Consider the following 57,671-nt stretch of genomic DNA (forward strand, 5'->3'; position numbering starts at 1 on the left):
ATCTCGTCATCCTGCTCACCACCTTCGGCATCTTCCCGCTGCTCGGCATGGGTCTCGGCTTCATCCCTGAAACGATCCTGCCGCATTCGCTCTATCTCGGCATTCTCTTCCTCTGCGTGCTGCCGTCGACGGTGCAGTCGTCGATCGCCTTCACCTCGATGGCCGGCGGCAACGTGCCGGCCGCGATCTGCTCGGCCTCGGCATCGAACATCTTCGGCATGTTCCTGACCCCGCTCCTCGTCGGCCTGCTCTTCTCGGTCGGCGGCCATGGCGGCTTCTCCTGGGATGCGTTGCTGCAGATCTTCACCCAGCTGCTGCTGCCCTTCATCGTCGGCCAAGTGCTGCAGCCCTGGATCGGCGACTGGATCCGCGCCAAGAAGAAGATCCTGATGCCTGTTGATCGCGGCTCGATCCTGATGGTCGTCTACCTCGCCTTCTCGACCGCCGTCGTCGAGGGTCTGTGGCACACCTTCTCGCTATCAGACATCGCCGTCGTCATCGTCGCCGACATGGTTCTTCTGGCGCTGGTCCTCTGCGCCACCACCTTCGGCAGCCGCCTGATGGGCTTCAACGAAGCCGACCAGATCACCATCACCTTCTGCGGCTCGAAGAAGAGCCTGGCGAGCGGTGTTCCCATGGCCAACGTCATCTTCGCCGGCCAGGCCATCGGCGCCATCGTCCTGCCGCTGATGCTCTTCCACCAGATCCAGCTGATGGTCTGCGCCGTCATCGCCCAAAAATACGCCGCCGCCCACCACCGCCGCGCCACCGCCGCCGAAGTGGAACAGGCCGCCAACCCGGCGTGACCAGTCGCGCCGCCGATGCGGCGTGACCCGACGCGCCGCCAACCCGGCGTGTCGAACAACAAAAAAAGCGGCGCCCCGTGGGGACGCCGCTTCGTTGCCATATCCTGGGAGGGATTGGTTCGTTGGTGACTTAGTTGGTAACCTGGGCCTCGATGGCCTTCGGCGCGCTCACCGGCTCGGCGGCGATCGCGATCTTGCGGGGCTTCATGGCCTCGGGAATGCTGCGAAGAAGGTCGATGTGAAGCAGACCGTTCTTCAGCGAAGCAGCCGTCACCTCGACATGGTCGGCAAGCTGGAAGCGACGCTCGAAGGTGCGCTTGGCGATGCCGCGATAGAGGAATTCGGAGCCTTCCGCATTGTCTTCATTCTTCTCGCCCTTGACGGTGAGAGCATGGGCCTGCGCTTCGATCGAGATTTCGGTTTCGTCGAAACCGGCGACGGCCATGGTGATGCGGTAGGTGTTTTCACCGGTGCGCTCGATATTGTAGGGCGGGTAGGTCTGGCCCTGGTCGGGCTGGCCCAGGCTGTCGAGCATGGTGAAGAGACGGTCGAAACCGACCGTGGAACGATAGAGGGGAGAGAAGTCTACGTGACGCATGATGTCCTCCTGAGGAAGCGACTGATTGCGATAAATTGCCCCAAAAACCCCTTGATCGGCAGCTTCGGGACGGTCCCGCGGACCCGTTCTGGCGTCCGCTACCATGAGATGGGTATGGCTTTTTCGGACTTCAAGACCCTTTCTGAGAGCCGCCCACAACCACCGAAAATCCGCGGCCAGCCACCGTGAACCGCGCATGAACACCCGGTTCGGCATCCGTTCAGACGCGCGGGCCTAAAGATTGCGCCATCGGGTTACACTGGCTCGATGGCTGGAGTGTATCGTCCCTTCGTCTTCAGCCCGATCTCCGGCCGGCACTGCGCTCCCCTCAGGTCCCGCATGCCGGCCACTTTTTTTGCGGGCGCGGACGACGCGCATCTCGGGAACGCTTTTTTCTTTGATTTGACAGGCCGATCGCCTATCCGCTTTACTTCTATCCCGAATCCTTTCGAAGGGCGCGCGCTGACGGCTATGGAACAGGTTCTGTTTTCGACACCCGGCAATCCGGTTCCGGAAAATCGCACGGAAGGCTACTTCGAGACGCATGACGGCCTGAAGCTGCGCTACGCTGTCTTCCGCTCCCAGGCATCCGTCGCCAAGGGCACCGTGGTGCTGCTGCACGGGCGCAACGAATTCATCGAGAAATATTACGAGACGATCCGCGACCTGACCGACAAGGGCCTCTGGGTCGCCACCTTCGATCTGCGCGGCCAGGGCAATTCCGACCGCATGCTGAAGAAGCGTCATTACGGCCATGTCCGCCGCTTCATCGATTACGAGCACGACCTGGATACCTTCCTCGAGAAAGTCGTGCTGCCCGATACCCGCCTGCCCTTCTATCTATTGGCGCATTCGACCGGCGCGCTGATCGCGCTGTCGGCCGCTCCTTATCTGACGACGCGCATCGAGCGCATGGTGCTGACGGCGCCCTTCATCGGCCTCTCGGGCCAGGCCGCTTCGGCGGGCACCATCCGCTGGCTCGCGTCCGCGGCCTGCGCGCTCGGCCTCGGCTCGCACCCGCTGTCGCGCAAGCTCAGGGAAAAACCCTTCCGCGACAATCCGCTGACATCGGACGAGGTCCGCTTCGAACGCAACGTCGCGATCGCGCAGGCAAATCCCGATCTGACGCTCGGTCCGCCCACCGCGCGCTGGCTGGTCGAATCCTTCAAGACAATCGAGCGCGTGACCGCGCCGAACCACCTCTTTTCAATCACCATCCCGACCGTCGTCATCGCGCCGACGCGCGATACGATCGTGCCTTACATCGCCCAGGAGCGTCTCTCGCGCTATTTCCGCGCCGGCCAACTGGTGCCGATCAACGGCGCCCGTCACGAAGTATTACAGGAACGTGACGTCTACCGGCAGGCAGCACTTGCAGCCTTCCACGCCTTCATTCCGGGCGCGGATGCCGAGGTTTCCGAGGAATTCGAAGGCTTCGGCACCTGAGCCGAAGCGCCTTAGGCGGGGTCCCCCTCCCCTCTCCACCTGTCCGGCATCGCGAAGTTCCGACCGGAGCGATCACATTTTGAGACAAAAATGTAACGCGGTGTTTGAATTTTTACGATTGTAAGATATTAGTTACCCACTTTTTCGATAAGGGCTGAACTAATCACATAGGGGGCACCTGGCGTTGAGGGCGCATTACGTATTGGGACGATCTCTCTTCGGGATCATGATTGTGGGCTTAGCTGCCACGGGCTGCACCAGCACGCCAAAGACGACAGGCAGCATTCAGACGACCAAGCGTCTGCATACCGGCACGCCCGGTAAGGTCACCTACAATTACACGACGGAAGACCGCACCTGCCTCAAGCGGGCGATGTATTTCGAATCGCTGCATTCCGACCACGACGGCTATATGGCTGTCGGCAGCGTCGTGATGAACCGCCTGACATCCCCTGCTTATCCCAAGTCCATTTGCGGCGTCGTTTCGCAGGCCAAGCAGTTCGCCCCCGGCGTCATGACCCGTGAGGTCAAGGCACAGGCGGAGCCCGATCTCAACGCTGCCGCCGACGCACTCCTGAAGGGTGAGCGCAATCCCGCCGTCAAGGAAGCCATGTTCTTCCATACCGACGGTATGAAGTTCCCCTACGACAACATGCACTACGTGACGGTTGCCGGCGGCAATGCCTTCTACGAGAAGCGCGGCGCCGATGGCGAGCTGCAGACCCCTTCGCCGCTCCCCGCCTACGAAGTCGCGATGAATTTCGTGCCCGCTCACAGCCAGATGGCGGCACAGTTCGAATTGCTGACGCCAGCCTCTGCGCCGGCCCGCGAGCCGATCCCGATGGCCGAAGGCGTTGTCGAAACCGCCTACGAAGCACCGGAAAGCGTGCCCGTCCCGCAGGCCGCCCCCATGCAGACGACCGCCGAAGCGGTCCGCATGGAAGAGCCGCAGGTTCAGCAGGCACAGGTGCAGCAGGGCCAGATACAGCAGGGACAGGTCCAGACCGCCCAGCTTCAACCGGCCCAGGTTCAGCAGCAGTTCCAGCAGGCTCGTTTCCAGCAGGTTCAGCCGCAGCAGGTCCAGACCAAGCAGCAGCACGTACTGCAGGTTCCGGTCCAGCAGGCCTATGTCCCGTCCGAGCCGGCGCCTGCCGCCTTCGAGGCCGTTGCCTACACCGTCCCGACGGCCGTGGCCGTGCCAACGCCGCGCCCGACGGCCTTCGACACGGCCCGCATGCGCGGCGGCATCGGCGGCTGATCTCAGGCCTCCCGAGACGATCGAACAGAAAAGGGTTCCAGCCTGCCGGCGGAACCCTTTTTCTTTGCTTGTCTGTCTGGACTGTCAGGCCGTCGGCCACGCGTCCCAAACCAATAGCGCGTCATCGCTGACGCGCCGGATCGCGATCGTCAGGCCACTCTCGCCAGAGGCGCCATGCCCCGCGCGCTTCGCTCGTCGCCGACCTTGAACTGTCCGATCAGCTCGAACAATGCGCTCGCCTCCGCCGCCAGTTTGCGGCTGGCAGACGCGGTCTGCTCGACCATCGCCGCATTGCGCTGCGTGTCCTGATCCATCGACATCACGGCCTCGTTGATCTGGCCCAGCGCCTGCGATTGCTCGCGCGCCGCCACAACGATGCCCGAGACGTTGTCGTGCACCTGCAGCACCCGCGTCGCGATCGCCTCCAGTGCCGCACCGGTCTTATCAACAAGCGCCACCCCGTCACGAACCGACGCCTCGCTATCATGGATCAGCGCCTTGATCTCCTTGGCCGCATCGGCCGAACGCTGCGCAAGCTGCCGAACCTCTTGTGCCACGACCGCGAACCCCTTGCCGGCTTCCCCGGCACGCGCCGCCTCGACGCCAGCGTTCAGCGCCAGGAGATTGGTCTGGAAGGCGATATCGTCGATGACGCTGACGATGCCGGCGATCTGGGTCGAGGAACGCTCGATCCGCGCCATCGCGTCCACCGTCTGCTTGACGACATCGGCGGAATCCTGCGCGCTCTTCGTCGTATCGTCGACCAATCGACCGGCATCCGCCGCACGGCGCGCAGAATCCGATACGGTGGTGGAAATCTCGGTCACCGCCGCTGCGGTTTCTTCCACGGACGAAGCCTGCGATTCCGAACGGCGGGCGAGATCGTCGGACGCCGCACTGATCTCGCGCGTTCCCGATGCGATCTGCGTCGCGTTCCTGGCGATCGCCTGCATAGCCGACCGCAACCGGCCAATCGAAGAGTTGTAATCGGTGCGCAGCGTCTCCAGCGAGGCGATGAAGGGCTTTTCGATCGTCTGGTCCAGATCGCCATCTGCCATCGCCTGCAGGCCAACGGCGAGCTCCTTGACGGCCCGCACCCGCTCGCTGACATCGGTCGCGAACTTCACGACCTTGAACACCTTGCCGCTCATGTCGAAGATCGGGTTGTAGGAGGCCTGGATGAACACCTTGCGGCCGCCCTTGCCGATACGCGCGAACTCGTCGGCGGCGAATTGCCCGGCCGCCAGGCTGCGCCAGAATTCCTTATACTCGGCGCTCTCGGCATAGGCCGGATCGCAGAACATCGAATGATGCCGCCCCCGGATTTCCTCCAGCGTATAGCCGAGCGTCTTCAGGAAGTTCTCGTTGGCCGTCAGGATATGGCCGTCGGGCGTGAACTCGATCGTTGCCTGCGCGCGCGAGAGCGCATCGAGCTTGCCGGCATCTTCCGCGCTCTTCAGCTTCGTATCGGTAATGACGGTGGCGAACTTCACGACCTTGTAGGGCGTGCTGCCCTTGAAGACCGGATTGTAGGAGGCTTCGATCCACACTTCACGCCCGCCCTTGCCGATGCGCTTGTACTGCCGGCGATCGAATTCGCCCTTGTTTAATTGCTTCCAGAACGCGGCATAATCCGCGCTCTTCGCCTCTTCCGGCTCTACAAAGATGCTGTGATGCCGCCCGACGATCTCGTCGGCGCGGTATCCCATCGCCTGACAGAAGTTCTCGTTGGCGAAGAGGATGTTGCCTGCCATGTCGAATTCGATCACGGCCTGGGAACGGCTGACGGCATCAAGAACGGCCTTGGCGCCGGTCGCGGATCCGAAAGAAAAAAGCTGCATTATAATTTGCCTCAAAACCGAAATGCGGACCGCCGGAAAGGCAAAGATCCAGAATAGTCATTTCAGCGGCAAGATTTGCAGCGAATTCTTTCCGTTCGATTAATGTTCATCCCATGCGGGCATCTTGTGAGACAAGTAACCGCATGATCCAGCAGAAGAAACAACCATCGCGACGCAGAGCTGCCGCACAACAACCACTGCTGTCAAACATCGCCTATGGCCAACAAAACCAGCCCTGATCCCGTTCGGTTTTGCGCAACCCTCAGTTTAGCGCCGCAGGATCGCCACCGCCGCGTCATAGACCGCCTGGCTGCCGGCGGCGATGATCGAGCCGCCATTCTCCGGCCGCCCGCCATCCCAGGTGGTGATGATCCCGCCCGCCTTCTCGATGACCGGAATGATCCCGCCGACATCGTAGGGCTTCAGGCCGTTTTCGACCACGAGATCGATATGCCCGGCCGCCAGAAGCGCATAGGCGTAGCAATCGGTGCCATAGCGGAAGAGCCGCACCTGGCTCTCGATCTCGCGATACCGATCCATCTCGGTGCCCGTAAACAGATGCGGCGAGGTGGTGAACAGGATCGCATCGGAAAGCCCGGCGCAATCGCGCACCTGAAGCTTCCGCTCGCCCTCGGGACCGGTGTAGTAGGAGCCGCTCTCATCGGCGAAATAGCGCTCGCCGGTAAACGGCTGCTCGATCATTCCCATGATCGCCCGGCCGTTCCTGTAAAGGCCGATCAGCGTGCCCCAGACGGGAACGCCCGAGATGAACGCCCGCGTGCCGTCGATCGGATCGATCACCCATACATGCTCGCGGTCGAGCCCGACATTGCCGAACTCCTCGCCGAGAATGCCGTGCTCGGGAAAATTCTGTTCGATCAGCGCCCGGATCGCCACTTCCGCTGCCCGGTCGCCCTCGGTGACGGGGTCGAAGCCCGACGCCAGCTTGTTTGTCACGCCGGTCCCGGAGCGAAACCGCGGCAGCGTCTCGGCTTTGGCGGCTTCCGCGAGGCGATTGAAGAAGGTGCGATCAGGAAACATGAGGGACATCCGTGTGAGACCGTCGATGCTGCTTTCCATAGCCGAAAAGGCTCATTTTGCAAACGCAAGCAGCAATTTTTAGCCGGCTGCACATATTTTGCGCACCGCAATAAAATGATTGACAATTGTGCACTGCAATAGTAGCGTCTCCTCACAGTCTTCTGACTGTAAATACCCTCCTTGGGTGTTTCCTCCCTAGACTTGGACCGCCGCAAGGCGGTCTTTTTTTGTCGGGTTGGAAGCAGGCCGGAACCATCGCAGGCGCGGAGACACGAAAAACCCGCCGCCGCGACAGGCAACCTACCGCAACTTCACGACAGCAATACTGCGTTGGAATACCACGCGATCAGACGCGCGCGAAAAAACCGCCTACTCCGCGGCCAGCGCCGTATCGCCGGCGAACTTGGCGACGTAGTCGGCCATCTGGCGCATGAAGGACGTGATCGCGGCGGCCACGAGCGGGAAATCGGCGCGCCGCTCGAGCGTCACCTCGTCGACATAGATCGAGCGGTTGACCTCGATCTGCAGCGCGTGCAGGCCGCGCGAGGGGCGGCCGTAGTGCTCGGTGATGAAGCCGCCGGCATAGGGTTTGTTGCGGATCGCGGCAAAACCCATCTCCTCGAAGATGCTGACGGCCATGCGCGACAACTCAGCAGAAGCACTCGTGCCGTAGCGATCGCCGATGATGAAATCCGGCCGCGAGGTGGCGCCCGCGACGCGGATATTGCCCGGCATCGAGTGGCAGTCGATCAACACGCCGAAGCCGAACTGCACATGCGTGCGTGCGATCAGCCGGCGCAGAGCGGCGTGATAGGGCTTGTAGACCGCCTCGATGCGATCGAGCGCTTCCTGCACCGGCAGGCGACGCGCGTAGATCTCCATGTTCTCGGCGACGATCCTGGGGATCGTCCCGAGACCGCCGGCCACGCGCAGCGAGTTGATATTGGCGTAGGCAGGCAGGAGCCCGTCGAACATGCGGGGATCGAGCTCGTAGGGCTCGCGGTTGACGTCGAGATAGGCGCGCGGAAAATTGGCGAGAAGCAGCGGCGCGCCGAGCGCGCCGGCCGCCGAAAACAGCTCGTCGACATAATGGTCTTCCGAGCGGCGGATCGAAATCCCCTGCAATCTGGACTGCGCGATGAATTCGGGCGGATAGATGCGGCCGCTATGGGGGGAATTGTAGACGAATGGAATGGTATGCGACGCGGGTTCCCGTATCTCAAAAAGCTCGTACGCGGGAATCTCGTCCACCTGTTTCCCTCTTAACCATGCTGGCAGGCAGCTATCTTGCCCATGTTGCCAGTTGAAGGCCGCCAAGTCCATACTATCTCATGGGGATGACGCTTTGCACAGGCGCTTCACCGGTTGTTTACCGGCCGAAATCTAGTGTAAATGACCAATACTCACGCATAAATTCCACTGATCAGCGGTCTGGATAATGACTCAGAAGATACTTCTTGCAGAAGACGACAACGACATGCGCCGCTTCCTTGTGAAGGCGCTCGAAAAGGCAGGCTACAAGGTCCTGTCCTACGACAACGGCGCCAGCGCATACGACCGCCTTCGCGAAGAACCCTTTTCCCTTCTTCTCACCGATATCGTCATGCCCGAAATGGACGGCATCGAGTTGGCGCGCCGCGCCACCGAGCTCGATCCCGACCTCAAGGTGATGTTCATCACCGGTTTTGCGGCCGTCGCGCTCAACCCTGATTCGAAGGCACCGAAGGACGCGAAGGTCCTTTCCAAGCCTTTCCACCTCCGCGACCTCGTTGACGAAGTCAATAAAATGCTTGCGGCCTAAGGGTTCTGTGGGCGCATGTCACAAATCTGAAAAAGGCCTATTGACGGCCAAATAGGTTTGTGGTCTATGCGCCGACATCGGATGGGCGTGTAGCTCAGCGGGAGAGCACTACGTTGACATCGTAGGGGTCACAGGTTCAATCCCTGTCACGCCCACCATCCAGATTAGACTGAATAGTCAAGGGCTTAGCGAGAAATCGCTGAGCCCTTCTTCGTTTCGCCAACCGGCGATCCAAAGCGCGCAACCGACGCTCCGTCGGCGGATCATACTTCACCCGGCGACGCGGCCCGCGCCGATCCGCCAGCTGCGACCCGGCACCGACCCACCCGCTTCAAACCCTGTCCACACCCCAACCTCGTTCAGAATCCATTAAGCCAACCAATGCCATCTTCTGGGCATGTTGAGTGGCTATCGAGCCTCTCGATCTTAACGGAGACGCATGCGAATGAAGAAGATGGCTCTGTACGCCGTGGTTGCCGCAACCACGTTCAGCAGCGTCCTGGCGACCACCGCGCCGGCAATGGCGCAGTATTACGACCGTCGCCCGCCGGGCTATGGTTACCGCGACCAGCCGCCACCCCCGCCCCCGCGCCGCCACCATCACAACAATGATGGCGCCGTCATCGCCGGTGGTCTTGCGGCTGGCGTGATCGGCGGCCTGATCGGCGGCGCGATTGCCAACGGCAATTCCGGCCCGCGCTACATTGATCCGCCACCGCCGCCCCCGCCACGCTGCTGGTTCGAGGATCGCCAGGTGCAGAACGCCTATGACGGCGGCTACCACATGGAAAGCATCCGCGTCTGCCGTTAACGATGTCGGGCATTGTGCCCGGCACCAAAGCAGCAACCACCGCCCCGGTCTCCGGGGCGTTTTGCTGTCAGGTCTGGCGCAACACAGGCGCTGAAACGAAAAGAGGCCCGGCGTTTCGGCCGGACCTCCTCATGTCGTGCGAACCGCGCAAGCGCTTATTCGTGGATCGTATAGGAGCCCATTTCGCAGAGGTTCTGCGTGTCGGTGGTCGTGTCGAGGTTGGAGCCTTCCTCGAACTCGAACTTCATGTCGTATTTGCAGACGTCGCGACCGTCGCCGATGGTGATGTCCATGCTCTCGCCCGGGTTCAGCACCTGCTTGCCGAAGACGTCGTCTTCCCACTCGTTGACGCCAACGGGCGAGGTATAGAAATTGGTAAGCACCGAGTTGGTGCCGTTCTTCAGCGTGAAGACCAGGTCTTCCGCGTGCGAGACGCCTGCAAATGCCAGAAATGCGATGGCGGAGACCGCCGACAGCGTGATGTTTCTCATGTTTCCCCTCAAAACGCCCCACACGGGGCGCGACGGTCTTATTATCGGATGAGCATATGTAAAAGTGGTTTCGGCAGCCATTTCTGGTGGCTTTTCTTGGGCTGCGAAGTTGTGTGCCATGACATTGAAAGTCTAGCGTGCTGACCAATTTCGAACACAGTAGAATGTCATGGCCTCGGTGCTGTGGCGACAAGCTTTAGGCATGACGAGGTATTGAAATGAAACTGGTAATCCTGACCGCCGGCGCACTTCTGTCGGCATCGATCGCGCAGGCAGCGGGCACGGCACAGCAGAACTTTCCAGGCGCCCCCGGCGCGCTGACGCTGGCCGGCCGATGCAGCAAGCTTGTCGTCGGCAAGGTCGACGTGTCCAAGCCCTGCCAGAACGAAATCGCCAGCGTCACGCTGGTCAACGGTCAGGTCACCTTCATCTTTTCCGCCGAAGGCAAGATGCTCGGCTTTCAGGGCGACGGCACCAAGATCAAGCCGGCATCAGCAGGCAATGTCACGCTGCCGCTCGATATGGTGGTGACGGGCGCCGGCCAGAAGATGACCGGCCAGGTCAAGGTCTCGGGAAGCTGCACGCTCGGCAACCCCTATGACGGCAAGCCGGTCGCGATCGAGTGCAGCGCCAAGAGCACCGACACGGCCTTCTCCGCCGTCTTCAAGACCAACGGCAAGGCGCCGAAGCAGAAGTAAGCCTAGACGATCTTCAGGCGCACCAGGCGCCCTTGCCCGGCTTGCGTGCCAAGCCTTCATCCACCAGCTGCGCGCCGATCGAGCGGCCGTCGCGCGAGATGACGCGGGGTGCTGCCCCCTTGTCGGGCTGGCCGGCGGCGTTCATCGAGAACGATCCGGCATTCAGAAGATTGAGCAGCCGGAGCTTGGCTGCGAAGCCGGCCTTGCGCTCGCCGTCGCAGCGCGCATTGTCGATGCCGGGGCTGACGATATCGGCGATCACGATCTTCTCGCCCTTGTACCAGAAGGTGCTGCCGTCGGCGACGCAGTTGATATGCTCGCCCTGCCCGCAATAGCCGAAGGCAGCCTTGGCGGATTGCGTCTGCGCCGGTGAAATGGACGCTGGCGAGATGGAAACGGGCTCCGCCCTCTCGGAAGCGGACCCCTTGGACGATGGGATCGGCACGGCCGCCGGCGGGATGATCTTGGAGACCGGCGCGATCGATGCCGTCTGCCTCGGTCCCGTGTCACGGCTCGTATCCTTGATGGCCTCACGCACCGCATCGCGCTCGCGTGTGTTCTTCGCCACGCTGACCGGCCGCGAAGCCGAAGGCGCATGCGAGGCGAGCAACGGCTTCACGCTCTTCCAGTTGTCGTAGACGGCGATGCCGCCAAAGGCGAGCGCACCCACGACCACCCAGGGAAGCGGGCTGCCGCCTCCGCTCTTCCTCGCTCCCGCCCGCGAGCGTGTCGATGTCTTGCGGCGTGTCGCTGTCTTGGCCATGGCGTCCCGATTCCCGTGATGGCCGATTATCGCCGCGCAATCCTTTCCGAAAGGTTGGCAAGCGGCGTTTGCCCCCGGCAAGTTTCGCCTCGCACGTTACCTTTGCCCCCGCCGCCACATCATCGCGCCATTTGCCGGCTAGTGCCCTCCGCTCACGTTTGATTGAAGGCGCCGGTCGCCGAAATCGCTGGCATGGCCTGACCCCGCTCCCCATCTGAGGCGCGATCGCTGCGACAGCGATGATGGAAAAGCCACGATGGCTGCTGAGAAGAAGTAAACGCATGACGCGACGATATCTGAGACTTCTGAAGTGGCCGGCAGGCCTCGCGCTTGGCGCCATGCTCCTGGTCCTCGGCCATGCCGGCATTGGCCAGCTCACCGGAAATTTCCACGAAGTCATCGCCGGCGAGCTCTACCGCTCCGCCCAGCCGAGCGGCTCCGACATTGCCACCTATGCCGATACCTACGGCATCAAGACGATCGTCAACCTGCGCGACGAGGAGCGCACCGACTGGTACCGCAATGAGGCGGCCGCCGCTGAAAAGGCCGGCATCACTCTCATCGATTTCCCGATGTCCTCGTCGAAGCTATTGCCGATCCCCGAAGCCGAGCGCCTCGCCAAGCTGATGGCGGATGCACCCAAGCCGCTCCTCATCCACTGCGAACACGGCGCCAACCGCACGGGCCTCGCCTCCGCGATCTATGTCGGCGCCGTCGGCAAGCTCAGCGAGGCCTTCGCCGAATTCCAGCTCAGCCCCTACTTCGGCCACTTCGCCCTCCCCGGCATCGGCCGCTACGAACTCACCCGCTCCTGGGACGCCTTCGAGGAAACGATTGGGTTTTGACGCGCACCGAGTGTGGCGCCTTCGGCGCCGCGCACGGCAATCAACCTGATCGCCCGCCATTCGCTCTCATGCTTCATGGTGAGATCAACGGGCACGGTATTTACGGTCATCTATCTCTCTCGCTATCTGGTGGATTCAGTTCTTGTCGGAGCCCTTGTCGTCGCTCGTGATCGGCCCCTCGCGCGACAAATCTCCGCCCGTCACATGCGCGGGCACATGGATGTCGTGGTGAACGCCCGGCGTCAGCGTCAGGTCCACCTGATGCGGCGGCATCACCTGGGCGGTCTTCATCCGGTTCGGCTTTGCCCGTTTCATGCGGTCGGCCGCCTGCGTGCGCTTGTCGGGAATATGGGTGTCTGGAACGTGGCTATGGGTCGGCATGGTCGTCCTCTCCCTTCTCGTTACACTCTTCGCTTTACACTGGCTCCGTTTCCCGACCGCGCGCCGAGCGCGCCGCGACCAAAGTCGGCGGCCCATCGGCGACACATCTGTCGGGCAACTGAGGACCTAACGACCGGAGGCCCGGATGGTTCCCGAGAAAAGCGATCGCGCGCGCCAGCCCGATCTTGACTGAGCCGCGAACTTGACTATCTCTGTGGACATCCCGCGGCCTCAGACATCGGCCGACGGGCAACCTGGTGCCGGGCCCCTCTGGCGAGAGTTTTTACGGCGCTCTCGTGATGTCGGTACCGCCTGCAGATAAGCCGGCGGATTTTCATTCGATGAAAAAGCACACCATGCCTTACGCGCATGCCCGTTGTGGTATGTCGCGTTTCTTCAGCGTATCCACGCTCTCAAACAGCGCTGACAGTGGGGAGGTTCGCTCATGAGCACCCCCACCAAGACGAAATCGACACTCAGCTACTTCACCTGGTCCTTCATCGTCACCGCCGTCGGCCTGGCGCTCGGCGCAGCACTTGGCTGGCAGACGACCGGCACCATCGGCGGCATGGCGACCGTCTTCTTCATTTGTACGGTGCTTGCCGTGCTCGAAATCTCGCTCTCCTTCGACAACGCCATCGTCAACGCCAACAAGCTGAAGGAAATGACGCCTGAGTGGCAGCATCGCTTTCTGACCTGGGGCATCGTCATTGCCGTCTTCGGCATGCGCATCGTCTTCCCGCTGGCGATCGTCGCCATCGCGGCCCAGATCGGCCCATGGGAAGCGCTGGTTCTCGCCGCCCGCGAGCCTGCCGAATATGCCCGCATCATGAACGACGCGCATCTGCCGATCGCAGCCTTCGGCGGTACCTTCCTGATGATGGTCGGCCTCAACTACTTCTTCAACCATGAGAAGGAGGTGCACTGGATCGCCGGCCTCGAACGCATGATGGCCCGCTCGGCCACCATCAAGGGCATCGAGATCGCCTTCGTGTTGGCCCTCATCCTGGTCTTCTCCTCCTTCCTGCCGGAAGCGGAAGCCAGCACCTTCGTCCATAGCGCCATCTATGGTCTTCTGACCTTCCTCGCGGTCGAGGTCGTCGGCGGCCTGCTGGATGCCTCGCAAAAGACGATGAGCGCCGCCGCCAAGGGTGGCCTCGGCGCCTTCATCTATCTCGAGGTGCTCGATGCCAGCTTCTCCTTCGACGGCGTCATCGGCGCCTTCGCGCTGACGCAGAACCTCTTCGTCATCGCCATCGGTCTCGGCATCGGCGCCATGTATGTGCGCTCCATGACGATCATGCTGGTGGAAAAGGGAACGCTGGCCGAATACCGCTATCTCGAGCACGGCGCCTTCTACGCCATCCTGATCCTCTCGGTGATCATGTACGTGCAGACGCTGTATCACATCCCCGAAGTCATCACCGGCCTCGGCGGCGCCACCCTGATCGGCATCTCGCTCTGGTCTTCCATCCGCTACAACAGGAAGGAACAGGCCGAAGAGCAGGCGCATGGCGAGACGCATGCGCAAAAGGAGCAGCAGGTTCAGGCGCAGACCTGAGCCGAGCGCTCCTGACGACTGGCACGCGGCCACATCGTCCTCACCCCTCATCCCGGCCTTGTGCCGGGATCCAGCAGCGTCGCGTCCGCGACGCTAAGAGGCTCTTTCCAACCCAAGGACTTGGGTTGGCTGGATCCCCGCCACGAGGGCGAGGATGAGGAGGAGAATGCGCCCCCATCTCAGGCAAAAAAAATAAAGCCCGCGACCGAGAGGTTGCGGGCTGTTTCATTTCAGGCGACCAATCACCGCCTCTAGCTTGCAGGCTTAATGATTGATGCGGCCGAACAGGCTCGGATCGATCCCAAGCTTGTTGAGATCGCGCTCGCGGGGGCGGCGGCCGGACTGGACGGCGGCGCTGGCGGCATTCGCGGCACCGATCATCGCAAAAGCGCGGCCAAGCAAGCCATCACGAATCGACTGACGGAAGGACATTGTCTTTCTTTCTCTAGCATATGATTGACTGCTCACATATGGGCGCGCGAGGTGGGAACCACAACCGCCGGGATTTCAACCCAGCCATGCGGGAATGGATGTGCGGACGTTGTAGATAGCCCCAAAAAGCAAGACCCCAGTCAGTAGCCCCCTCACCCTACCCTCTCCCCGAGGGGAGAGGGGAAGAGACCGCAGAGGGTGCCGTTTTTCCCTTCTCCCCAGCGGGGAGAAGGTGCCCGAAGGGCGGATGAGGGGGCTCCTGGCGCTGAGGTTCAAACAACAATATGTCTCAGCCGCACCGCCAACCTCACATCACCTCTCCCGGCAACGCCGCCGCCTGCAATATCCACCCCTTCAGCAAGGCCGCATCAAACCGCTCATCTTCATGCAGATGCACATACCGCACTCCCTCCTGCTTCGACCCGACAGGCGGCAGCGGAACAAGCGAGGCGCCCTTGAAGAACGTCACCTTGATATACCGATCGAAGCAGTGAAACGCCAGGAACCAGCCGCCTCCCGCGGCGCCATAGAGCGGCGTGTTCCACTTCACCGCCTTGCGCAGATCGGGAACAAGCCCGGTTATCAGCTCATCGAGTTCCTTCCCCACAGCACTCTTCCACCCCGGCATCGCCGCGATATATGCCTGAACCGGGGCATCCCCTTCCCCCTTCGGTATCTGCGGATTGCCGCCGGACAAAAGCTTGGGCGCGCTCATCAGTTCCTCCCTGGTTGCTTCCCCGACTTTAGCAACAGCGAGTGGAAATGTCCGCTCCGCCCGCAAACCCACGCGCCTAACGCCCCGCGAGCCGACATCCCGATAGCCGCGCGCCCACCGCAATGCTATGAGCGACCACCCCCAACCATGGATCGCCCCGATGCCAGACGCCTCGACATTCCTCACCTTCCTCGCTGCCCTCGCGGTGCTGGAGATCACGCCTGGACCCGATGCTGATCATCGCGCGCGGTGTCGGACAGGGGCGCAAGGTGGCCGTGCTGACGGTCGTCGGCAATATCTTCGTGGCGGGCACGATCCAGGTTGCTCTTTTGGTTCTGGGGCTGGCGTCGCTGTTGGCGGCCTATCCTGCCGCCCTGCAGATCCTGCAATGGGCAGGCGCGATCTATCTTCTCTATCTCGGCGTCAGGATGATCCGGGGCAGCTTCAAGAACCACGCGACTGGCGCGCCAGAGGCCAGGCCGGTTTCCGGCTGGAAAGCCGTACGCGAAGGCGCCATCAACAGCCTGACCAACCCCAAGTCCCTGCTCTTCATGTTCACCTTCCTGCCGCTCTTCGTCGATCCCGAAGCAGGCCCGGTCTGGCTGCAGCTCCTCGTTCTCGGCTCGATCCAGAAACTGATCGGCGTATTCTCGCTCGGCGGCGTCGCCCTTGCCTCGGGCTCGGTCGGCAAATTCCTGAACCGCTGGCCGAAACTCCTGGCATGGCAGGAACGCTTCACCGGCATCGTGATGGTCGGCCTCGGCATCCGCCTTCTCCTGTCAGGCAGCCCTTCGCCGATGCCCTCGGCGGCACGGTAACGCCGGCCCGCCGCCCCAAGCACAAGGGGCGGCATTCTTCGGCCCACCCCTAGCGCAGCGCCACGTCGGCCTTCCCGGCGTTGAGGGCCGCCTCGAAAAGCGACTTCCCATCCCCGCCCATCCACGCATCTAGCGACGTCAAGAGGCCAAACTCCCGCTCGAGTGCCGGGATATCAGCCACGCCGGCAAGCAGACCGTCGTCCACCAGTTCGGCGAGACGTTTCAGGAAGGGGTTGCTGTCGAGCAATTCATCGGAAAAGCGCCGGTAAGTGATCGGCTGGCCCGCGGCTTTGGTGAAAGCGCGCGAGAGGTCCTCACCCGTCACGGATGCGCTGGAAAGCTCGATCGCCCTGCCGCTGTACCTGTCGGGAGCCATCAGAATCTCGGCGTTGATCCTGCCCAGGTCTTTGACGGCGATCATCTGCATCAATTGATCCGGCCGCATGAAGAAGGTGAATTCGCCCTCGGGCAAACCCATCCCGGGCAGCATCATCATTTCCATGAAGCTTGCCGGCCGGGTGATCGTGGTTGCCATTGGCAGGCCTCGGACATAGGCCTCTATTTCCGATTTGCTGTCGAAGTGACCCATTCCCGTCGGCCCTTTGCCTGCCCCGCCGCCGGAGGAATAGACGAGATGCCGAACGCCGTGCCGCAAAGCGCTGTCGGCGATCGCCTTGCCCTGATCGACCTCCTGCTGATCGCTGACCTCACCGCCGGGAGAGCTGGTCTGAACGCTGAAAACACCGCCGATGCCGGCCATGGCTCGATCGATCGAGTCGGTATCGAAGAGATCGCCTTTCACCAAAGCAATCCCTTCGCCGGCCAAGGCCTTCGCCTTCGCACTATCCGGGTTGCGGACGAAGGCGCGGACAGTCCTGCCCTTGGCCCTAAGCGCGCGCGCCACCGCGCCGCCCTGCTGACCGGTCGCGCCGAAGACGAGAAATTCGGAATTGTCGTCCATGATAGTTACCTTTCGTAAGCTTCAATAGTTACTATCTGGAATTATTTGAAATCCGGCACAAGACGGCACATGTTTGGGCCTCAGGCACATGATGATAACCATTGAAGGAGCCAATTCATGCAGCGTCACATCAATGGCCGCCCCGTCATCGAAACCGCGCGCGGACCGGTTCTGACCCCTTGCGCGCCCGGCAGCGTCTTGGTCCGCCTCGGCGACAAATGGACGATTCTCGTCGTTTCGATGCTGGCTTTGTCACCCGATGCACCGATGCGCTTCGGCGCCATCCGACGCGGCATTCCGGACATATCGCAAAGGATGCTGACTCTGACGCTCCGCAACCTCGAGCGCGACGGCCTCGTGGCACGCCATTACTATCCCGAGGTGCCGCCAAGGGTGGAATACGAACTGACGGAACGCGGCAAATCCATGCTGCCGCCCCTGGCCGCCTTCACAGGCTGGATCAGGGATACCTGGCAGGATATCGAAGCCTCCCGGATTGCCTTCGACGAGGCTCAGCGAAGCTGAGCAGCATCACCCCCATGGACTTCCCCCGCCCCCGCCATACCTACCCCTCCCGGAGGTAACCCATGGCCGAAGTCCTGCTATTCCATCACGCCCAGGGCCTGACATCAGGCATCCACGTCTTCGCCGATCACCTGCGCGATGCCGGCCATGTCGTGCACACGCCTGATCTCTTCGACGGCCATGTCTTTTCAAGCATCGACGAGGGCATGGCTTATATCCAGGCGACCGGTTTCGATGCGCTGCGCGAGCGCGGCGTCAGGCTGGCTGACGACCTGCCGGCCGAGCTTGTCTATGCCGGCTTCTCCTTTGGCGTGGTGCCGGCGCAGCAGCTGGCGCAGACGAGGCCCGGCGCGCGCGGCGCGCTTCTGTTCCACGCCTGCCTGCCGATATCGGGCGAGTGGTCCTTCGGCCCTTGGCCGGAGGGCGTGCCGGTGCAGATCCATGCGATGGATGCCGACCCGATCTTCATGCGCGAGGGCGATATCGATGCCGCCCGCGAGATCCTGGAGCATGTGAAGGACGCGAGCCTCTTCCTCTACCCCGGCGATCAGCACTATTTCGCCGACAGCTCGCTCCCCTCCTGGGATTCCGACGCCGCCGAAGTGCTCACCCGCCGCGTCCTCGATTTCCTCCGACACGTCAACGGCGCCGGCGACGGGCTGCCGTAAACAGAAACGGCCGGCGGATGTGTCCATCGCCGGCCGCAAGTCTTGGGGTTTGGGCAGTCTTTTTCTTTGTCTGAGGCGCCTCAGTCTTCGCTGGCCGCCATCTGTGTCAGCACATCGCCGCGCCCGCGCAGGCGAAGGATGAGCGGCAGGATCAGCGCCAGGGCCGCGAGGCCAAGCAGGACGGCGGCGATCGGCGATTGCACCAGCGTCGTCACATCGCCCTGGCTGATGGCGAGCGCCCGGCGCAGCTGCTGCTCCGCCAGTGGTCCGAGGATCAGGCCGACGATGACGGGCGCGATCGGATAATCGAAGACGCGCATGACATAGGCGATCAGCCCGAACACCAGAAGCATCCCGAGTTCGAACACCGAGGGATTGGCGCCGATCGTACCCAGCGTCGCAAACACCAGGATGCCGGCATAGAGCCAGGGCTTCGGGATTGTCAGCAGCCGTACCCACAGCCCGACCAGCGGCAGGTTGAGCACGAGCAGCATCAGGTTGGCGATGAGCAGCGAGGCAATCAGGCCCCAGACGAGCTGCGGATTGGTGGCAAACAGCAGCGGGCCCGGTTGCAGGCCATATTGCTGGAAGCCGGCAAGCATGATCGCGGCCGTTGCCGAAGTCGGCAGGCCGAGCGTCAAGAGCGGCACCAGCGTGCCGGCGGCCGAGGCGTTGTTGGCGGCTTCCGGGCCGGCGACGCCTTCGATCGCGCCGTTGCCGAACTCTTCCGGATGCTTGGAGAGCTTCTTCTCGGTCGCATAGGAGAGGAACGTGCCGATCTCGGCGCCGCCGGCCGGCATGGCGCCGATCGGGAAACCGATGACCGTGCCACGCAGCCACGCCTTCCAGGAGCGTGCCCAGTCCTGCGCCGTCATCCAGACAGAACCCTTGATCGCCTCGATCTTGTCGGGGGCCGACGCGCCCTGTGCTGCGATGAACAGCGTTTCGCCGATCGCGAACATCGCCACCGCCATCGTCGTCACCTCGATGCCGTCGAGGAGATCCGGAACGCCGAAAGAAAGCCGGTTCTGGCCGGTCAGCTGGTCGATGCCGACAAGCGACAGCGCGAGACCGATGAACAGCGAGGTGAGGCCGCGAAGCGACGAATTGCCGAAGGCCGAGGAAACCGTAACGAAGGCGAGGATCATCAGCGCGAAATATTCGCGCGGGCCGAAGACGAGGGCGATCTTGACGATCAGCGGCGCGATGAAGGCAAGCGCCAGCGTGGCGATCAGGCCGGCGACGAAGGAGCCGATCGCCGCGGTGGCGAGCGCCGGCCCGCCGCGTCCGGCGCGCGCCATCTTGTTGCCCTCGAGCGCCGTGACGATCGAGGCGCTTTCGCCGGGCGTGTTCAGGAGGATCGATGTCGTGGAGCCACCATACATGCCGCCGTAGTAAATGCCGGCGAACATGATCAGCGAGCCGGTCGCGTCGAGCTGGTAGGTGACGGGCAAAAGAAGCGCCACTGTTGTGGCCGGGCCGATGCCGGGCAGCACGCCGACCATGGTGCCGAGCGTGACGCCGATCAGCGCATAGAGCAGGTTCATCGGCTCCATCGCCGAGACCAGGCCCTGTAGAAGAAATTCGAATGTGCTCATGATGCTACTCTCAGGGCTCCCGTCAATGGATCAGGTGTTCCAGCGGTCCCGCCGGAAGCGAAAGCTGAAGCACAACGGCAAAAAGCCAGTAGATGCCGAGACAGATGACGATGCCGACAGGGATGCTGATCCAGATCCTGCGGGCGCCGAAGCCGGCGGCGGCAAGACCGAACAGCGCGCCGGTTGCGATCGAAAAGCCGAGCGGCCGGATCAGCACCATCTGCGCGACGAGACCGGCGACGACCCAGACCACCGAGCCAAACTCCTGGCGCTCGCGCTCGGGAAAATCGCGGCGGAACGCGGCAAAGACGGTCCAGACGCCCAGGCCGACGAGGACATAGGCGATCCAGTGCGGCACCGTCGCCGGGCCAACCTGCGAATAGCCCGTAGTCTCGTTGAGGCGCGCCACGTCGAAGAAGATGACGGCCGCCATGGCGACCAGCACGGCGGCAATAACAAGCGCCGCCCAATCAGGGCGGCGCTGTTGCGATGTCACTTGGTTTTCGGGGTTCATTTAACCAGTCCGATGTCTTTCAGGATCGTTTCCGTCGCGGAAATGTCCTGCGCGAGCTGTGCTTCGAATTCCGGACCGGCGAGATAGGTGTCCATCCAGCCCTTGGTCTTCAGGTTGTCCTGCCAGGTCTTCGACTTGGCGAGCTTCTCGACGTCAGCGGTCACGGCCTTCTTCTGCTCGTCGGTAAGACCGGGAGCGGCGGCAACCATGCGCCAGTTCTGCAGCACGACGTCGAAGCCGGATTCCTTCAGCGTCGGCGCGTCGATGCCGTCGACCATCTTGTCGGCCGAGATCGCCAGCAGGCGCAGCGCACCGGCCTTGATCTGGCCTTCGAATTCGCCGTAGGACGATACGCCGGCCGTCACCTGGCCACCGAGGATGGCGGCCAGAGCCTCGCCGCCGCCGGAAAAGGCGATGTAGTTGATCTTGGTCGGATCGGCACCAGCCGCCTTGGCGAGCAGGCCGACGAGAATGTGGTCGGTGCCGCCGGCAGAACCGCCGCCCCAGGAAACCGCGCCCGGATTTTCCTTCAGCTTGGCGACGAGATCGGCGACCGTCTTGATATCGGAATTCGCCGGCACGACGATGGCCTCGTATTCGCCGGTCAGGCGGGCGATCGGGGTGACGTCCTTGAGGGTCACCGGCGACTTGTTGGTCAGGATGGCGCCGACCATGACATAGCCGCCAACGAGCAGGGCGTTCGGATTGCCCTTCTGCTGGCTGGCGAACTGGGCGATGCCGATCGTGCCGCCGGCGCCCGGAACGTTCATGACCTGAACTTTGCCGGAAATCTTCTCGCTCTGCAGCGAGGTCTGCATGGTGCGGGCCGTCTGATCCCAGCCGCCGCCGGGAGCGGCTGGCGCCATGATCGAATAGTCGGCGGCATAGGCCGGCAGCGCGATTGCCGCCGCGAAAATGCTGGTCAGAAAAATATGCTTCAAGAGACTGTCCTCCATGAGCGCGGTCTGTGACCACGCATTGTTCTCGATCGGATCAGGAAGGACAGCGCGCATGGATGCGAAAAGGCATCCGAAATATCTGGCGAAACTCCTCCCGAAACTTCCCCTATCCGCCTCCACGGAGTTGAAGTTCGTCAAAAGGGACCACAACAAGCTGTCATTTAGCTGACACCCCGCGCTTATCCAGTCAGGACGGACACTTTTTTGCCGCAATTCGAATTCGGGCCAGAAGCAGCGGATTTTTGATCCACGGCGGGAACCCTTGTCGCCCTTCGACGTTAGGCTGATGTAATAGGGGAATTTGCGCCATGAGCACGCACATCGACATCAACCAGATCAACGACGACCGCCAGAATGACCGCTTGCGGGAAGTGTGGAGCGTTGCCGATTTCTCGCGCCGTCACCGGCTGGAAAAGGAAGAGGAGCAGCGTCTTCTCAAGCTCTTCGGCTCCTTCGCGACGAAGCAGGAACTGCTCTCGAACGCCCAGCGCCCCTGCCGCTTCCGCTGAAAAGCGGAGCGTCGCGCGAATAGGTCAAAACACCCATCCCCGGTGAATACCGCGGGCACGCTATCGAGCGGCCCGCATATCCGGCATCATCTCGACGCCGAAGCTGACCTACTTTCACATCAGACAAACGAGAATTTAGACAACCGCCCTGCGGCTCACGACGCCAGTGGCATCAGGAAGCGCGGCGAGATCAGCGATTTGCCGAAACGGATCGCGGCCGCGTAATCGAGCGCTTCCGATACCTTCTCCGGCCAATGCGGCTTGGAGACGACGCCAACGGCGCTGCGGCTGTTGCGCACCATCTCGGGATTGCCGGTGACGAAGACGACGGTCACGCCATGCTCGCTAGACAAACGCTCGGCGATCGCGGGGCCGGTCACGCCATCGGCAAGCTGAACATCCACCAGCGCCACTTCCGCCTGCTCGGCAAGCTCCAGCGCTTCGTCCAGCGTTCGGGCCGGGCCGATGACGGTGTGACCGAGATCCTCGACGATGGATTCGAGATCAAGCGCGATCAACAATTCGTCTTCGACTATAAGAATATTCATGCGGTAGTGCCCATATCTGTGGAATGCATGCCAGCCTGAAACTCGAAAACGCGTGACGCCGCGATTGGTTCCCGACCTTTCCAATTTCCTAATATGGAGCCCGAGGGTTAAAAGAATAGTAGCCGCGCCATACCAATTTTGGGCTTTAAATGTTCAATACAAATCCCGCATGTCCCGGCAAAACCGATGAAATCTCGCGACAATATACTTATGCAACCCAGCCGATATAAATGCGCCAAAACAACACGCCCAGCGCTTAGCTGCCGCTGATCCAGCATCTACTGCGTGCGCAGCACCTCGTTCCAATGCGCAATCAGCCGCGCCCGCTTCACCTGGTCGAGATAGACCATCAGGCCCGGGCTGACAGGAACGGGCCTCAGCTGCGCGCCGAGCAGTGCCTGCATGGTGTTGGCGGTGTTTTCGCCAGTCACCTCGGGGCTGACGGCGGGGATCTGCAGCTCGCGCGCCATGATCGTCTGCCCCTCCTTCGACATGAAGAAGGAGAGGTAGCGCCGCCCGAGCTCCGGATTGGCCGCCGCCTGCGGCACCAGCCCGATCCGGGACATCACGACCGTATAGTCCTTCGGCAGCACGATGCCGACTTGCGGGTTACGCTTGGCCCAATCCGCCGCATAGGAGCCCAGAATATTGTAGCCGAGCACGAAGCGCCCGTCCGACACCCGCTCCAGGATCGCCGAACTCGTCGAATAGAGCTTCACCCCGGCCGCTCCCATGGCGCCGATGACCGACCAGATATCGCCGAACTGCTCCTGGTCGCGCGCCATGAACAGGAAACCGACGCCGGAGCGCTCGATGTCATAGGTGCCGATCCGCCCATGCACCGCATCGCCCTTGCGCTTCAGATAATCGACGAACTCGGCGCGCGAGCTCGGCGGCTGTTCGTTGACGAAGCTCGGCTTGTGATAGACGAAGACGGCGGGCTCGAACGTCAGCGCATAGGCGGTGTTGCGCCAGTTCGCCCATTTCGGCCAGATCCCGCTCATCGGCAGGTTGCTCGGCTGCGCATAGCCGTCGTTGGAAAGCTTCACCTGCAGGTCCATGGCCGACGAAAAGGCGAAATCCGCCGTCGGCTTCCCCGCGTCCGTCTCCTGCACGATGCGATCGTAGATCTCCCCGGTCAGCATGTCCTCGTAGGTGACGGCGACGTCGGGGTTTGCTTCCTGAAATCCGCGGATCATCGGCTGCGCCAGCGGCTCGTCGAGCGAGGAATAGACAACGAGCACGGGTGCCCCGGCATTGCCCGACACAGCCGGATAGAAAATCGGCTCCGCCAGGGCCAAGCCCGGACAGAGCAACATGAACGCAAGTAGTGGCAGTCTCCTCATGCGATGAGAATGCATGACTGCGCGATGAGGCACAAGTGAGCACCACCCGCGCTATCCAGCGGCGCGCGATGCTGCACATGCTCAATGCCCGCCCAAAGGCGTAACCGTCGCGCGCGACAATCAGCGCCAAAGACGTTAGACTTCCCGCGACCCAGTTGCCTATCACGCGGAGGCCGCATTGGAGCGACGACTGACAGCCATTCTCGCCGCCGATGTCGTCGGTTATTCGAGGCTGATGGGCATCGACGAAACAGGCACGCTGAAGGCCTTCAACCGTCACCGCGTCGAGCTGATCGAGCCGGCGATCCTTGAATATGGCGGCCGGGTGGTGAAGCTGCTCGGCGATGGCCTGCTGGTGGAATTCGGCAGCGTCGTCAACGCGGTCGCCTGTGCCGTCGAAATCCAGCGCGGCATCGCGCTCGGCAATGCTGAGGTGCCCGAGGAACGCCGCATCCGCTTTCGCATCGGCGTCAATCTCGGCGATGTCATCGTCGAGGGCGGCGATATCTTCGGCGACGGCGTCAATGTCGCGGCAAGGCTCGAGGCCGTGGCGGACCCCGGCGGCATCGCCGTCTCCTCCTCGGTCCGCGACCATGTCGGGGCCCGTCTCGACCTGCGTTTCGAGGATCGCGGCCGTCAGACGCTGAAGAACATCGAGCAGAAGGTCCACGTCTACGCCGTTCTCGTCGATCTCCCTGATCAGAGCACGGGCGTGGCCTCCGAAACGCCCACCGCAGGCACGCGCTCCATCGTCGTGCTCCCCTTCACCAACATGAGTGGTGATCCCGACCAGGAGTATTTCTCCGACGGCCTGACGGAAGACATCATCACCGACCTTTCGAAGATTTCGGGCCTGCTGGTCACCCCGCGCAACACCACCTTCGCCTACAAGGGCCGGGCCATGAAGATCGGCCAGATCGCCTGCGAGCTGTCGGTTCGCTACGTGCTGCAGGGCAGCGTGCGCACATCCGGCGGCCGCGTGCGCATCAGCGCCCAGATGATCGACGCCTGCAACGAGGACCATCTCTGGGCCGACCGCTACGACCGCGACCTCACCGACATCTTCGCCATCCAGGACGAGATCGCGCACGCTATCGTCGGCCAGCTGAAGGTCAAGATGCGCCCGGAGGAAGTGCGCGCACTGGAAAGCGACCCCACCACCAATGTCGAGGCCTACACCTACTATCTGCGCGGCCGCAAATTCGCCCGCACCATGACCATGTCCTATTTGATCATGGCAAGGCGCATGTTCTACAAGGCGGTCGAGCTCGATCCAAATTATGCCCGCGCCTATGCCGGCATCGCCGATTGCGACAGCGCCCTTTACATCTGGTACGCAGCCGAGCTGCCGATCGACGAGATCCTCGAGATGACCGCCAAGGCGCTGGCACTCGACCCCAATCTCGCCGAAGCCCACGCCGCCCGCGCCATCGCGCTCCATCACGCCGCCCGCGACGGAGAAGCCGACATCTATTTCGCCCGGGCGCTGGCACTCGACCCCAATCTCTTCGAGGCCAATTTCCACTTCGCCCACCGCTTGTTCAAGCGCGGCCAGTTCGAGGACGCGATCATCTACTTCGAGCGCTCCGCCAGCCTCTACGGCGATGACTACGTCTCCCCGGTCCTGCTCGCCGCCGCCTTCCGCTCGCTCGGACTTCCCGAGGACGGTCGCAAATGGGCCGCCGAAGGGGCGGTCCGCGCCGAACGCGCCGCCGAGCAGAACCCCGGCAACTCCGCCCCTGTCCACCGCGCCGCCCTTGCCTACGCGCAGATCGGCGACGACAAGCGTGCCGTCTCCTGGATCAACCGCGCGCTCGCCATGGACCCGCACGACGTCATCACCCGCTACAACGCCGTCTGCGTCCACGCCTTGCTCGGAGAAACCGACCGCGCCGTCGAGCACATGCAGCAATTGCTCCCCAACAGCTCCTCCTACCAGATCGGCTGGTTCGAAAACGATTCAGACCTCGACAACATCCGCTCCGACCCGCGCTTCATCGAGCTGATGGCCGCCATCGCGCAGCAGTGAAGCCGTAAAAAGCGCATCGTGACATCGCCAGCGCCGCCCTGTAGTCTCCGGCGAGATCGAGGGGAGGATCCGTGCGCATTCTACTGGTGGAGGACAATATCGCGCTGGCTGACGGGCTGTCGGCCATTCTGCGCGGCACCGGCCATGCCGTCGATGTCGTCCATGACGGCGCTTCCGCCAATGCGGTGACGGCGGCCGAGAGCTTCGACCTCGTGGTGCTCGATCTCAACCTGCCCGAAATGGATGGCCTCGACGTGCTGCGCGCCATGCGCGCCCGCCAGAACCAGGCCGCCGTGCTCATCCTCACCGCGCGCGGCACCCCGGAAGAACGCGTCAAGGGCCTCGATCTCGGCGCCGACGACTACCTGATCAAACCCTTCGACATCTCCGAATTCGAGGCCCGCGTGCGCGTACTCCTGCGCCGCCAGGCCGGGCTGCATTCGGCGACCGTCAGCTTCGGCGGCCTGTCGCTTGATCTGAACTCCCGCGCCTTCTTCTCCGGCGGCACGCCGCTCGACATCCCCGCCCGCGAGCTCGGCCTGCTCGAAATCCTCTTCATGCGCGCGGGCAAGGTGGTGTCGAAGGAAGCGATCATCCAGTCGCTCACAGCCTTCGACGACGACATCTCCGCCAATGCGATCGAGCAATATGTGAGCCGCCTCAGAAAACGCCTCGCCCCGCATGGCCTGACAGTAAAAACCGCGCGTGGCATCGGCTACTATCTCGACAAGCTGCCCGAGCCCGCACCCGATATCGCCGCTCCCGAGGCCTCATGACGTCGGCCTATTCGCTCCGCCGCCGCCTCCTCTTCTGGCTGCTGATCTCCACCGCCGTCATCGGCATCGTGGCGCTGGCCGACACCTATCGTGAGGCGGTCGAGACCTCCAACATCGTCTCCGACCGCGTTCTCGCCGGCTCGGCGCTGGCGATCGCCGAGCGCGTCGTCGTCGCCGAGGACGGCTCGTTGCAGGTCGACATCCCCTATGTGGCGCTGGAAATGCTGACATCGGCCGCACAGGACCGCGTCTTCTACCGCGTCGACGGCCCGCCCGGCCATTTCATCACCGGCTACCAGGCTCTCCCCGTCATCAAGGACACCAAGGGCGACGGCGCCGCTTTTGCCGACGATCGCTTCCGCAACGAGCCGATCCGTGTCGCGACCCTCAACCGCTCGGCCTCGACGGGCATCCGCTCGGTCCCCTTTACCGTTACCGTCGCCGAAACCACCATCGCCCGCCGCCAGCTTGCCCGCGCCATCCTGCTACGCTCGGCGCTGCGCCTGTCGGTCATGATCCTCGGCGCGGCCATCATCGTCTGGATCTCGGTCACGGTAGCGCTGCGCCCGCTCTACAAGCTGCGCGATGCGATCGGCGAGCGCAGCCCCGACGACCTGCACCCGATCGAGCAATCGGTCCCGAGCGAAGTGCAGCCGCTGGTCGATACCGTCAACGGTTTCATGATCCGGCTCGAGCAGGCGCTCGACGCGCTACGCAACTTCACCGGCAATGCCAGCCACCAGCTGCGCACCCCGCTCGCCATCATCCGCACGCAGCTGGCGCTGTCTGCCCGCGCCACCTCGCTCGCCGATGCCCAGGCCGTGGCGCTGAAGGGCGACCAAGCCGTGGCCCATGCCGAGCGCGTGCTGGCCCAGCTACTGCTGATGGCGAAGATCGACGCCGCCACCTCGCGCGAGGCGCTGACGGCGACCGCCATCGACCTCACCGCGATCGCCCAGGAGATCACCGGCGAACTCATCCCGACAGCATCCGCCGCCGGCATCGACTTAGGCTTCGAGGGCGATGGCCCCGAGATGATCCGCGCCGAACCGCTCCTGATCGGCGAACTCCTGCGCAACCTCGCCGGCAACGCCATCGCCTATGCCGGCCACGGCGCCGAGGTCACTGTCCGTATCCGCGGCTTGGACGATGCCGTGCTGCTAGAAGTCGAAGACAACGGCCCCGGCATCCCGCCAGACCAACTCGCCGCCGTCCGCCGCCGCTTCTCCCGCGCCGACCAATCCGGCGCCCCAGGTGCTGGATTGGGCTTGCCGATCGTCGAGGAGATTTGCGGGTTGTTCAATGCCACGCTCGACCTCGGTCCCGGTAGTGATGGACGCGGGTTGAAGGCAGTAGTGACGTTTGCCAGAGGATGAGGAGATCGTCGACACGGAGGGCTACGTGCCCGTCCTACAGCTGAATTAGACCTGCTTCTGTCGATCTGAAACCGCAACCACGATAGAATGAGGCCAGATGCGGCTCAAAGTCGACATGCAGCCATGTTGCGCCTCTGTCTCGGGCAACATGTATCGCTTCCTCGACCAACATCGTGGCAATCCCCTTCCCCCGCATATCAGGTGTGACGCAGGTGTCCAGAATGAATGCGTGCAGACCACCATCCGTCGCGACGTTGACAAATCCTACCAGGCGCGGGCCCTCGTAGGCTCCGAGATGGGTGAGACTGCGAGCGAGTACCTTGCCGAAATCCCGCGCCTCATGAGCGCCCCAGGCTTCCACCCAGAGGCTGTTGAGTTCATCGTCCGAGGGAAATGGATCTATCTTGATAATGATCCCGGCCGTTCCCGCCTCGGCAATCGCATCGTTGATTTCCTCGATCGACAGCGTCCGGCCGTTGGTCTTGCCCTTTAGCATGCCGGCGAGCTCACGCCAGGAACCGCTGCCTCCGGCTGCTTTGAGTTCCGCGCGCCCGTCTGGCAGCAGATCGAACCCGATCGCCTCGCCGGGTCGGATTCCGAGATGCTCCAACACATCTTTCGGCAAAGTCGCGTTGCCCTGCTCCGTTACCGTCACTTTCGTCATGAAATGATCTCCCATCCAACACGATGATACGGCACAAACGCACGACCGCCAAACCACCCATCCCTACCTTGCATTCTCTCGCTGCATTGCACACACTGCACTTGGGAACAGCAAATGCCGTACAACGATACGGCCGCGGATAAGGCAGTCCATGTCGATCAAAGCCAGCATCTATCACCTGACGCATTACAAATACGACAAGCCGGTCCGCCTCGGGCCTCAGATCATCCGCCTCAAGCCCGCGTCGCATTCCAAGACGCGGGTGATCAGCCATTCGCTGAAGGTCTCGCCGGCGAACCATTTCGTGAACCTGCAGCAGGATCCCTACGGCAATTATCTGGCCCGCTACGTCTTCCCCGACCCGGTGACCGAATTCAAGATCGAGGTCGATCTTGTCGCCGACATGACGGTCTACAACCCCTTCGATTTCTTCATCGAGGAGAGCGCCGAGATGTGGCCCTTCTCCTACCCCGAGGAGATCAGGGACGACCTGAAGATCTACATGCAGACGCAGCCGGTGGAGCCGGCGCTGGCAGCCTATCTCGCCGGCATCGACCGCACCCCGATGCGCACCACAGATTTCATCGTCGGCCTCAATGCGCGTCTCAAGAACGACGTCGAATATGTCATCCGCATGGAGCCCGGCGTGCAGTCGCCGGAGGAGACGCTGAAGCTGGCGCTCGGCTCCTGTCGCGACAGTAGCTGGCTCCTGGTCGAAATCCTTCGCAATCTCGGCTTCGCCGCCCGCTTCGTCTCCGGCTATCTCATCCAGCTAACGCCGGATCTGAAGGCGCTCGATGGCCCCTCCGGCACCGAGGTGGATTTCACCGATCTGCATGCCTGGGCGGAAGTCTACATCCCCGGCGCCGGCTGGATCGGCCTCGACCCGACCTCGGGCCTGCTGACCGGCGAAAGCCACATCCCGCTTGCCGCCACGCCGCACTATAGCAACGCCGCCCCGATCTCCGGCGCGCTCTACGGCCACGCCAACACCGAATTCGCCTTCGATATGAAGGTCACGCGCGTCGCCGAACATCCGCGCATCACCAAGCCCTTTTCCGACGACAGCTGGGACGAACTCAACGCGCTCGGCGCCAAGGTCGACAGCATTCTTCAGGCCGAGGACGTCCGCCTCACCATGGGCGGCGAGCCGACCTTCGTCTCGATCGACGATTTCGAATCCGCCGAATGGAACACCGAGGCCGTCGGCCCGACCAAGCGCGAAAAGGCCGATATCCTGATCCGCAAGCTGCGCGAGCGCTTCGCCCCCGGCGGCTTCCTGCATTATGGCCAGGGCAAGTGGTATCCCGGCGAAAGCCTGCCGCGCTGGACCTTCTCGCTCTATTGGCGCAAGGACGGCAAGCCGATCTGGCGCAACCCCGATCTCATTGCCGGCGAAGGCAAGGACACCGGCGTGGCGGCCGACGACGCCGCCAACCTGCTCGGCGCCATCGCCCGGGAACTCGCCATCGACACCGACATGGTGCTGCCGGCCTATGAGGACCCGGCCGAATGGATCCTCAAGGAAGGCAGCCTCCCTGACAATGTCGATCCCTCCAATTCCAAGCTCAAGGACCCGGAAGAGCGCAGCCGCATCGCCCGCGTCTTCGAGCGCGGCCTGACCACGCCGACGGGCTATATCCTTCCCGTCCAGGCCTGGAACGCCCAGGCGTCCGGCCAGCGCTGGATGAGCGAGCGGTGGAAGACCCGTCGCGGCAAGATATACCTCGTCCCCGGCGACAGCCCCGTCGGTTACCGCCTGCCGCTCGGCACTCTGCCCTACGTGCCGCCCGCCCGCTTCCCCTATATCCACCCCGCCGACCCCTCGATCCCCCGCAAGCCGCTCCCCGATGTCTTCGTGCCCTCGGGCCGCGCCATGCCGGAGGCCTCGCGCCATAGCGAAGACGCCGGCCAGAGCCGCGTCGAGCAGACGCTGGGCGAGATCGGCGGCGCCGTGCGCACCGCGATCTCGGTGGAGCCGCGCGACGGCCGGCTTTGCGTCTTCATGCCGCCGGTCGAGCGCATCGAGGACTATCTCGAATTGATCGCGGCCGCCGAAAACGCCGCCGCCGAGCTCGGCCTGCCCGTCCATATCGAGGGCTACTCCCCGCCGCAGGACGAGCGTATCAACGTCATCCGCGTCGCACCGGACCCCGGCGTCATCGAGGTCAACATCCATCCGGCCTCCAACTGGCAGGACTGCGTGGCGATCACCAGCGTCGTCTACGAGGAAGCGCGCCAGTCGCGCCTCGGTGCCGACAAGTTCATGATCGACGGTCGCCACACCGGCACCGGCGGCGGCAACCATGTGGTGGTCGGCGGCGCCAATCCCGGCGACAGCCCGTTTCTCCGCCGCCCAGACCTGCTGAAGAGCTTGGTGCTGCACTGGCAGCGCCATCCCTCGCTCTCCTACATGTTCTCGGGCATGTTCATCGGCCCGACCAGCCAGGCGCCGCGCATCGACGAGGCCCGCCACGACAGCCTCTACGAGCTGGAAACGGCGCTCGCACAGATCCCCGCGCCAGGCCGTGGACCGACGCCCCTGCCCTGGATTACCGACCGCCTGTTCCGCAACCTCCTGATCGACGTCACCGGCAACACCCACCGCGCCGAGATCTGCATCGACAAGCTGTTTTCGCCCGATGGCCCGACCGGCCGCCTCGGCCTCGTCGAGTTCCGCGGCTTCGAAATGCCGCCGAACGCGCGCATGTCGCTCGCCCAGCAGCTTCTGGTCCGCGCCCTCATCGCCCGCTTCTGGCAGAACCCGGCCGATGGCCGTTTCGTGCGCTGGGGCACGACGCTTCACGACCGCTTCATGCTGCCGCACTTCGTGTGGGCCGATTTCCAGGACGTGCTGGCCGACCTCAAGCAGAACGGCTTCGACCTTAGCCCCGAATGGTTCAAGGCGCAGCTCGAATTCCGCTTCCCCTTCTGCGGCGAAGTCGAATATGAGGGCTCCAAGCTGGAGCTGCGTCAGGCGCTGGAACCCTGGAACGTCATGGGCGAGGAAGGCGCGATCGGCGGCACCGTGCGCTATGTCGACAGTTCCGTCGAGCGCCTGCAGGTGCGGCTCGAAACCAGCAATTCCTCCCGCTACACCGTCACCTGCAACGGCCGCACCGTGCCGCTGACGCCGACCGGCACCGCTGGCGTCTCCGTCGCCGGCGTCCGCTTCAAGGCCTGGCAACCGGCGTCGGGATTGCACCCGCTACTGCCGGTCAACACACCGCTCACCTTCGACATTTATGATACATGGTCGAAGCGTTCGATCGGCGGCTGCATCTATCATGTTGCCCATCCGGGCGGGCGTAACTATGACACCTTCCCGGTCAATGGTAACGAAGCCGAAGCTAGGCGTCTGGCGCGATTCGAGCCATGGGGGCATACATCGGGCGGCTATATCCCCGCGATCGAGACCGGATCGCCGGAGTTCCCGCTGACGCTGGATCTGAGACGACCGGCAGGCATTTAGACGCATTAGACTAGGGGTTCATGGGCAAGCAACCGGCAAGAGAGCTGCGGCAGCAGAAGAGCGAGCGCATCGGCAACGAGGCGGTGCTCGGCTATCGCCCGCCGCCTGGCGTCGCCGACGAGATGGTCGACCAGAACGGCGCGATCCGCCCGGTCTGGCAGCGCTTCATGGCGCATCTGAGCGGCATGCCGGAAAAGGACCTGACCGAGCGCTTCGCCCGCGCCGACCGCTATCTGCGCGATGCCGGCGTCTTCTACCGCGCCTATGGCAGCACCGGCAGCGCCGAGCGCTCCTGGCCGCTCTCGCCCATCCCCGTCTTGATCGACGAGCGCGAATGGGAGAGCCTTTCGGAAGGCCTCGTCCAGCGCGCCGACCTGCTCGAAGCGATCGTCGCCGATATCTATGGCGACAACAGGCTGGTCGAGGATGGCGTGCTGCCGCCGGCGCTGATCGCCTCCAATCCGGAGTTCCAGCGCCCGCTCGTCGGCGTCAAGCCGGCCGGCGGCCACTATCTGCATTTCTGCGCCTTCGAGGTCGGCCGCGGCCCAGATGGCAACTGGTGGGTTCTGGCCGACCGCACCCAGGCCCCATCAGGCGCCGGCTTCGCGCTGGAAAACCGGGTGGCGACCACCCGCGCCTTCTCCGATATCTACGCCGAAACCCCGGTCCACCGTCTCGCCTCCTTCTTCGGCGCCTTCCGCGATGCACTGCAGGGCATGAAGCACAGCGGCGACGATCGCATCGCCGTGCTCACCCCCGGCCCCGCCAACGAGACCTATTACGAGCACGCCTATATCGCCCGCTATCTCGGCTTCATGCTGCTCGAAGGCGAGGACCTGACTGTCGTCAACGGCAAGGTGATGGTGCGCACCGTTTCCGGCCTGAAGCCGATCACCGTACTCTGGCGCCGACTCGATTCCGCCTATGCCGATCCGCTCGAGCTCAACCAGACCTCGCACATCGGCACGCCGGGCCTCGTGGAAGCGCTGCGCGCCGAAAGCGTCACCATCGTCAATGCGCTCGGAAGCGGCATCATCGAAACGCGCGCGCTGCTCGCCTTCATGCCCACCATCTGCCGCCGCCTCTTTGGCCAGGAGCTGAAGATGCCGTCGATCGCCACATGGTGGTGCGGCCAGAAGAGCGAGCGCGACCATGTCGCCCAGAATATCGAGAAGATGGTGATCGGCCCGGCCTATTCGCGCGCGCCCTTCTTCGACGACAACGGTGAATCCGTGCTCGGCTCGGCGCTTCGCGCCACCGCCCGTGATTCCATCGGCGACTGGCTGAACACCGATGGCCCCAAGCTCGTCGGCCAGGAGGCCGTGACGCTGTCGACCACGCCAAGCTGGGTCAACGGCAAGCTGGTGCCGCGGCCGATGTCGCTGCGCGTCTTCGCCGCCCGCACAAAGAATGGCTGGCAGATCATGCCCGGCGGCTTCGCCCGCATCGGCGCTGGCGACGACGTGGCGGCAATCGCCATGCAGTCGGGTGGCGCCGCCGCCGACGTCTGGATCGTTTCTGATAAGCCCGTCGAGCGCCACACGCTGCTGCCGACCGAGGCAAGCTTCACCCGCAACATGCCCGGCAGCCTGCCCAGCCGCGCCGCCGACAATCTCTTCTGGCTCGGCCGCTATATCGAGCGCGCCGAAGGGGCGCTGCGCATCCTGCGCGCCTGGCACGCCCGCTTTGCCGAGGCCGCCGATCCGAGCCAGCCGCTGCTGGCCGATGTCAGCGCCTATCTCGCCGCCGTCGATATCGACACCGAGGACGCGGTGCCAGACACGCTGCTGCGCAACATCGACAGCGCCGTCTATTCGGCGAGCAACATCCGCGACCGCTTCTCGCCGGATGGCTGGCTGGCGCTGACCGATCTCGCCAAGACCGCCCGCCGCTTCCACGCAACCGTATCGCCGGGCGACGACGCCAGCCATGCGATGACGATCCTGTTGCGCAAGCTCGCGGGCTTCGCCGGTCTCGTGCATGAAAACATGTACCGCTTCACCGGCTGGCGCTTCCTCTCGCTCGGCCGCCATATCGAGCGCGCGCTGCACATGACCCGCCTGCTCGGCCACATGTCCGGCCCCGAGGCGCCCGATGGCGCGCTCGACATGCTGCTCGAGATCGGCGACAGCGTCATGACCCACCGCCGCCGCTACAACGTCAACACGGCGCGGCTGACCGTCACCGACCTTCTGGCGCTCGATCCGCTCAACCCGCGCTCCATCCTCTTCCAGCTGAACGAAATCCTGCGCGAGGTCGAGCAGCTGCCGAATGCGCTCACCAACGGCCAGATGTCGCCCTTCTATCGCGAATCCATGCGCCTGCGCTCCGGCCTCGCCGTCATGACGCCCGAGACGATGACCGACGACGTCTATCGCAGCCTCGAACGCGAGCTCGAAAACCTCTCCGATCTCCTCGCGCAAACCTATCTGGGGTGATGTTGTGCTCTACGATCTGTCGCTGCACATGGGCTATAGCTACGATTGGCCGGCCTCCGGCGCCCGCCACATCATGCGCCTGCTACCTCTGTCGCTGCCTGATCGCCAGCGCCTGATCGCGGGCTCGATCAAGGTCTCGCCGACGCCGGACGAACAATCCAATTTCACGGATTTCTTCGAGCACCCCGCGACCTCCTTCATGGTCCGCGCGCCCCACGAGAAGCTCGATATCCGCATGCATGCCCGCGTCCAGGTCGAGAGCCACTCGATCACGGCCGATTTCTCGCCCGTGCTCGCAGATTTGCCGGAGGAGATCGCAGGCGTCTGGTCGCTGAAGCCGGGCTCCCCGCACCATTTCCTCGGCAACAGCCCGCGCCTGGTCGAGACGCCAACAATCTCGGAATACGCACAGGGCGTCGTCCAGCCCCGGCTGACCGTGCTGGAGATCGCCACCGCCCTCTGCGCCGCGATCCACAAGGACTTCACATACGACGCAGAGGCGACCAACGTCGACACCACGCCGCTTGAGGCCTTCCGGCTGAAGCGCGGCGTCTGCCAGGATTTCTCACATGTGATGATCCAGGCGCTGCGCAGCCTCGGCATTCCCGCGGGCTACGTCTCCGGCTTCCTGCGCACCATCCCGCCACCGGGCAAGGAGCGGCTGGAAGGCGCCGACGCCATGCATGCCTGGGTGCGCGTCTGGTGCGGCGAAACGACCGGCTGGGTGGAACTCGACCCCACCAACAACATCCCCGCCGGCACCGACCACATCGTCGTCGGCTACGGCCGCGACTACTCCGACGTCGCCCCCGTCATCGGCGTGCTGAAGAGCTATGGCGGCCAGCGTGCGGTTCAGGCGGTTGATGTCATTCCGGTGAAGTAGGGGGCGGTGAAGCGGGGCCGAAGGCCGACATCGAACGAAAGCGCACGATAAAGCGACAATTCGCTAAAATTAGATCAGACTCATAAAGCTGACCTAAATGAAGATGGTCCAAGGATATTCGCATACTTTGGAAAACCATCTCGGTGAACATGATGCGCGCCTTGTCCCTGCTGAAGACCACAATCGCCCGTTTTTCGAACGACCGTGGCGGTAACTTCGCCATTGTGACGGCGTTGATCGCCACCCCGCTGCTGCTGGCCGCAGGCGTCGCGATCGACTTTTCCAACGCGTCCGCGCAAAGGACGAACCTGCAGGAAATTGCCGACGCAACCGCGCTCGAAGGCGGCAAGATCTTCGACGGCACCAATCTTGCTGCAGCCACCACCAAGGCCCAGGCATTCCTCAAGGGCTATTCCGCGCAGATGCCGAGCAATGTCACGTCGAGCATGACCGCCGATGGCCGGACGTTCAAGGTTGCCCTGAATGCGGCGGTCGACACGTCGCTGATGAAGATCGCCAATTACAACTCGATTCCGATTGGCGTGAACGCAGCCGCCATCGCCCCGGTGAAGCCGACGAAAATCACCTTCGACCCGACCTATGCAAAAGGCTTCTGGTACAAGAAGATCTCCGTCATGGTCGTCCGCCCCGGCAGCACCGCCGAGACGACCTTGGCCACCATCGTCTACCAGCCCACCACACTAAACGACGACGGCAAAGGCACCATGACAATGGTACCGGCGACGGGAACCATCAACCTTGACAACTACACCAAGCTGATCCTGAAGATGGAGATCAAGAAGGACTACTGCCCGACCGGATACTCCGGCAAGGAAGTCGCCCCCAATCGAACCGTCCTTTGCACGGCCAGCAACCAGTCGTCGAAGCAGGTCTACGACAGCACCTTGCGCACGGACAACCCCAACCAGATGGACTCGCTCTATGTCGACGGCAAGCAGCTCCAGAAGGGCACGGCCTATCCGCTTGAAGCCTATTTCGGTTGCGCATCCAAGCAGAGCCACGCCTGGGAAGACGGCGGTGGCGGGCCCACCCAGGACTTCTTCTACACCGTCAGCGCCGACTGTAGCGGCTCGGACACGACTTACGTTCGCCTGACGCAGTAACATCGATTTCATCGCAACGAAAAAGCCGCCCCGAACCGATCCGGGGCGGCTTTTTGTTGTCACGAAACCTGAGGACGGCCACGTCGCGCGACGCAATGATGATGCATGAAAGCAACAGCATCGGACGCAATTTCACCGAAATACATATCCCGCCCGAATTCGTGTTGGAAAGCAACATTCCATTAAAATTGAAGCAAACCCGTAAAAACAAGCTCAATGAATTGGGCGCATCACTGCCACATTGTCAAAAACAACTATTCGGGTGAGCATGATGAACACCTTGCTATTTATGATGAATGGCATTTCCCGATTGATATCCAATCGGGACGGAAATTTCGCGATCACGACGGCCATTATTATCCCGGTCCTGATTGGCAGCGCAGGCATTGCCATCGACCTTTCGAACATGGCCATGCAGAAGCGCCAGCTACAGGACGCATCGGATTCCGCCGCGCTTGCGGCCGCGACAGCGCTGTCCAACGGCAAGGTCTCTACCGAAGCGGAGGCGCAAGCCCTGGCAAAGGACTTTGTCGCCGGTCAGATGGCCAACTTCATTGGAAGCGCTGATATGGCAGCGCTGAAGAACGGCACGACCGTCGATATTACCACCACGACCACCGCAACCAGCAAGAGCTACAAGGTAAAGGTGAATGCTGGCTACGATATGAGCCTTACTCCGATGATGAAGGTCTTCGGGCAGAATACGGCCGCGATCGCAAGCAACAGCTTCTCCAGCAGCGGAACCAGTGACGTGAAGTCGGCGTTGTCCATGACCTTGGCGCTAGATGAATCCGGATCCATGCTCGCCGATACGACTGAGATTCAAAGTCAGAGTAGTTGCACGCACTACAATACGAGCGGCAGATCCATTGGCTCCTACAAGCCCTGCTACGTAAAGAAGATCGATGCATTGAAGACCGCGGCAAATCTACTCTTTACGCAGCTTGATACCGCCGATCCCGAAGCAAAATACGTGAGAACCAATGCCATTGGCTGGAGTAGCGAGGTCCAGATCTCAAACGCTTTTGGCTGGGGAACTTCGGCGACCCGCACCAGTGTGATCAACAAGCTGTCCGGCGGAGGCGGCACCGAATCCGCCGCCCCCATGAAGAAGGCTTACGAAGATTTGACAACCACCAACTACAATTCGGAGACACAAGTCCATACTCGGGCAGGTAATAACAAGATTACCAAGTACATCGTACTCATGACGGACGGCGACAACAACTCCGGATCGTCGAACACGGCGACTCTGAACACCTGCACCGATGCCAAGAACGCGGGGATCAAGATCTATTCCGTTGCGTTCATGGCGCCCACCGGCGGACAGACGCTTTTGCGCAATTGTGCAAGCGGCAACGGATATTATTATCAAGCCGAAAGCATGGCCGACCTGCTGACGGCGTTCAAGGCGATTGGCTCGGAAGCGGCAAAGGACAAGACCCTGCTGACCCAGTAAGCTGCTCCCAACCCAACAAAACAAAAAAGCCGCTCCGGAACAAACCGGAGCGGCTTTTCGTTGTTGTGCAATCCCGTCTATCAAAATCAGAAAGCCGATAAAAATCAAGTTCTTTCCGTCGCCCACGGGTGCCCTGCGTCAATTTTTCCGTTTGCCGGTTTTCCCTTGTTGCAAGTGCGTAGTAACGGTGCATAAACTGCATCGCTAGTGCGTGAGTAAATCGATTGAAGTACGTATAACCTACTGAAACCAAAACAGAATTGGCGAGCCCTGACGATGACCACCGTTTCGAAGCCCACCATCCCCTCTCCCGCACCGCGCAGCTCAAAGCCGGAAATTCTCGCAGAAGAAATCATCGAGCGCCTGACCTACCGCATCGGCAAGGATGCCAAGGTCGCCAAGCCGCATGACTGGCTGACGGCAACCATCCTCGTCATCCGCGACCGCATCATCGACAAGTGGATGGAGAGCACCCGCAAGGTCTACGCCACCGGCGCCAAGCGCGTTTATTATCTATCTCTCGAATTCCTCATCGGCCGCCTGATGCGCGATGCCGTGTCCAACCTCGGCCTGATGGAAGAGGTACGTGACGCGCTCGCTTCGCTCGGCGTCGATGTGTCAGTCATCGCTGGCCTCGAGCCGGATGCAGCGCTCGGCAATGGCGGTCTCGGCCGTCTCGCCGCCTGCTTCATGGAGAGCATGGCGACCGTCGACGTGCCCGCTTATGGCTACGGAATCCGCTATGTCCACGGCCTGTTCCGCCAGCAGATGGCCGATGGCTGGCAGGTCGAGCTGCCGGAAAGCTGGCTCGCCCACGGCAACCCGTGGGAATTCGAACGCCGCGAGAGCGCCTATGAAATCGGCTTCGGCGGCTCGGTCGATGTCGCCAATGGCGCCGATGGCGAACCGCGCTATGTCTGGAAGCCGGCCGAGCGCGTCATCGCCGCCGCCTTCGACACGCCTGTCGTCGGCTGGCGCGGCAAGCGCGTCAACACGCTGCGCCTCTGGTCGGCCCAGCCGATCGACCCGATCCTGCTCGATGCCTTCAACGCCGGCGACCATATCGGTGCGCTGCGTGAGAGCAACAAGGCCGAAAGCCTGACCCGCGTTCTCTACCCGGCCGACGCGACGCCCGCCGGCCAGGAGCTGCGCCTGCGCCAGGAGTTCTTCTTCTCGTCCGCCTCGCTGCAGGACATCCTGCGCCGCCATCTGCAGCAGTATGACGATTTCACCTCGCTGCCCGACAAGGTGGCGATCCAGCTGAACGACACCCATCCGGCCGTCTCCATCGCCGAACTGATGCGCCTGCTCTGCGATGTGCACGGGCTGGAGTTCGACCAGGCCTGGGACATCACCCGCGGCACCATCGCCTACACCAACCACACGCTTCTGCCCGAAGCGCTGGAAAGCTGGCCTGTGCCGTTGTTCGAGCGTCTCCTGCCGCGCCACATGCAGATCATCTACGCGATCAACGCCAAGGTTCTGCTTGAGGCCCGCAAGACCAAGAACTTCTCCGACACCGAGATCCGCTCGATCTCGCTGATCGAGGAAGGCGGCAGCCGCCGGGTGCGCATGGGCAACCTCGCCTTCGTCGGCTCGCATTCGATCAACGGCGTCTCGGCGCTCCACACCGACCTGATGAAGGTCACCGTCTTCGCAGACCTGCACAAGCTCTATCCCGATCGCATCAACAACAAGACCAACGGCATCACCCCGCGCCGCTGGCTGCAGCAGTGCAATCCGGGTCTCACCGGCCTGATCCGCGAGGCGATCGGCGACGATTTCCTCGACGACGCCGAAAAGCTGCGCGCGCTCGACAAGTTCGCCACCGACAGCGCCTTCCAGGAGAAGTTCGCGGCCGTCAAGCGCAACAACAAGGTGGCGCTCGCCAATCTGGTTGCATCGCGCATGGGCGTGAAGATCGATCCGTCGGCGATGTTCGACATCCAGATCAAGCGCATCCACGAATACAAGCGCCAGCTCCTGAACGTCATCGAGGCGGTCGCGCTCTACGACCAGATCCGATCGCGTCCCGAGCTCGACTGGGTACCGCGCGTAAAACTGTTCGCCGGCAAGGCGGCGCCGAGCTATCATAACGCCAAGCTGATCATCAAGCTGATCAACGACGTCGCCCGCACCATCAACAACGACCCGGCCGTGCGCGGCCTGCTCAAGGTCGTCTTCGTGCCGAACTACAACGTCTCGCTGGCCGAGGTCATGGTTCCGGCCGCCGATCTCTCCGAGCAGATCTCGACCGCCGGCATGGAAGCGTCGGGCACCGGCAACATGAAGTTCGGCCTCAACGGCGCGCTCACCATCGGCACGCTCGATGGCGCCAATGTCGAAATGCGCGACAATGTCGGCGAGGACAACATCAAGATCTTCGGCCTGCGCGCCGATGAGGTCGCCAACCTGCGCACCGACGGCCACAACCCGCGCGCCATCATCGAAGGCTCGCATGAGCTGGCGCAGGCGCTCTCGGCCATCGGCTCCGGCGTCTTCTCGCCGGATGATCGCAACCGCTATTCCGAGCTGATCGAGGGCATCTATTCGCACGACTGGTTCATGGTCGCCGCCGATTTCGATGCCTACGCCCAGGCCCAGCGCGAAGTCGACGACCTCTGGAACGACAAGGCCGCCTGGAGCGAAAAGACCATCCGCAACACTGCCCGCATGGGCTGGTTCTCGTCGGACCGCACGATCCGGCAGTATGCCAAGGAAATCTGGAGAGCCGGATGAAAACGCCGAAGGCGACCCCTGAAGTCAAGCTTCCCTGGGAAATTTCGGCAGATGAAATAGCGGCGATCCTTGCCGGCGCGCATTCCAATCCGTTTGCCGTTCTGGGCGTCCACAAATCGGGCAGCGTTTACGTTGCCCGATGCTTCATTCCCGGCGCCGAAGAGGTCACCGCGATGTCGCTCGACGGCACCGCGATCGGCGATCTGGCGCTACAGCATCCCGATGGCTTCTTCGCCGGCACGATCTCGGTCAACAAGCAGGTGCCGGTGCGCTATCGCGCCCGTCGCGGCGACGCCGAATGGGCCGTCACCGACCCCTACAGCTTCGGCCCCGTTCTCGGGCCGATGGACGATTACTACGCCCGCGAGGGTTCCGATTTGCGCCTCTTCGACAAGATGGGCGCGCACTGGATCAAGCACGAGGGTGCGCAGGGCATCCACTTCGCCGTCTGGGCGCCGAATGCGCAGCGCGTCTCCGTCGTCGGCGATTTCAACAATTGGGATGGCCGCCGCCACGTCATGCGCCTTCGCGCAGGCGCCGGCATCTGGGAAATCTTCGCCCCGGATGTGCCCACAGGCGTCGCCTACAAGTTCGAGATCCGCGGCCAGGACGGCGTGCTCTTGCCTCTGAAGGCTGACCCCTTCGCCCGCCGCAGCGAGCTGCGTCCGAAGAACGCCTCGGTCACCACGCCTGAGCTGTTGCAGGAGTGGGAAGACGAGGCCCACCTCAAGCATTGGAGCGAGATCGACAAGCGCCGCCAGCCGATCTCCATCTACGAGGTGCATGCCGGCTCCTGGCAGCGCCGCGACGATGGCACGTTCCTCTCCTGGGACGAGCTCGCCGCCCGTCTGATCCCCTACTGCGTCGACATGGGCTTCACCCATATCGAGTTCCTGCCGATCACCGAGCACCCCTATGATCCGTCCTGGGGCTACCAGACCACGGGCCTCTATTCGCCCACCGCCCGCTTCGGCGAGCCGGAGGGTTTCGCCCGCTTCGTCAACGGCGCCCACAAGGTCGGCATCGGCGTCATCCTCGACTGGGTGCCGGCGCATTTCCCGACCGACGCGCATGGTCTCGGCTGGTTCGACGGCACGGCGCTCTACGAGCACGAGGACCCGCGCAAGGGCTTCCATCCCGATTGGAACACGGCGATCTACAATTTCGGCCGCACCGAGGTCGTGTCCTATCTCGTCAACAACGCGCTCTACTGGTCCGAGAAATTCCATCTCGACGGCCTGCGCGTCGATGCCGTCGCCTCGATGCTCTATCTCGATTACTCCCGCAAGCACGGCGAGTGGATTCCCAACGAATATGGCGGCAACGAAAACCTCGAGGCCGTCCGCTTCCTGCAGAACATGAACACCCGCATCTATGCCGAGCACCCCGGCGTCATGACCATCGCCGAGGAATCGACGTCGTGGCCCAAGGTCTCGCAGCCGGTGCATGAAGGCGGCCTCGGCTTCGGCTTCAAGTGGAACATGGGCTTCATGCACGACACGCTGAGCTACATGAGCCGCGAGCCGGTGCACCGCAAGCATCACCACAACGAGCTCACCTTCGGCCTGCTCTACGCCTACTCGGAGAACTTCGTTCTGCCGCTGTCCCACGACGAGGTGGTGCACGGCAAGGGCTCGCTGATCGCCAAGATGCCCGGCGACGACTGGCAGAAGTTCGCCAATCTGCGCGCCTATTACGCGCTGATGTGGGGCTATCCCGGCAAGAAGCTTCTGTTCATGGGCCAGGAGTTCGCCCAGTGGAGCGAATGGAACGAGGCCGGCTCGCTCGATTGGAACCTGCTGCAGTACCGCATGCACGAGGGCATGCGCCGTCTGGTGCGTGACCTCAACTTCACCTACCGCAGCAAGCCGGCGCTGCACGCCCGCGACTGCGAGGGCGAAGGCTTCGAATGGCTGGTGGCCGACGACCACGAGAACTCGGTCTTCGCCTGGCTGCGCAAGTCGCCGGGTGAAAAGCCGGTCGCCGTCATCTGCAACATGACGCCTGTATACCGCGAGAACTACGCCGTCAGGCTGCCCACCGAAGGCCGCTGGCGCGAAATCCTGAATACCGATGCCGACATCTATGGCGGCAGCGGCAAAGGCAATGGCGGTCGTGTCCAGGCGGTCAACGCCGGCGGCACCATCGTCGCATCACTGACCTTGCCGCCGCTGGCGGTTATCATGCTTGAACCTGAGACTTGAGACTGGTGGGAGGAAGACAATGGTAGAAAAACGCATTCAGCCACTTGCCCGCGATGCAATGGCCTATGTTCTCGCCGGCGGCCGGGGGAGCCGTCTGAAGGAACTCACCGACCGACGCGCCAAGCCCGCGGTCTATTTCGGCGGCAAGTCGCGCATCATCGATTTCGCGCTGTCCAACGCGCTGAACTCCGGTATCCGCCGCATCGGCGTCGCTACCCAATACAAGGCGCACTCGCTGATCCGCCACATGCAGCGCGGCTGGAACTTCTTCCGCCCCGAGCGCAACGAGAGCTTTGACATCCTGCCGGCCTCCCAGCGCGTCTCCGAGACGCAGTGGTACGAAGGCACGGCCGACGCGGTCTACCAGAACATCGACATCATCCAGGACTACGGCGTCGAATACATGGTCATCCTCGCCGGCGACCACGTCTACAAGATGGACTACGAATACATGCTGCAGCAGCATGTCGACAGTGGCGCCGACGTCACCATCGGCTGCCTCGAAGTGCCGCGCATGGAAGCCGTGGGCTTCGGCGTCGTGCATGTCGATGAGACCGACCGCATCATCGATTTCGTTGAAAAGCCCGCCGATCCGCCGGCCATCCCAGGCAAGCCGGACAGCGCCTTCGCATCGATGGGCATCTACGTCTTCCGCACCAAGTTCCTGATCGAGGAACTGCGCCGCGACGCCGCCGATCCGAATTCCAGCCGCGACTTCGGCAAGGACATCATTCCCTATATCGTCAAGAACGGTAAGGCCGTCGCCCACCGCTTCGCCAATTCCTGCGTGCGCTCCGATTTCGAGCGCGAGCCCTACTGGCGCGACGTCGGAACCATCGATGCCTACTGGCAGGCCAATATCGACCTGACGGCGATCGTTCCCGAACTCGACATCTACGACAAGTCCTGGCCGATCTGGACCTATGCCGAGATCTCGCCGCCGGCGAAGTTCGTCCACGACGACGAGAACCGCCGCGGCTCGGCGACCTCCTCGGTCATTGCCGGCGATTGCATCATCTCCGGTGCCACGCTGAACAACAGCCTGCTCTTTACCGGTGTGCGCGCCAACTCCTACTCGAAGCTCGAGGGCGCCGTCGTGCTCCCGAGCGTCAAGATCGGCCGCCACGCACAGCTGACGAATGTCGTGATCGACCACGGCGTCGTCATTCCGGAAGGTCTTGTTGTCGGCGACGACCCGGTTCTCGACGCCAAGCGTTTCCGCCGTTCCGAAGGCGGGATCTGCCTCATCACGCAGCCGATGATCGACAAGCTGGATATGTAAACGATGAAAGTTCTTTCGGTTTCGTCCGAAGTCTTCCCATTGATAAAGACAGGGGGCCTGGCCGATGTGGCCGGCGCCCTGCCGATCGCGCTGAAGCGCTTCGGCATCGAAACCAAGACGCTGATGCCCGGCTATCCCGCGGTGATGAAAGTCATTCGCGACCCCGTCGTGCGCATGCGCTTCGACGATCTCTTGGGCGAACAGGCAACGGTTCTGGAGGTCAATCACGAGGGGCTCAATATCCTCGTCCTCGACGCGCCAGCCTATTACGACCGCTCCGGCGGCCCCTATCTCGACGCGACAGGCAAGGACTACCACGACAACTGGCGCCGCTTTGCCGCGCTCTCGCTTGCCGGCGCCGAGATCGCCGCCGGCCTGATGCCCGGCTGGAAGCCAGACGTCGTCCATGCACATGACTGGCAGGCGGCGATGACGCCGGTCTACATGCGCTTCTACCCGACGCCCGAACTCCCCAGCATCCTCACCATCCACAACATCGCCTTCCAGGGCCAGTTCAGCGCCGAGATCTTCTCCGGCCTGCGCCTTCCCCCGCAGGCCTTCTCGGTGGAAGCGCTGGAATATTACGGCAATATCGGCTTCCTTAAGGGTGGCCTGAAGACCGCGCACGCGATCACCACCGTCAGCCCCTCCTATGCCGGCGAGATCCTGACCTCCGAATTCGGCATGGGCCTTGAGGGTGTCATCGCCAGCCGCATCGAGGCGTTGCACGGCATCGTCAACGGCATCGACCACGAGGTCTGGGACCCCGCCACCGACGCCGTTCTGCAGACCCATTACACCGGCGCGACGCTGAAGAACCGCGCCGCCAACCGCGCCGCCGTCCAGGAATTCTTCGGCCTGCACGACGACAATGCGCCGATCTTCTGCATCATCAGCCGGCTCACCTGGCAAAAGGGCATGGACCTGATCGCCAGTTGCGCCGATGAGATCGTCGCAATGGGCGGCAAGCTTGCCATTCTGGGCTCCGGCGATCCGGCGCTCGAGGGCTCGCTGCTCGCCGCCTCCGCCCGCCATCCGGGCCGCATCGGCGTGTCGATCGGCTATAACGAGCCGATGTCGCACCTGATGCAGGCCGGCTCCGACGCCATCATCATCCCCTCGCGCTTCGAGCCTTGCGGCCTGACGCAGCTCTATGGCCTGCGCTATGGCTGCGTGCCGATCGTCGCCCACACGGGCGGCCTTGCCGATACCGTCATCGATGCCAATCACGCCGCACTTGCAGCCAAAGTGGCAACCGGGATACAATTCTCTCCGGTGACCGCTTCCGGTCTGTTGCAGGCAATCCGCCGTGCGCTACATCTCTATACCGATCAAAAGGTCTGGACCCAATTGCAAAAGCAGGGCATGAAATCGGATGTTTCGTGGGAGAAAAGCGCCGAGCGCTATGCTGCCCTCTATTCAAGCCTCGCCCCGAAAGGCAAGTGACAGAAAATGAACAAGTCCGTATCCACCACCCCCTATCAGGATCAGAAGCCCGGCACGTCGGGACTGCGTAAAAAGGTCCCGGTATTCCAGCAGCCGAACTACGCGGAAAACTTCATCCAGTCGATTTTCGATTCGCTGGAAGGATTTCAGGGCAAGACCCTCGTCATCGGCGGCGACGGACGCTACTACAACAAGGAAGTCATTCAGAAGGCGATCAAGATGGCCGCCGCCAATGGCTTCGGCAAGGTCATCGTCGGCAAGGGCGGCATCCTCTCGACGCCGGCTGCCTCGCACGTGATCCGCAAGTACAAGGCCTTCGGCGGCATCATTCTCTCCGCCAGCCATAACCCAGGCGGCCCGACCGAAGACTTCGGCATCAAGTACAACATCAGCAATGGCGGCCCGGCGCCGGAGAAGATCACCGACGCGATCTATGCGCGCACCAAGGTGATCGACACCTACAAGATCGCCGATTTCCCCGACGTCAATCTCGACCGTATCGGCAAGGACGAGCTTCCCGGCGGCATGCTGCTTTCGGTTCTGGATTCGGTCGAGGACTACACGGCGCTGATGGAAGAGCTGTTCGACTTCGGCGCCATCCGCAACCTGATCAGCCTCGGCTTCCGCATCGCGTTTGATGCGATGAGCGCCGTCACCGGCCCATACGCCAAGGAAATCTTCGAAAACCGCCTCGGCGCCCCGTCCGGCTCGGTCCGCAACTTCATGCCGCTGCCCGATTTCGGCGGCCACCATCCGGACCCGAACCCCGTTCACTGCAAGGAACTCTACGACGAGATGATGGGCGACGACGCCCCTGATTTCGGCGCGGCATCCGACGGCGACGGCGACCGCAACCTCATCATCGGCCGCGGCATCTTCGTCACCCCATCCGACAGCCTGGCGATCATCGCCGCCAACGCCAATCTCGCCCCCGGCTATTCCGGCGGCCTCACCGGCATCGCCCGCTCCATGCCGACCTCGGGTGCGGCCGACCGCGTCGCCGAAAAGCGCGGCATCGGCATGTACGAAACGCCGACCGGCTGGAAGTTCTTCGGCAACCTGCTCGACGCCAACATGGCGACGATCTGTGGCGAGGAGAGCGCCGGCACCGGCTCCAATCACGTACGCGAAAAGGACGGCCTCTGGGCGGTCCTGATGTGGCTGAACATCCTGGCCGTGCGCGGCGAAAGCGTTCAGGACATCGTCACCCAGCACTGGCAGACCTACGGCCGCAACTACTATTCGCGCCACGATTATGAAGGCGTCGACACCGAAGCCGCCAACGGCTTGGTGGACAATCTGCGCGCCCAGCTCTCCAGCCTTCCCGGCAGGACCTTCGGCCCGCTCAAGGTCGAAAAGGCCGACGATTTCGCCTATCACGATCCAGTCGACAAGTCGGTGAGCGAACACCAGGGCATCCGCATCATGTTCGAGGGCGGCTCCCGCGTGGTCTTCCGCCTGTCGGGCACCGGCACCTCGGGCGCCACGCTGCGCGTCTACATCGAGCGCTACGAGCCCGATTCCAGCCGCCACAACATCGAGACCCAGGAAGCCCTGGCCGACCTCATCGCCGCCGCCGAAACCATCGCCGACATCAAGTCCCGCACCGGCCGCGACGCCCCTTCGGTGATTACCTGAGATAGCCTCTCTAATGCCCGATCGGGAGCAGCGGATGCCTCTACCCCCCTCTGCCCTGCCGGGCATCTCCCCCACAAGGGGGGAGATCGGCTGGGAGCACCGATCGGTATCCTTCCTCGAACGTAGCGTTTCCGCCAAGGCAACCTTTCAAGCTGAGCGAGCGCTAGCCGCTTGCGATCTCCCCCCTCGTGGGGGAGATGCCCGGCAGGGCAGAGGGGGTAACACCGCATGCCGACGTCTCTATTTGCCCAAAACCCCGGCGTAACCCTAGCTAACTTCCACCTCCCGCCTCCTGCCGTGCAGCCCCCTCATCCGCCCTACGGGCACCTTCTCCCCGTTGGGGAGAAGGGAAGATGGAGCGAGCGGCCCACCACACATCTCTTCTCCCCAACGGGGAGAAGGTGGCGGCAGCCGGATGAGGGGGCCACACGGCACCACATCAACCCCATCAAACATCCCCCCGGAACAAGGACCTAGCACCCCATGCCCTTCGCTTCCGGCGTAACCCTCACCGCCACAGGCGCAACCTTCGCCGTCCGCTCAGGCGAGGCCACGAAACTCCACCTCTGCCTCTTCGACCAGACTGGCCGCGAAACCGATCGACTGCCGATGGCGCGAGGCGAAGACGACCTCCACCACCTCTTCGTAGAGGGTATCGCCCCCGGCGCCCGCTACGGCTACCGCGCCGAAGGCACCTACGCCCCCGACGACGGGCTCTGGTTCGACCCCGCCAAACTCCTGGTCGACCCCTACGCGACCGAACTCGACCGCCCCTTCCGCTACGACCCGCTGCTCTCGAAATTCGGCGCCGACACGCAACACCTCGTCCCCCGCGCGATCGTCACCCGCGACGTCGCCGTCAAGCCGGCGGCCCCCGTCTTCCGCCCCGGCGGCTTCATCTACGAAGTCGCGGTCCGCCCCTTCACCATGCTGCACCCGGATGTGCCGAAAGCGGAGCGCGGCACCATCGCGGCCCTCGCCCACCCCTCGATCATCGCCCACCTCAAGCGCATCGGCGTCGACGCCATCGAGCTGATGCCGATTACCGCCTGGATCGACGAGCGCCACCTTCCCCCGCTTGGCCTCACCAACGGCTGGGGCTACAACCCCGTCGCCTTCATGGCGCTCGACCCGCGCCTTGCCCCCGGCGGCATCGCCGAGCTGCGCGACACCGTCGCCAAGCTCCACGAGGAGGGCATCGGCGTCATCCTCGACCTCGTCTTCAACCACACCGGCGAGAGCGACCGCTTCGGCCCGACGCTCTCCATGCGCGGCCTCGACAACCGATCGCTGCTGCGCCACGTCCCCGGCCAACCCGGCACGCTGGTCAACGACACCGGCACCGGCAACACGGTCGCCTGCGATCACCCCTATATCAGGCAGCTGATCGTCGACACGCTCCGCCATTTCGTGGCTAACGCCGGCATCGATGGCTTCCGCTTCGACCTCGCGCCCATCATCGGCCGCACCGCGTCAGGCTTCGAGGCACACGGCGAAACGCTGAAGGCGATGCTGGACGACGAGGTCCTCGCCGACCGCATCATGATCGCCGAACCCTGGGACATCGGCCCCGGCGGCTACCAGCTCGGCAACTTCCCCGCCCCCTTCCTCGAATGGAACGACCGCGCCCGCGACGACCTCAGATGCTACTGGCGCGGCGACCACTACAAGACCGGCGCTCTGGCCTCCGCTCTCGCAGGCTCCTCCGACATCTTCGCCCGAGACGGTGCCACCGCCACCCGCAGCGTCAATTTCCTCGCCGCCCATGACGGCTTCACGCTCAACGACCTCGTCTCCTACGCCGGCAAGCACAATGAGGCCAACGGCGAGGACAACCGCGACGGCCACAACGAGAACCACTCCTGGAACAATGGCGTTGAGGGCGAGACCGACGACCCCGCAATCATCGCGCGGCGCCGCGCCGACCTGAAGGCGCTCATCTCCACGCTGTTCGCGACGCGCGGCACCGTGATGCTGACGGCGGGCGACGAAGGCGGACGCACCCAGCGCGGCAACAACAACGCCTATTGCCAGGACAACGCCATCACCTGGGTCGACTGGGCCTCGCTCGACGAAGAGCTGATCGCCCACACCGCCTTCGTCTCAAAGCTACGCAAGCGCTTCAGCGTCTTCTCGCAATTCGCTTTCTTCAAGGGCGACGGCGACGTGAGTTGGATCGCGCCCTCAGGCCAGCCGATGAGCGTATCGGATTGGGAGACACCTGATTTCGCCACCCTCGGCATGATCCTGCAAAGCGAGGACGCAATCACCGGCAAACAGGTCAGGCTGGCGGTGCTCTTCAACCGCGCCCAATCAGAACAGACGTTTTCGCTGCCCGCCGATGCGACATGGCGCCGGGCTGAAGAAGAGGAAGGCTCCGAGCCGCAGAACCAGGCGCGCGTGCCGGCCCGATCCGTTTCTTTTCTTGTAGGAAATTGACGCGCCCGTAAGTTGTACTAATATCCTTGTCGTAATTGTCACGAAGCCATTGTAAGTCTTTTCGAAGCAGCTTTTTTCAAGAGGAATTGATGGTCAAGGAAATCTCGCTCGCGGATGTCCGCGGGCTGGTCGGCACGGAAGCCGGCCTTTCTGATTGGATCGTCGTCGATCAGACGATGATCAATGCCTTCGCCGACGCCACCCACGACCACCAGTTCATCCATGTCGATCCGGCCCGCGCCGCCGACAGCCCCTTTGGCGGCACGATCGCCCATGGTTTCCTGACGCTCTCGCTGCTCTCTGCGATGAACTATAACTGCCTGCCCAAGGTGCGCGAGCAGACCATGGGCATCAATTACGGCTTCGATGCCGTCCGCTTCGTCGCCCCGGTCAAATCCGGCGCCCGCATCCGCGGCCGCTTCGTTCTCGCCGAAGCCCGCTTCCGCGGCGCCGGCATGCTGATGACCACCTATGACGTATCGATCGAGATCGAAAACGAACGCAAGCCGGCACTGACGGCCCGCTGGACGACCATCATCCAGTTCGACCCGAAGGATCGGCCGGAGGACGTTTAATGTCGCCTTCCGAACTGGAGAAGACCAAGCTGGTGGCGAACGCGCTGGATCGCGCTTCGACCGCAAGTTTCACCGTGGGCATAGCCACACCGCTCGCGGGACTTCTCTACAATGTCGGCAATTTCGGAGCCTCTGTGTCCATCCCGCGTATGGCGCTCGGTCTATGCGGTTGGCTTGTCGCCGCAATTGCACTACATATTATGGCGAGGCATGTTCTAGATGGGATCGATCGATGAGCGATTGGACATTTGCTTTTGTCGTCACACCGGCAGTCGTGATCGTACTCGGCTACATCGCCATGCGCCTGCACATGTGGGACATCAAGCGTCACCACAACGAGCCGGGCGAGTAAGTTAGCTAGGGCAAAGCCCGCCGAGCCTTGAGCCAGCTACTTCGCAGGTTGGCTTTTGTTCGCCGCGACATTACATTCTCTGGCGAGAAGAACGCTGAAGGGGCTCAGACCATGAATACTGGTGCCTTATTGTTCGTATCATTCGGCCTCCCGGCCATTATCGCTATCCTCGCCTATGTCGCCCTCCTGCTGCACGAGCGCGAATGGCGCAAGCAACGCAATCAGCTGGGCGAGTAAACGGCCTGCGCCAACCCCACGCGCGACGTCATGCTCGGTCTTGTGCCGAGCATCTGCCTTGGCTCAATCAGCACTGGACGTGAATTGCCGTTATATGACGGCGGACTGACGCCGCAGCCCTCACAGCCTTGAGCCATGACCGTTGAACCCTAGGAGACGTGCTTAGATCCTCGGGACAAGCCCGAGGAAGACGTCGCGCAAGGGGGAAACGCGCCGGCGACGTTATACGAATGCCCGCATCCGACAATCGAAAGCACATCGACCAAAAGCAAATCGGGGACAGCGCACCTGCACCGTCCCCGATCGCATTATCACAACAAGGCGAAGCTCAGTGCCCCGCATCCTCGGCGCCCTCGGCGAGCAGACCGAAGACGAAGTCCGCGAAGGAGCGCCAGCATTCCACCCGGAACGTATCCTCCTCGGTGCGGAAGAGCACGATCTCGGCCTTGCCGAACAGCGTGCGCGAGCAGGCGCCGACGGGGAAGGCTTCGAGCGAGAGGTCCTGCGGGCAGCCCGTGGAGATCGTCGTTTCGGCGCCGGGGCCGGAGACGATGATCGCGACGTTGCGGTGCGAGACGTCGGTCGCCGAATGCACGACGCCCACATCCCTCAGCGCGCCCATCATGTCGGCGCCGCTCTCGTCGATGACCAGCCATTCGTCCGGCCCGAGCCAGAGAGCGGCGCGGCCGCCCTTGCGGCCCGAGGTCTTCGGCGCGTCGGGAACGGTCACGCCGAGCGCCGACGAGATAGCCGAAAGCGATTCCGCCGGTGCGCGAAGCGCAACGCGCGTGGCATTCGGCGCGGCCGTCAGCCGTACGCTGGCGGAGCCGCCCTGCTTGCCCGTGAGAACGGATGTGCGAACTGCCGTATCAGCCATTGATGCGGCCTCCTTCCTTGTCAAAGAACACCATATCCGTCACCTCGACCGCGATCGTCTTGTCGGGCATCGGCACATAGAGCGTCTCGCCCATGCGCTTGCGGCCGCCGGCGACCAGCGCGAACGCGATCGACTTGCCGAGGTTTTCCGACCAGTAAGAGGAGGTGACGTGACCCAGCATCGTCATCGGCTTCGGCTCGTTCGGGTTGGCGACGACCTGCGCGCCCTCTTCGAGCACCAGCGTCGGATCCTTGGTGACGAGGCCGACCAGCTGCTTGCGGCCTTCCTTGACCAAATCCGGCCGCTTCAGGCCGCGAATGCCAACGAAGTCGGTCTTCTTCTTCGATACCGCCCAGTTGAGGCCGGCATCGTCAGGGGTCACGGTGCCATCCGTATCCTGGCCGACGATGATGTAGCCCTTCTCGGCGCGAAGAACGTGCATCGTCTCGGTGCCGTAGACGCAGGCGCCGAGCGGTTCGGCATTGGCCCAGACCGCTTCGAGAACCGACTGGCCGTAATCGGCCGGCACGTTGATTTCAAAGCCGGTCTCGCCGGTGAACGACACGCGGAAGAGACGTGCCGGAACGCCCATGACCGTGCACTCGGCAACGCTCATATGCGGGAAGGCGTCGTTGGAAATATCGACGCCTTCTACCAGCGGCGCGATGATCTCGCGCGCCTTCGGACCCTGCACGGCGATAACCGCCCACTGCTCGGTCACAGACGTCAGCCACACCTTCAGATGCGGGAATTCGGTCTGCAGATAGTCTTCCATGTGGTTCAACACGCGCGGCGCGCCGCCCGTCGTCGTCGTCACGTGGAAGCGATCGTCGGCCAAGCGCCCGACGACGCCGTCGTCATAAACGAAGCCGTCGTCGCGGGTCATGATGCCGTAGCGGCACTTGCCAGGCTTCAGCGTGTCCCAGGCGTTGGTGTACATCAGGTTCATGAACTCGGCGGCATCGGGCCCGACGACCTCGATCTTGCCGAGCGTCGAGGCATCGAACACGCCGGCAACATCACGCGCCGTCTTGCATTCGCGCGCCACTGCCTGGTGCATCGTCTCGCCGGCGCGCGGGTAGAACCACGCGCGCTTCCAGTTGCCGACATCCTCGAACACCGCCCCCTGGGCCTCTTCCCACTGGTGCAGCGGCGTCTTGCGCGTCGGGTCGAACAGCTCGCCTCGCGAATGCGCGATCAGCGTGCCATAGGTCACCGGCGTATAGGGCGCACGGAAGGTGGTGAGACCGACCTGCGGGATCTCCTTGCCCAGCATCTCGGCGGCGATCGCCAGACCGTGCATGTTGGAGAGCTTGCCTTGGTCGGAGGCCATGCCGTTGGTCGTGAAGCGCTTGATGTGCTCGATCGAGTGCATTCCCTCGCGCACGGCAAGGCGGATATCCTTGGCGCAGACGTCGTGCTGGAAATCGATGAAGGCCTTGGCGCTGGTCTCCGGACCCGCCCCTTCGGCCGCACCGATCATCCCGCCGGTCCACTGATGCGCCTGCTCGGCCGAGATGCTGATCTTGCCAGCGGACGCCTTGCCGGCAGCCTGCGCCATCAGCTCGCCGGCAGCAAGCGATTCCTCGATCGTCCGCTGCAGGTCGTCGGTGCCGTTGCAGGCGCCGACGGAGAGGCAATCCTGGGCATAGGTGCCGGGCAGGAAGCGCTGGGTTTCCGGCTCGAACTTCACCTTGCCGCGCGACTGCGAGAACAGGTGCACCGAAGGCGTCCAGCCGGCCGAAACGAGCAGCGCATCGACCGCGATCTTGCGCGGCGAGCCGCCGCCGTTGCGGGCAACCGTCATCGACGCGATGCGCAGCTTGCCGGATGTGTTGATAACCGACTGGCCGGCGAGAACATCGATGCCGAGCGAACGGGCCTCGGCCAACACGGCCGCACCCGGCGTCTGCCTGGTATCGACGATCGCCGCGATCTCGACGCCTGCGCGCTTCAGATCGAAGGCTGCCTCATAGGCCGAGTCGTGCGCTGTATAGACACCGACCTTCTGGCCGACGGCAACGCCGTACTGGTTGAGATACATGCGCGCGGCGGATGCCAGCATGATGCCCGGACGGTCGTTGTTCGGGAACACCATGTGGCGCTCGATGGCGCCATTGGCGAGGATGACGCGTTTGGCGCGCAGCTGCCACAGACGCTCGCGCGGCAGATGGCGGCTCGGGTTGGCGACATGGTCGGTCACGCGCTCGGCGAGGCCGACGAAATTGTGGTTATAATAACCGAAAGCCGTGGTGCGGGTCAGAACCTGCACATTGTCCATCGCCTTCAGAGCCGCAACCGTCTTCTGCGCCCACTCGTAGCCGGAAAGGCCGTCGATCGTCACGCCGCTATCGTAGCGCAGCGCGCCGCCGACATCGGCCTGCTCGTCGCAGAGGATGACCTTGGCGCCGGTCTGCGCCGCGGCAAGAGCCGCCGAAAGACCAGCCACGCCGGCACCGACGACGAGCACGTCGCAATGCGCGTAACGGCCGGCATAGTGATCGGGATCGGCTTCCTTCGGCGCAACGCCGAGGCCGGCCGCGCGGCGAATGATCGGCTCATAGAGGCTCTTCCAGGCGGCCTTCGGCCACATGAAGGTCTTGTAGTAGAAACCGGCCGCGAAGAAGGGCGAGAGCAGGTTGTTGATGCCGCCGATATCGAAGGAAAGCGACGGGAAGCGGTTCTGCGATTCGACGATCATGCCGTCGAACACTTCCTGCACCGTGGCGCGCACGTTCGGCTGCTTGCGGGCTGCATCGCGCGACACGTCGATCAGCGCGTTCGGCTCCTCGGCACCTGCCGACAAAATGCCGCGCGGGCGGTGATACTTGAACGAGCGGCCGACCAGATGGATGTTGTTGGCAATCAGCGCCGAGGCGACGGTGTCACCCTCGAGCGCGGTATAGGTCTTGCCGTCGAAGGTGAAGCGCGCGGTCTTGGCGGGCGTCAGGCGGCCCTTGCCTGAAATGCGGTTCGCAGCGCTCATTTCGCTTCTCCTTCGAGCTGCTCATAGGTCTCGACGGGAGCATGGGGCGTTACGGCCGCACCGATATCGGGCTTCGGCTCGCCGGCCTTGTACGTCATGATGAACTTGTCGCTGATCGTGTCGCGCGCCGCGTTGAAGAAGCGGCCGCATCCGTGCTGGTGGCGCCAGCGCTCGAAGATCAGCCCCTTCGGGTTGTCGCGAAGGAAGAAGAACTCCTCGAACTGTTCGTCGGAGATTTCTGCGATGTTGGTCGGGCGGGCGATATGCGCATCGCCGGCGCCGCGGAATTCGAGCTCGGAGCGCTCTTCCTGACAGTATGGGCAATAGATAAGAAGCATGATGTCCTCGTGTCAGTGCGCGACGGCTGCTGCGGCGGCTTCGTCGATCAGACGGCCGGTGCGGAAGCGGTCCAGCGTCAGGCCGGCATTGAACTTGTGCGCCTCGTCGCGGGCAATGAGGTGCGCGAAGAGATTGGCCGAGCCCGGCGTCGCCTTGAAGCCGCCGGTGCCCCAGCCGCAGTTGACGTAGAGCCCCGGAACCGGCGTCTTCGACTGGATGGCCGAGCGATCCGGCGTGTTGTCGACGATACCGCCCCACTGGCGCATCATCTTGACGCGGCGGAACATCGGGAAGAGTTCGCAGATGGCATCGAGCGTATGCGTGATGATCTGCAGGCCGCCGGTCTGGCTGTAGGAATTGTACTGGTCGGTGCCGGCGCCGATGACGAGCTCGCCCTTGTCGGACTGCGAGATATAGGCATGCACCGTGTTGGACATGACCACGCAGGGGAAGATCGGCTTCAAGGGTTCCGATACCAGCGCCTGCAGCGGGCTCGATTGCAGCGGCACGCGCACATCGGCCATCTTCATGACCGTGGTCGTGTGGCCGGCAGCCGAAACGCCGACCTTCTTGGCGCCGATGAAGCCGCGCGATGTCTCGACACCGGTGACGCGACCGTCGGGGCCGCGGCGAATGCCGGTCACTTCGCAGTTCTGGATGATGTGGACGCCGCGATCGGACGCCGCACGCGCATAGCCCCAGGCAACCGCATCGTGACGCGCCGTGCCGCCGCGACGCTGCAGGGCCGCACCGTTGATCGGATAGCGAGCGCTGGCGGAGATATCGAGCGGCGGACAATAAGCCTTGGCCTGTTCCGGCGTCAGCCATTCATTGTCGATGCCGTAGAGGCGATTGGCATGGATATGGCGCTTGAAGGACTGCTGGTCGTGCACATTGTGCGACAGCATCATCACGCCGCGCGGAGAATACATGACATTGTAGTTGAGATCCTGCGAGAGGTTCTCCCAGAGCTTCATCGAATGCTCGTAGATGTGCATGCTCTCTTCATAGAGATAGTTCGAGCGGATGATGGTCGTGTTGCGGCCGGTATTGCCGCCGCCGAGCCAGCCCTTTTCGAGCACCGCGACATTGGTGATGCCGTGCTCCTTGGCCAGATAATAGGCCGCGCCCAGGCCATGTCCGCCGCCACCGATGATGATGACGTCGTATTCGGCGCGCGGCTCCGGCGACGTCCATTGCTTGTCCCAGCCCTTGTGGCCCCTCAGAGCCTCACGTGCCACGGCAAAAACCGAATATCTGCGCATCCGCCTTGATCTCCTTGCGGGGAAAATCCCCTGTCGTCGGCCATACAAATCGCAAATCCAAATGCGGCACAACGTTTCTTTTGCGACGCCGGGAGGCTTTTGTTTTGACACGGCGCAAGATTGCGCCGGATGCGGCGGAAGAGAGGCTGCGACATTTTCACCGACCGCGCGAAATGGCCTACACGAAATCGCCGGATGAAATCCCAATGTCGTGATCGCGTCCCGCCCGACCTTGATCGGCTTTGAAAGCGCGTGCTAGTCGCCCGGCATGGCAAAGCTACTCCCCCAGATAGGCCCCGCCCTATTCAAGCCGGGCTCCGCCCTTATCAACACAGCCCTCGCCCTTTTTACGATTTGCGTCGTTTCGACCAACGTGCTGGCGCTCGACAGCAGAACGATCTCCCAGATCAAGAAGCTCACCCCGGTCGATCAACTCGACCAGCGTTGCGACATCGAGGCGATGGATCGTCTTCAGGCCGACAAGGTCATCTCCTACACCTTCTCGCATCCCAAGCGCACGGCGGTGCATGTCGATGCAGACGGCGCGGTGTTCCGGCGCAACGGCAACTGGTACCGCCTCTCCTACGCCTGCACGACAAGCCCCGACCACCTCTCGATCGTCGCCTTCACCTTCAAGCGCGGTGCAATCATCGCCCACAAGGACTGGACGCGGTATTATCTCTATCCGTAAGCGGCTGACATCGCTTGCGGTTGCAATCGCCGCCCCCTTGCCTAGCTTTCCCTGTAGATCACGCCCCACAACCGTGCGGCATGACGGGAAAGGGAGGCAAGGCATGTGCCGGAATATCAAACCCTTGTTCAATTTCGACCCGCCGGCAACGGACGCGGAAATCCATGATGCGGCGCTCCAGTTCGTGCGCAAGCTGAGCGGCACCAACAAGCCGTCGAAGCGCAACGAGGAAGCCTTCGAGGCCGCCGTCTCGTCGATCGCGGCCTGCGCCCGCGAGCTGCTGGACAACCTCGAAACCTCTCAACCGCCCCGCGACCGCGAGGAAGTGGCCGCCAAGGCGCGCGCGAAATCAGCACTCCGGTTTGCGTGAGGGAGGCAGGGCGCATGGCAGTCAATCGCATGGACAATGTCGGCATCGTCGTCGACGACCTCGACGAGACGATCGA

General features: G+C 63.0%; 51 protein-coding genes, 1 tRNA gene and 2 pseudogenes (2 of these 54 cut by a window edge). 33 read left to right on the forward strand and 21 right to left on the reverse strand.

Features of this window, described 5'->3' with window-relative positions:
- A protein-coding gene (locus tag D460_RS0116955; RefSeq protein ID WP_018899771.1) for a bile acid:sodium symporter family protein crosses the window boundary here: on the forward strand, positions 1–806 show its 3' portion. 199 nt of this gene lie to the left of the window's left edge; only the last 806 of its 1,005 coding nucleotides appear in the window; its start codon lies beyond the left edge, outside the window; its stop codon occupies positions 804–806.
- 130 nt (positions 807–936) lie between these two features.
- Here the strand turns inward: D460_RS0116955 and D460_RS0116960 are convergent, their stop codons facing one another.
- Positions 937–1,404 (reverse strand): Hsp20 family protein, encoded by a 468-nt coding sequence (locus D460_RS0116960; RefSeq protein ID WP_018899772.1) that lies wholly within the window; start codon positions 1,402–1,404, stop codon positions 937–939.
- A gap of 471 nt (positions 1,405–1,875) precedes the next feature.
- Between D460_RS0116960 and D460_RS0116965 the strand changes: the two genes are divergently transcribed.
- Together D460_RS0116965 and D460_RS36795 are read left to right on the forward strand one after the other, a co-directional pair.
- Positions 1,876–2,850 carry an alpha/beta hydrolase gene (locus D460_RS0116965; protein ID WP_018899773.1) on the forward strand — a complete coding sequence of 325 codons (975 nt, stop codon included), beginning with the start codon at positions 1,876–1,878 and terminating at the stop codon, positions 2,848–2,850.
- Between the two features lie 226 nt (positions 2,851–3,076).
- A pseudogene (locus D460_RS36795) lies at positions 3,077–3,673 on the forward strand (cell wall hydrolase); the annotation flags it as partial.
- Between the two features lie 584 nt (positions 3,674–4,257).
- On the opposite strand, the gene D460_RS33225 reads toward D460_RS36795, so the two are convergent.
- The 3 genes from D460_RS33225 to D460_RS0116990 all read right to left on the reverse strand — a co-directional run bounded on the left by D460_RS33225 (position 4,258) and on the right by D460_RS0116990 (position 8,241).
- The gene (locus D460_RS33225) at positions 4,258–5,949 is read right to left on the reverse strand and encodes a PAS domain-containing methyl-accepting chemotaxis protein (protein ID WP_018899775.1); all 1,692 of its coding nucleotides are present in this window, start codon (positions 5,947–5,949) and stop codon (positions 4,258–4,260) included.
- Positions 5,950–6,216: 267 nt separating this feature from the next.
- Positions 6,217–6,990 carry a histidinol-phosphatase gene (gene hisN, locus D460_RS0116985; RefSeq protein WP_026283246.1) on the reverse strand — a complete coding sequence of 258 codons (774 nt, stop codon included), beginning with the start codon at positions 6,988–6,990 and terminating at the stop codon, positions 6,217–6,219.
- Positions 6,991–7,359: 369 nt separating this feature from the next.
- Positions 7,360–8,241, reverse strand: a complete 882-nt coding sequence (locus tag D460_RS0116990; protein WP_018899777.1) for an N-formylglutamate amidohydrolase — start codon at positions 8,239–8,241, stop codon at positions 7,360–7,362.
- Positions 8,242–8,428: 187 nt separating this feature from the next.
- Here D460_RS0116990 and cpdR1 point away from each other — a divergent pair, with 187 nt between their 5' ends.
- The 3 genes from cpdR1 to D460_RS0117005 all read left to right on the forward strand — a co-directional run bounded on the left by cpdR1 (position 8,429) and on the right by D460_RS0117005 (position 9,602).
- Positions 8,429–8,791 carry a response regulator CpdR1 gene (cpdR1, locus tag D460_RS0116995; RefSeq protein WP_003542883.1) on the forward strand — a complete coding sequence of 121 codons (363 nt, stop codon included), beginning with the start codon at positions 8,429–8,431 and terminating at the stop codon, positions 8,789–8,791.
- Between the two features lie 83 nt (positions 8,792–8,874).
- A tRNA-Val gene (locus D460_RS0117000) sits at positions 8,875–8,949 on the forward strand.
- 287 nt (positions 8,950–9,236) lie between these two features.
- Positions 9,237–9,602, forward strand: a complete 366-nt coding sequence (locus D460_RS0117005; RefSeq protein ID WP_018899778.1) for a hypothetical protein — start codon at positions 9,237–9,239, stop codon at positions 9,600–9,602.
- A 155-nt stretch (positions 9,603–9,757) separates the two neighbouring features.
- On the opposite strand, the gene D460_RS0117010 is transcribed toward D460_RS0117005, so the two are convergent.
- A complete protein-coding gene (locus D460_RS0117010) occupies positions 9,758–10,093 on the reverse strand; it encodes a hypothetical protein (protein WP_018899779.1) in 336 nt (111 codons plus the stop codon).
- 218 nt (positions 10,094–10,311) lie between these two features.
- Here D460_RS0117010 and D460_RS0117015 point away from each other — a divergent pair, with 218 nt between their 5' ends.
- Positions 10,312–10,791: a hypothetical protein gene (locus D460_RS0117015; RefSeq protein ID WP_018899780.1), complete on the forward strand. Its 480-nt coding sequence runs from the start codon at positions 10,312–10,314 to the stop codon at positions 10,789–10,791.
- A 13-nt stretch (positions 10,792–10,804) separates the two neighbouring features.
- Here the strand turns inward: D460_RS0117015 and D460_RS0117020 are convergent, their stop codons facing one another.
- Positions 10,805–11,554 (reverse strand): hypothetical protein, encoded by a 750-nt coding sequence (locus D460_RS0117020; RefSeq protein ID WP_018899781.1) that lies wholly within the window; start codon positions 11,552–11,554, stop codon positions 10,805–10,807.
- Between the two features lie 281 nt (positions 11,555–11,835).
- Here D460_RS0117020 and D460_RS0117025 point away from each other — a divergent pair, with 281 nt between their 5' ends.
- Positions 11,836–12,399, forward strand: coding sequence for a dual specificity protein phosphatase family protein (locus tag D460_RS0117025; protein ID WP_018899782.1), 564 nt, complete (start codon positions 11,836–11,838; stop codon positions 12,397–12,399).
- A gap of 135 nt (positions 12,400–12,534) precedes the next feature.
- Here D460_RS0117025 and D460_RS0117030 read toward each other — a convergent pair whose 3' ends face one another.
- Positions 12,535–12,780 carry a hypothetical protein gene (locus D460_RS0117030; protein WP_018899783.1) on the reverse strand — a complete coding sequence of 82 codons (246 nt, stop codon included), beginning with the start codon at positions 12,778–12,780 and terminating at the stop codon, positions 12,535–12,537.
- Between the two features lie 445 nt (positions 12,781–13,225).
- Between D460_RS0117030 and D460_RS0117035 the strand changes: the two genes are divergently transcribed.
- Positions 13,226–14,341: a DUF475 domain-containing protein gene (locus D460_RS0117035; RefSeq protein WP_018899784.1), complete on the forward strand. Its 1,116-nt coding sequence runs from the start codon at positions 13,226–13,228 to the stop codon at positions 14,339–14,341.
- Between the two features lie 264 nt (positions 14,342–14,605).
- On the opposite strand, the gene D460_RS36430 is transcribed toward D460_RS0117035, so the two are convergent.
- Complete coding sequence (locus D460_RS36430; RefSeq protein WP_018899785.1) at positions 14,606–14,773, reverse strand: hypothetical protein; 168 nt, start codon at positions 14,771–14,773, stop codon at positions 14,606–14,608.
- 307 nt (positions 14,774–15,080) lie between these two features.
- A complete protein-coding gene (locus D460_RS0117045; protein ID WP_037111546.1) occupies positions 15,081–15,488 on the reverse strand; it encodes a DUF1801 domain-containing protein in 408 nt (135 codons plus the stop codon).
- Positions 15,489–15,718: 230 nt separating this feature from the next.
- Here D460_RS0117045 and D460_RS33230 point away from each other — a divergent pair, with 230 nt between their 5' ends.
- Positions 15,719–16,306 carry a LysE family translocator gene (locus D460_RS33230; protein WP_018899787.1) on the forward strand — a complete coding sequence of 196 codons (588 nt, stop codon included), beginning with the start codon at positions 15,719–15,721 and terminating at the stop codon, positions 16,304–16,306.
- Between the two features lie 49 nt (positions 16,307–16,355).
- Here D460_RS33230 and D460_RS0117055 read toward each other — a convergent pair whose 3' ends face one another.
- On the reverse strand, positions 16,356–17,267 hold the full coding sequence (locus D460_RS0117055; RefSeq protein WP_018899788.1) for an NmrA/HSCARG family protein: 912 nt from the start codon (positions 17,265–17,267) through the stop codon (positions 16,356–16,358).
- Positions 17,268–17,384: 117 nt separating this feature from the next.
- On the opposite strand from D460_RS0117055, the gene D460_RS0117060 reads away from it, so the two are divergent.
- Together D460_RS0117060 and D460_RS0117065 are read left to right on the forward strand one after the other, a co-directional pair.
- The gene (locus D460_RS0117060; RefSeq protein WP_018899789.1) at positions 17,385–17,792 is read left to right on the forward strand and encodes a helix-turn-helix domain-containing protein; all 408 of its coding nucleotides are present in this window, start codon (positions 17,385–17,387) and stop codon (positions 17,790–17,792) included.
- 62 nt (positions 17,793–17,854) lie between these two features.
- Positions 17,855–18,460, forward strand: a complete 606-nt coding sequence (locus tag D460_RS0117065) for a dienelactone hydrolase family protein (RefSeq protein WP_018899790.1) — start codon at positions 17,855–17,857, stop codon at positions 18,458–18,460.
- An 80-nt stretch (positions 18,461–18,540) separates the two neighbouring features.
- Here the strand turns inward: D460_RS0117065 and D460_RS0117070 are convergent, their stop codons facing one another.
- Genes D460_RS0117070 through D460_RS0117080 form a run of 3 tightly spaced genes read right to left on the reverse strand, consistent with a single transcriptional unit; the run spans position 18,541 to position 21,513 of the window.
- Positions 18,541–20,058, reverse strand: coding sequence for a tripartite tricarboxylate transporter permease (locus D460_RS0117070; RefSeq protein ID WP_018899791.1), 1,518 nt, complete (start codon positions 20,056–20,058; stop codon positions 18,541–18,543).
- 22 nt (positions 20,059–20,080) lie between these two features.
- The gene (locus D460_RS0117075; protein ID WP_018899792.1) at positions 20,081–20,572 is read right to left on the reverse strand and encodes a tripartite tricarboxylate transporter TctB family protein; all 492 of its coding nucleotides are present in this window, start codon (positions 20,570–20,572) and stop codon (positions 20,081–20,083) included.
- A complete protein-coding gene (locus D460_RS0117080; RefSeq protein ID WP_026283248.1) occupies positions 20,569–21,513 on the reverse strand; it encodes a tripartite tricarboxylate transporter substrate binding protein in 945 nt (314 codons plus the stop codon). Before D460_RS0117080 ends, D460_RS0117075 begins: the two co-directional genes overlap by 4 nt.
- 326 nt (positions 21,514–21,839) lie before the next feature.
- Between D460_RS0117080 and D460_RS0117090 the strand changes: the two genes are divergently transcribed.
- Entirely contained in the window at positions 21,840–22,040 is a 201-nt protein-coding gene (locus D460_RS0117090) for a hypothetical protein (protein WP_018899795.1), read from the forward strand.
- Positions 22,041–22,195: 155 nt separating this feature from the next.
- Here D460_RS0117090 and D460_RS0117095 read toward each other — a convergent pair whose 3' ends face one another.
- Both D460_RS0117095 and D460_RS0117100 read right to left on the reverse strand, forming a co-directional pair.
- Entirely contained in the window at positions 22,196–22,672 is a 477-nt protein-coding gene (locus tag D460_RS0117095) for a response regulator (RefSeq protein WP_280637054.1), read from the reverse strand.
- 194 nt (positions 22,673–22,866) lie between these two features.
- A complete protein-coding gene (locus tag D460_RS0117100) occupies positions 22,867–23,934 on the reverse strand; it encodes an ABC transporter substrate-binding protein (RefSeq protein WP_196809345.1) in 1,068 nt (355 codons plus the stop codon).
- A 178-nt stretch (positions 23,935–24,112) separates the two neighbouring features.
- Here D460_RS0117100 and D460_RS0117105 point away from each other — a divergent pair, with 178 nt between their 5' ends.
- The 3 genes from D460_RS0117105 (at position 24,113) to D460_RS0117115 (ending at position 28,115) form a co-directional block, all read left to right on the forward strand.
- Positions 24,113–25,963 (forward strand): adenylate/guanylate cyclase domain-containing protein, encoded by a 1,851-nt coding sequence (locus D460_RS0117105; RefSeq protein ID WP_018899798.1) that lies wholly within the window; start codon positions 24,113–24,115, stop codon positions 25,961–25,963.
- A 71-nt stretch (positions 25,964–26,034) separates the two neighbouring features.
- Positions 26,035–26,739, forward strand: a complete 705-nt coding sequence (locus tag D460_RS0117110; protein WP_026283250.1) for a response regulator transcription factor — start codon at positions 26,035–26,037, stop codon at positions 26,737–26,739.
- The gene (locus D460_RS0117115) at positions 26,736–28,115 is read left to right on the forward strand and encodes a sensor histidine kinase (protein ID WP_018899800.1); all 1,380 of its coding nucleotides are present in this window, start codon (positions 26,736–26,738) and stop codon (positions 28,113–28,115) included. The genes D460_RS0117110 and D460_RS0117115 overlap by 4 nt, the downstream gene beginning before the upstream one ends.
- Before the next feature lie 34 nt (positions 28,116–28,149).
- On the opposite strand, the gene D460_RS35195 is transcribed toward D460_RS0117115, so the two are convergent.
- Entirely contained in the window at positions 28,150–28,530 is a 381-nt protein-coding gene (locus tag D460_RS35195) for a GNAT family N-acetyltransferase (RefSeq protein ID WP_037111551.1), read from the reverse strand.
- Positions 28,531–28,779 (reverse strand): annotated as a pseudogene (locus D460_RS36800) (transcriptional regulator); the annotation flags it as partial.
- Positions 28,780–28,930: 151 nt separating this feature from the next.
- Here D460_RS36800 and D460_RS0117125 point away from each other — a divergent pair.
- The 14 genes from D460_RS0117125 to D460_RS37095 all read left to right on the forward strand — a co-directional run bounded on the left by D460_RS0117125 (position 28,931) and on the right by D460_RS37095 (position 51,067).
- Entirely contained in the window at positions 28,931–32,251 is a 3,321-nt protein-coding gene (locus tag D460_RS0117125) for a transglutaminase family protein (protein ID WP_018899802.1), read from the forward strand.
- Between the two features lie 20 nt (positions 32,252–32,271).
- Positions 32,272–34,689 carry a circularly permuted type 2 ATP-grasp protein gene (locus D460_RS0117130; RefSeq protein ID WP_018899803.1) on the forward strand — a complete coding sequence of 806 codons (2,418 nt, stop codon included), beginning with the start codon at positions 32,272–32,274 and terminating at the stop codon, positions 34,687–34,689.
- 4 nt (positions 34,690–34,693) lie between these two features.
- Positions 34,694–35,572 (forward strand): transglutaminase family protein, encoded by an 879-nt coding sequence (locus D460_RS0117135; RefSeq protein WP_018899804.1) that lies wholly within the window; start codon positions 34,694–34,696, stop codon positions 35,570–35,572.
- A gap of 152 nt (positions 35,573–35,724) precedes the next feature.
- On the forward strand, positions 35,725–36,696 hold the full coding sequence (locus D460_RS0117140; protein ID WP_155947770.1) for a TadE/TadG family type IV pilus assembly protein: 972 nt from the start codon (positions 35,725–35,727) through the stop codon (positions 36,694–36,696).
- A gap of 271 nt (positions 36,697–36,967) precedes the next feature.
- A complete protein-coding gene (locus D460_RS0117145; protein ID WP_026283252.1) occupies positions 36,968–38,155 on the forward strand; it encodes a pilus assembly protein TadG-related protein in 1,188 nt (395 codons plus the stop codon).
- A gap of 276 nt (positions 38,156–38,431) precedes the next feature.
- Complete coding sequence (locus D460_RS0117150) at positions 38,432–40,894, forward strand: glycogen/starch/alpha-glucan phosphorylase (protein WP_018899807.1); 2,463 nt, start codon at positions 38,432–38,434, stop codon at positions 40,892–40,894.
- The gene (gene glgB, locus D460_RS0117155; RefSeq protein ID WP_018899808.1) at positions 40,891–43,098 is read left to right on the forward strand and encodes a 1,4-alpha-glucan branching protein GlgB; all 2,208 of its coding nucleotides are present in this window, start codon (positions 40,891–40,893) and stop codon (positions 43,096–43,098) included. Before D460_RS0117150 ends, glgB begins: the two co-directional genes overlap by 4 nt.
- Positions 43,099–43,117: 19 nt before the next feature.
- Positions 43,118–44,380, forward strand: coding sequence for a glucose-1-phosphate adenylyltransferase (gene glgC, locus D460_RS0117160; protein WP_018899809.1), 1,263 nt, complete (start codon positions 43,118–43,120; stop codon positions 44,378–44,380).
- 3 nt (positions 44,381–44,383) lie between these two features.
- On the forward strand, positions 44,384–45,826 hold the full coding sequence (gene glgA / locus D460_RS0117165) for a glycogen synthase GlgA (RefSeq protein WP_018899810.1): 1,443 nt from the start codon (positions 44,384–44,386) through the stop codon (positions 45,824–45,826).
- A 6-nt stretch (positions 45,827–45,832) separates the two neighbouring features.
- Positions 45,833–47,464 (forward strand): alpha-D-glucose phosphate-specific phosphoglucomutase, encoded by a 1,632-nt coding sequence (locus tag D460_RS0117170; protein WP_018899811.1) that lies wholly within the window; start codon positions 45,833–45,835, stop codon positions 47,462–47,464.
- A 483-nt stretch (positions 47,465–47,947) separates the two neighbouring features.
- Positions 47,948–49,903 (forward strand): glycogen debranching protein GlgX, encoded by a 1,956-nt coding sequence (gene glgX / locus D460_RS0117175; protein WP_018899812.1) that lies wholly within the window; start codon positions 47,948–47,950, stop codon positions 49,901–49,903.
- A gap of 89 nt (positions 49,904–49,992) precedes the next feature.
- Positions 49,993–50,478: a MaoC family dehydratase gene (locus tag D460_RS0117180; RefSeq protein ID WP_018899813.1), complete on the forward strand. Its 486-nt coding sequence runs from the start codon at positions 49,993–49,995 to the stop codon at positions 50,476–50,478.
- A complete protein-coding gene (locus D460_RS0117185; protein ID WP_018899814.1) occupies positions 50,478–50,714 on the forward strand; it encodes a hypothetical protein in 237 nt (78 codons plus the stop codon). Before D460_RS0117180 ends, D460_RS0117185 begins: the two co-directional genes overlap by 1 nt.
- Positions 50,715–50,941: 227 nt before the next feature.
- Complete coding sequence (locus D460_RS37095; RefSeq protein ID WP_280741330.1) at positions 50,942–51,067, forward strand: hypothetical protein; 126 nt, start codon at positions 50,942–50,944, stop codon at positions 51,065–51,067.
- Positions 51,068–51,395: 328 nt separating this feature from the next.
- Here D460_RS37095 and D460_RS0117200 read toward each other — a convergent pair whose 3' ends face one another.
- The 4 genes from D460_RS0117200 to D460_RS0117215 are packed head-to-tail and all read right to left on the reverse strand — an operon-like array spanning position 51,396 to position 56,534.
- Positions 51,396–51,944, reverse strand: a complete 549-nt coding sequence (locus tag D460_RS0117200; protein ID WP_018899817.1) for a sarcosine oxidase subunit gamma — start codon at positions 51,942–51,944, stop codon at positions 51,396–51,398.
- Positions 51,937–54,930, reverse strand: coding sequence for a sarcosine oxidase subunit alpha (locus tag D460_RS0117205; RefSeq protein WP_018899818.1), 2,994 nt, complete (start codon positions 54,928–54,930; stop codon positions 51,937–51,939). The genes D460_RS0117200 and D460_RS0117205 overlap by 8 nt, the downstream gene beginning before the upstream one ends.
- Positions 54,927–55,268 carry a sarcosine oxidase subunit delta gene (locus D460_RS0117210; protein ID WP_018899819.1) on the reverse strand — a complete coding sequence of 114 codons (342 nt, stop codon included), beginning with the start codon at positions 55,266–55,268 and terminating at the stop codon, positions 54,927–54,929. Before D460_RS0117210 ends, D460_RS0117205 begins: the two co-directional genes overlap by 4 nt.
- A 12-nt stretch (positions 55,269–55,280) precedes the next feature.
- Positions 55,281–56,534 (reverse strand): sarcosine oxidase subunit beta family protein, encoded by a 1,254-nt coding sequence (locus D460_RS0117215; protein WP_016557052.1) that lies wholly within the window; start codon positions 56,532–56,534, stop codon positions 55,281–55,283.
- A gap of 268 nt (positions 56,535–56,802) precedes the next feature.
- On the opposite strand from D460_RS0117215, the gene D460_RS0117220 reads away from it, so the two are divergent.
- From D460_RS0117220 to D460_RS0117230, 3 genes are all read left to right on the forward strand, one after another.
- Positions 56,803–57,225: a DUF930 domain-containing protein gene (locus D460_RS0117220; protein WP_018899820.1), complete on the forward strand. Its 423-nt coding sequence runs from the start codon at positions 56,803–56,805 to the stop codon at positions 57,223–57,225.
- A gap of 103 nt (positions 57,226–57,328) precedes the next feature.
- Positions 57,329–57,595 carry a DUF2277 domain-containing protein gene (locus D460_RS0117225; protein ID WP_018899821.1) on the forward strand — a complete coding sequence of 89 codons (267 nt, stop codon included), beginning with the start codon at positions 57,329–57,331 and terminating at the stop codon, positions 57,593–57,595.
- Between the two features lie 14 nt (positions 57,596–57,609).
- Positions 57,610–57,671, forward strand: partial view of a VOC family protein gene (locus D460_RS0117230; RefSeq protein WP_018899822.1) — the beginning only. 376 nt of this gene lie beyond the right edge of the window; 62 of the gene's 438 nt are visible here — the first part of the coding sequence; the start codon lies at positions 57,610–57,612; its stop codon lies beyond the right edge, outside the window.

Source organism: Rhizobium sp. 2MFCol3.1 (genome assembly GCF_000377565.1).
Classification (GTDB): domain Bacteria; phylum Pseudomonadota; class Alphaproteobacteria; order Rhizobiales; family Rhizobiaceae; genus Rhizobium.

Bases quoted from the DNA above. Each gene is read 5' to 3' on its own strand.
- D460_RS37095 (WP_280741330.1), top strand. From the start codon at position 50,942: ATGAATACTGGTGCCTTATTGTTCGTATCATTCGGCCTCCCGGCCATT.
- D460_RS0117005 (WP_018899778.1), top strand. From the start codon at position 9,237: ATGAAGAAGATGGCTCTGTACGCCGTGGTTGCCGCAACCACGTTCAGC.
- glgC (WP_018899809.1), top strand. From the start codon at position 43,118: ATGGTAGAAAAACGCATTCAGCCACTTGCCCGCGATGCAATGGCCTAT.
- D460_RS0117225 (WP_018899821.1), top strand. From the start codon at position 57,329: ATGTGCCGGAATATCAAACCCTTGTTCAATTTCGACCCGCCGGCAACG.
- D460_RS33225 (WP_018899775.1), bottom strand. From the start codon at position 5,949: ATGCAGCTTTTTTCTTTCGGATCCGCGACCGGCGCCAAGGCCGTTCTT.
- D460_RS0117170 (WP_018899811.1), top strand. From the start codon at position 45,833: ATGAACAAGTCCGTATCCACCACCCCCTATCAGGATCAGAAGCCCGGC.
- glgA (WP_018899810.1), top strand. From the start codon at position 44,384: ATGAAAGTTCTTTCGGTTTCGTCCGAAGTCTTCCCATTGATAAAGACA.
- D460_RS0117115 (WP_018899800.1), top strand. From the start codon at position 26,736: ATGACGTCGGCCTATTCGCTCCGCCGCCGCCTCCTCTTCTGGCTGCTG.
- D460_RS0117205 (WP_018899818.1), bottom strand. From the start codon at position 54,930: ATGAGCGCTGCGAACCGCATTTCAGGCAAGGGCCGCCTGACGCCCGCC.
- D460_RS0117200 (WP_018899817.1), bottom strand. From the start codon at position 51,944: ATGGCTGATACGGCAGTTCGCACATCCGTTCTCACGGGCAAGCAGGGC.
- D460_RS0117140 (WP_155947770.1), top strand. From the start codon at position 35,725: ATGCGCGCCTTGTCCCTGCTGAAGACCACAATCGCCCGTTTTTCGAAC.
- D460_RS0117065 (WP_018899790.1), top strand. From the start codon at position 17,855: ATGGCCGAAGTCCTGCTATTCCATCACGCCCAGGGCCTGACATCAGGC.
- cpdR1 (WP_003542883.1), top strand. From the start codon at position 8,429: ATGACTCAGAAGATACTTCTTGCAGAAGACGACAACGACATGCGCCGC.
- D460_RS33230 (WP_018899787.1), top strand. From the start codon at position 15,719: ATGCTGATCATCGCGCGCGGTGTCGGACAGGGGCGCAAGGTGGCCGTG.
- D460_RS0117015 (WP_018899780.1), top strand. From the start codon at position 10,312: ATGAAACTGGTAATCCTGACCGCCGGCGCACTTCTGTCGGCATCGATC.
- D460_RS0117055 (WP_018899788.1), bottom strand. From the start codon at position 17,267: ATGGACGACAATTCCGAATTTCTCGTCTTCGGCGCGACCGGTCAGCAG.
- D460_RS0117180 (WP_018899813.1), top strand. From the start codon at position 49,993: ATGGTCAAGGAAATCTCGCTCGCGGATGTCCGCGGGCTGGTCGGCACG.
- glgX (WP_018899812.1), top strand. From the start codon at position 47,948: ATGCCCTTCGCTTCCGGCGTAACCCTCACCGCCACAGGCGCAACCTTC.
- D460_RS0117150 (WP_018899807.1), top strand. From the start codon at position 38,432: ATGACCACCGTTTCGAAGCCCACCATCCCCTCTCCCGCACCGCGCAGC.
- D460_RS0117185 (WP_018899814.1), top strand. From the start codon at position 50,478: ATGTCGCCTTCCGAACTGGAGAAGACCAAGCTGGTGGCGAACGCGCTG.
- D460_RS0117035 (WP_018899784.1), top strand. From the start codon at position 13,226: ATGAGCACCCCCACCAAGACGAAATCGACACTCAGCTACTTCACCTGG.
- D460_RS0117130 (WP_018899803.1), top strand. From the start codon at position 32,272: ATGGGCAAGCAACCGGCAAGAGAGCTGCGGCAGCAGAAGAGCGAGCGC.
- D460_RS0117220 (WP_018899820.1), top strand. From the start codon at position 56,803: ATGGCAAAGCTACTCCCCCAGATAGGCCCCGCCCTATTCAAGCCGGGC.
- D460_RS36430 (WP_018899785.1), bottom strand. From the start codon at position 14,773: ATGTCCTTCCGTCAGTCGATTCGTGATGGCTTGCTTGGCCGCGCTTTT.
- glgB (WP_018899808.1), top strand. From the start codon at position 40,891: ATGAAAACGCCGAAGGCGACCCCTGAAGTCAAGCTTCCCTGGGAAATT.
- D460_RS0117070 (WP_018899791.1), bottom strand. From the start codon at position 20,058: ATGAGCACATTCGAATTTCTTCTACAGGGCCTGGTCTCGGCGATGGAG.
- D460_RS0117075 (WP_018899792.1), bottom strand. From the start codon at position 20,572: ATGAACCCCGAAAACCAAGTGACATCGCAACAGCGCCGCCCTGATTGG.
- D460_RS0117030 (WP_018899783.1), bottom strand. From the start codon at position 12,780: ATGCCGACCCATAGCCACGTTCCAGACACCCATATTCCCGACAAGCGC.
- D460_RS0117100 (WP_196809345.1), bottom strand. From the start codon at position 23,934: ATGAGGAGACTGCCACTACTTGCGTTCATGTTGCTCTGTCCGGGCTTG.
- hisN (WP_026283246.1), bottom strand. From the start codon at position 6,990: ATGTTTCCTGATCGCACCTTCTTCAATCGCCTCGCGGAAGCCGCCAAA.
- D460_RS0117060 (WP_018899789.1), top strand. From the start codon at position 17,385: ATGCAGCGTCACATCAATGGCCGCCCCGTCATCGAAACCGCGCGCGGA.
- D460_RS0117025 (WP_018899782.1), top strand. From the start codon at position 11,836: ATGACGCGACGATATCTGAGACTTCTGAAGTGGCCGGCAGGCCTCGCG.
- D460_RS0117215 (WP_016557052.1), bottom strand. From the start codon at position 56,534: ATGCGCAGATATTCGGTTTTTGCCGTGGCACGTGAGGCTCTGAGGGGC.
- D460_RS0117020 (WP_018899781.1), bottom strand. From the start codon at position 11,554: ATGGCCAAGACAGCGACACGCCGCAAGACATCGACACGCTCGCGGGCG.
- D460_RS0116960 (WP_018899772.1), bottom strand. From the start codon at position 1,404: ATGCGTCACGTAGACTTCTCTCCCCTCTATCGTTCCACGGTCGGTTTC.
- D460_RS0116965 (WP_018899773.1), top strand. From the start codon at position 1,876: ATGGAACAGGTTCTGTTTTCGACACCCGGCAATCCGGTTCCGGAAAAT.
- D460_RS0117210 (WP_018899819.1), bottom strand. From the start codon at position 55,268: ATGCTTCTTATCTATTGCCCATACTGTCAGGAAGAGCGCTCCGAGCTC.
- D460_RS0117045 (WP_037111546.1), bottom strand. From the start codon at position 15,488: ATGAGCGCGCCCAAGCTTTTGTCCGGCGGCAATCCGCAGATACCGAAG.
- D460_RS0117145 (WP_026283252.1), top strand. From the start codon at position 36,968: ATGAACACCTTGCTATTTATGATGAATGGCATTTCCCGATTGATATCC.
- D460_RS0117125 (WP_018899802.1), top strand. From the start codon at position 28,931: ATGTCGATCAAAGCCAGCATCTATCACCTGACGCATTACAAATACGAC.
- D460_RS0117090 (WP_018899795.1), top strand. From the start codon at position 21,840: ATGAGCACGCACATCGACATCAACCAGATCAACGACGACCGCCAGAAT.
- D460_RS0117010 (WP_018899779.1), bottom strand. From the start codon at position 10,093: ATGAGAAACATCACGCTGTCGGCGGTCTCCGCCATCGCATTTCTGGCA.